The sequence below is a fragment of the Microbacterium sp. genome (genome assembly GCF_044508325.1).
GTDB lineage: Bacteria > Actinomycetota > Actinomycetes > Actinomycetales > Microbacteriaceae > Microbacterium.
Genome location: NZ_JBIQHX010000005.1, coordinates 55319 through 111466, shown reverse-complemented (window position 1 = coordinate 111466; position 56148 = coordinate 55319). Strand labels below are relative to the sequence as shown.

Genomic DNA, 56148 nt, shown 5'->3' with positions numbered 1-56148 from the left:
GCGCCCCCGTGGCGACGACCTTGGCGCCGCTGACGATGATGCCGGCGTCGGTCTCGCGCTCGACGTGCACGAACACATCGCGCACCTCCTCGACGGGCCGACCGCGGTCGACGGGCGGGTTGGCGATGGCGTGGGCGAAGAAGAGCACGTTCTCCTGCGCCCGGCGGTACCAGAGGCGGGCGTTGTCGGCGAACTCGCCGAAGTACTCCGGGTCCTGACCGAGACTGGTCAGCAGTGCCGCCTTGTAATCGGGCGTCCGGCCCATCCAGCCGAACACGAGTTCCTGCCAGGTCTGGATCGCCGTGATGTTGTCGCGCAGGTCCTGCTGGGATCGCGCGACCCGGAAGAAGGGATGCGTGAGACCCCCGCTTCCGGTGTCGGTGGGCTTGAGCATCCGATCGGCGGTGGCCGGATCGCGGAATGCGCCGTACAGACGCGCCATCGAGCGCGCGGAGTTGCGGAAGGCGGGGTGTGCGGTCACGTCGGCGACACGCTCCCCGTAGAGCCACACCTCCCTGCCGTCGCGGATGGACTCGAGGTACTCGTCCGCGGTCTGGGGCAGTGTGCGCGTGCCGGATTGCGGGGCTGCGGTCTGCTCGACGGTCACTCTGTTCCTCCCGGACGTCGAGCGCTCGCTCGACTCTTTACACAAAGCTAGGTTCCGCAGAGCACTGATTCCACGGCAACGACCCCAACGGCTCCGCGGCCCGTTGTTCAAGATGCATAATTGAGGCTTCGGGCTCCAGACGCGAAAGGAGCAATTCGATGGTCGACAGGATCGACGAGGTCCTCGCGCGAGTGCCCGCGACGAAGCGGTCTGCCGCACTCAATGACGCCCGCACGATGGATGCGCTGACAGAAGGGCTCGAACCCCGCCTGGTCGACTGGGCGCTCTCGGTCGCGCACGGGGCCAGCGAGGAGGCGTACGGCGATGTGTCTCCCGCGCGCTACGAGAATCTGGCCGAGCCGATCGGCAAGTCGATCGAGTCGATCTCGATCAATCTGATCCGGTTCCTGGTCGCCGGGCGCGACAGCGCCGCGAGCGTGCGGGTCAGCCGCGCGCAGCGCGACTCCACGCTGCAGGCCGTGCACATGCACATCCCGCTGGAGCGGATCGTGCGGGGCATGCGGGCGTTGGACCACCGGTGGCGTCGTGCGTTCATCGAGATCGTCGTGGGTTCCTGGGACCGCGCCGACACGATCGAGCTGCTGAGCGGCATCGACCGCTCGCTGTCGATCTATTTCGGCGCGCTCATCGACCAGAACGCGCAGATCTACACGGACGAGCATGAGCGTCTGCGCGAGCAGCGCGTCGTCAGTCAGCGACAGGTGCTGGAGCGGCTGATCGGCGGCGCGCCCGTCGACGACGAGGCGATCGCCGACGTCCTGGGGATCCGGCCCGACCAGGAGCACACCGGACTGGTCGTCTCCCCCGCTGACCTGGTCGAACCCGGCGGCGCGCCGTTGGACTTCGCCGGATTCCGGCGGGCTGTGACCGAGCGCTTCGCCCACTGCGTCGTGACCGCGGTGCCGGTCGATCAGGACACCATGTGGATCCTCGTGACCAGCCCGCACCCGCTCGGTCCGGACGTCGCCGATCGACTCGCCGACATCATCGCCGACCGCCGCGACGCCCTCGTCTCGATCGGCCTGAGCGCCCCTGGCACGACCGGTCTTCGCACCACGCTGGTCACGGCGAGGGCGGCCCACGGGCTCAATCGCCTCTCCCGGAGGATCGGGCCGCTCGTCTCGTTCGCCGGTGACGGCCTTCTGGCACTCGCGGCGCAGTCGCCCGACCTGGCGCGACTGTTCGTCCAGCGGGAGATCGGGCCGCTTCTGGAGCCGGACGCCCTCATGGACGAACTGCGCACCACGCTGGAGACCGTCATCCGCGTGAGCGGCAGCCTGGTGCGGGCATCCGAGATCCTCTACGTGCACCGGAACACGATCGCCTACCGGCTCAAGCGCGCCGAGCAGATCCTCGGGCGCAACCCGCTGGAGCGGCCGGTCGAGACCCGGGTGGCCCTCCTCCTCGCCGCGCACCTGTAGCGGGGGGCCCCTATCCGAGCACCGGCAGGACGAGGCGGGACGGAGTGGCTCCGCCGAAGTGGATGATCTGCGGCCCCTCGTTCACATAGGCGGTGTGAGCCTTCTGGAGCAGATGGTCCGGGTAGCGGAAGACGTCGACGCCCTGGATGACGAGGACGAGGGACTCACCCGCTGCGAAGTGGGTTCCTTGCGGGAGGATCTCGACTTCTACCCTCGTCGGCCCATCCGGTTCGAGCGGAAGTCGTCGCTCGTGCTTCAGAACGGGGAGATACGGCAGCGATCGGTCCTCGTCCTTCTCGCGCGCCGAGACACGGAGCCATCCGAGAGCGGCAGCGCCGTCTTCGAACAGCGCGTAGTAGGGGAAGCCGACCGTCGACCCGTCTGCGCGCTGCTTGAACACCGCGAGGAAGAGATCCATGTCCGACGCCTCCGGCGCCTCGACCCACAGTTCCGCCTGAGCGTGCCCGACGAGATCGGTGTCCTCCGTGAAGGTGTGGCGGAATGTCGCACGATGCGCACCCAGGCCGCTCGCGAGTCCGTCGTAGACGGACGTGCCGTGTTCGGAGGGTGCTTCCGGCGCGAGGAGCCCGTCGGCGGCGAGATAGAATTCGGTGTACTCGACATTCGGCAACGGCCAGGACGACGCTTCGAGGCGGCGGCCGTCGTAGTAGTCGTTGCGCACCTCGACGGTCACCGGCGCCCAGTCGTCGACCTCGTTCGGGATGCCTTTGAGGAAGCGGTCGAAGAATGCCTTCTGCTTCGCGACATTCTCCGCGAGGTAGTACTCCGCCCACTTCTTGCGGCCGTGGACGAAGAGCCACTTCTGCGGGGAGGAGATGCGGCGGAACCCCTCGAGCGTGCCGCGCGTGTGCAGTCCGTGGTCCGTCCAGGAAGCGGTCACGAAGGCGGGAACCTCGATCTGCTCGAGCTGTGACGCCTTCGACGCCCAGTAGTCATCGAAGAAGGGGTGCTCGTGATACTCCGCCTCGAGATCCTCGATCAGCGTGCCCGGCGCGGTCGCGCCCCATCGGTCCCAGATGTACGGCCAGAAGAAGGTCTCCGGGATGCCGCCGTGGTAGGCGACCTCGCGGTAGGTGTCGGTCCACCCCTCCCAGGGATTGATGCACGTCAGGTGGGGTGGCTTGAGTTCGGCGACCCGCCATTGCGAGACCGTGAGGTAGGACACACCCGAGAGTCCGACCTTCCCCGTGCACCAGGGCTGGGTCCCGATCCACTCGATGAGGTCGTAGTAGTCCTCGGCTTCTTCCGGCGCCATGAAGTGCGCCGGACCGGTGGAGTGCCACAGGCCCGTCATGTCGGCGGCGATGACCGCGTAGCCCTGCGAGACCCAGTACGGCGGATCGGGCGCCTCGAAGGACACAAGGTCGGAGAGTTGATCATCGCGGACACCCGAGCGCGGGAATCGCGTTCCGATCGGTGACGGGTTGGCCTTCCCATACGGAGACCACGAGGCGATCGCCGGTGCGGGCCGCCCGTCGGCGGGAAGGAACACGTCGGCCCAGATGACCTTGCCCGAGCGCGTGGGAACCGGTGTGTCGCGGTGAACGATCAGCTCGCCGACCCGCTCGATGCGAGGAGCCGGGCGCTGCGGCCCACCCCGCTCGGCGATGGAGTTCCTCAGCGTGCGGTAACGGTACTCGAATGGCGCCATCGACTCGGCCACCTTCCTTGTCGGATCTAGTCGAGGATGATCGCGCTGGCGGCCGGCATCGCGAACTCGTGCACCTCACCCAGGTACTTCTCCTGCACCTGGACGCGGGACGAGTCGGGGATGTTGGCCATGACGGTCGTACCGGCAGCGGTCTCCACCGCCAGACGGTAGGCATCCCCGAGGTAGCTGGAGGCGGTCACGGTGCCCCGGAATGTCGCCTGCGGCACCGAGCTGCGCGCGTCTGCGGCGAAGACGACATCCGCCGCGCGGAACGCGATCTGGGCGCCCGTCCAGGATCGGATCTGGTCGCCGCTGAGGTGGAAGGACCCCCCGCCGGCGACATCGACGCGGCCCGCGTCGGCATCGATCCCGGTGACCGTGAAGATGTTGTCGAAACCCACGAAGTCCGCGACCCATGCGGTGCGGGGCTGGGCGAAGATCTCGTGCGGGGTCCCGGACTGCTCGATCTTCCCCTTGTTCATCACCACCACGTGGTCGGAGATCGCGAGCGCCTCCTCCTGGTCGTGCGTGACGTACACCGAGGAATAGCCGAACTCGTCATGCAGCCGGCGGATCTCGGTCCGCATGGCCAGCCGCAGTCGCGCATCGAGATTGGACAGAGGCTCGTCGAACAGAAGCAGGCCCGAGGCCGACACGAGCCCTCGGGCGAGCGCGACGCGCTGCTGCTGCCCACCCGAGAGCTCGTGCGGATACCGATTCCCCAGTCCGGCCAGCCCGACGGCATCCAGCGCTTCTCCCGCCCGCTGCGCGGCTGCGCGGCCCTTGATGCCGCGCAGCCGGAGCGGATACGAGATGTTGCCCAGAACCGTGCGGTTCGGCCAGAGCGCATAGCTTTGGAAGACCATCCCGAGCTTGCGCTTGTTCGGCGGCAGGAACGTGCCGGCGGTGACATCGACGAAGACCTCGTCACCGAACTGGACGCGTCCGGCGTCGGGCACCTCGAGCCCGGCGAGGCATCGAAGCGTCGTCGTCTTGCCGCAGCCCGAGGGGCCCAGCAGTGTCGTGAAGGAGCCCTCGTTCAGCGAGAGCGTGATGTCCTCCACGGCGATGCTGCCGCCCGGGTAGTGCTTGGCGATGCCTTCGATTTCCAGTGAACGCATTCCTGCGCCTCTCCGATCAGTGGATCCGTCGCCGGATCCGGTCCCAAAGACCGATCTCAGGACTTGAAGATCGTCTTGAACATTTCGATGTAGCCGGGACGAACCTCGTCGACGATCTGGGAGGGAACGATCTCCTTCAGGTTCGCCTTCTCCCAGTTGGTCCACGGCGCCTCGGGGTCGGCCCCCTCCGTGTTCAGCGGCGCGAGACCCGCGGCACCCAGGGCGGTCTGAGCCGTGAGCGTGTTCAGCCACTCCAGGTACAGCTTGCCGACGTTCGGGCGAGGCGCACCTTCCAGCAGCAGCTGCTTGTGGGTGACGACGTAGTTGTCCTCCTCCATCAGACGGAACTCCACCGGGGCCCCGGACCGCTGGGCTCCCACCACGGCCGACGAGGGTGCGGCGAACATGAACGGCGCCTCCCCCTGCATCAGCGAGGCGATCGCGTCGCCGTAGGTGCCCTTCACGACCACGTTGCCGGCGAGGTTCTCGATGTCCTCATCGGTGAACGCGCCGTTCTGCGAGAGGTAGATGGGCGCATCCTGCGAGGGACCGGGCAGGTTCGGGTCGCCCATGAGCACGAGGTCCTGGTACTCCGGCCCGGTCAGGTCGGCCCACGTCGTGGGGTGCAGGTCGCCCGCACGCGGCAGGAACACGCCGTAGCCGAAGAATCCCACGAACGGCGACGTGAACTTGTGGTTCGGGTCGATGAGCTGGTCGGCACTGGAGGACAGTGCCTCCGGCACCGTCATGCCGACGACCTCGTACTCCTGCGCGAACTCCACGTACTGCTGCCCGTTGGGGTTGTGCAGCACGTCGGTCACATGGTTGCCGGACTGCATCTCGGACTGCAGCTGGGTGATCAGCGGCGCACCGATGAGCGACGCCGAGGTCACCGTGATGCCGGGGAACGTCTTCTCGAACGCCTCCCATGTCCCGGCCATGTCGTCAGCCAGGCCGGAGATGATGCTGAGTTCGTTCTCGCCCGCAGCCTGTGCGGCCTCGTAGAGCTCGGTGATCCGCTGCGCGGCCTCCTCCGAGATCTGCTCGGCTTCGGGATCCAGGTAGTACTCGCTCGTGTTCCCCGTCGGGTCGCCGTCCGGCTGCGCAGGGTCTGAGCTGCCGCAGCCGGTGAGGGCGAGCATCACCGACGCCGCGAGGGCGAGGCCGGCAAGTGGCTTCGTGGTCTTCATGCAGTTCTCCTTATGGTGTTTTCTGGGTGCTGGGCGCACGGGACGCGAGCCGATGAAGCTTGCGGACCCGGGCGCGTTTGGGTCGGGTGAGGACCGCGCCGGTCCAATCAGGATCCGTGCTCTCGGCCACAGGGCGGCGTCTGCTGGTGCGACGGCTCAGCAGACGCTTGATCAGCTCGATGGCCCCGGCGATGACCAGCACCTCTGCGACGAAGAGGACGAACGAGGTCGCCGCGAGCGAGAAGTTGCCTGCGAGGTAGTCGTCGTAGACCTTGATGGCAAGCATGGGCGAGCGGCGTTCGCCCAGCAGCATGGGGATCGCGAGGGTCCCGGAGGCCACGACGAAGCACAGCAGCCACCCGTTGAGCGCACTGGGCAGCAGCAGGCGGAAGACCACCGCGAACAGCGCGCGGGCGCGGCTGGATCCCGAGACACGCGTTGCTTCCTCGAGTTCCGCGGGAATCTGCACGATCGCGCCCGCGATGGTGCGGCTGGCCAGCGGGACGACGGCGATGAAGAGCGCGAGCATCAGCAGGATCGGCGAACCGTAGAGGCCCTTCCACGGTCCGAGCAGGACGACGGTGATGATGCCGAGCGCCAGGAGCAGGCCGGGGACGACGAACGGCAGCATCTGACTCGCGTCGAGCAGGTTGGCCAATCGACCGGGTCGCAGCTTCACGGCCCACAGAATGATGATCACCGCGATGATGCCGGCGGCCGCGGCGGCCGCGGCGACCGCCGCCGTCTGCAGGAACATGTTGACGTGGGCCTGGCTGCTGAGGATGGTCTCGAACCATTTCGTCGTCAGCCCCGCCTGCGGGTCGAAGATCATCGACAGATCGGTCGGATGCCAGCCGAAGTACGGCGAGAACGACACCACCAGGAGCTGGAACAGCGGCAGGCCGACGGCGACCAGCGCGTACACGATCGTAATCAGGAGGACGGGGAGGCGCCATGCGCCCAGCGCCCACTGTCCCTGGCGGGCACCCTTGCCGGTCACGGTCGTGAACCGGCGGCGACCCTGCAGCCTCCGCTCGAGGATGAGGAGGGCGACGAGGATCACCAGCAGCACCAATGAGACGGCACTCGCCTGGCCATAGAACGGGTTGCGTGCGTCATTGAGGTAGCGGTAGACCTCGGTGGGCAGCACATAGATGTCCGCGGGCACACCGAGCACGATGGGCACGTCGAACGCCTCCATGCCCGCCACCGTCGAGATCACCAGGACCGCGGTGATCGCCGGCATCAGGACCGGGATCTGCGTGCCGAAGAACGTGCGCACCGGCCCCGCTCCCGACACCCGGGCCGCTTCCTCCAAGGACCGGTCCATCGAGGAGAACGGCCCGACGAGGATCAGGTACATGAACGCCGCTGCCCGGAAGGTCGACACGACGAGCAGGCCGCCCCACGATTCGATGTCGATCGGACCCGATCCCCACTGGTATCCCTCGGCGAAACCCGTCGCGATGCCGCGGATCCACACGTTCAGCAGCCCGACCGTCTCGTTGCCGAGCATCGACCACGTCAATGCATAGAACAGGGGCGGGACGGCGACCATGATCGCCATGGTCATCGTGATCAGCCACTTCGCCAGAGCGTTGGTGCGCGTGACGAGGGTTGCGAAGAAGATCGCGATGAGGATGCCGGGAACGACCGAGCCCACGGTGAGCAGCACCGTGTTCCACAGCGTCTCCCAGGTGCCCGGGCTGGTGAAGACCTCGACGAACGGCTCGATCGACCACGTGCCTGCCTGCGGACCCTCGGTGAACGGCGAGGTGCGGAATGCCCCGACGAAGACGGCGACGGCGGGCGAGACGAACAGCAGGAGCGCGACGATCCCGATCAGGATCTGGATGTTGCGCTCCGGACGGAGGTTCCATGACCGGCGGATGCGCACGAGAAAGCCCCCGGGCTGCTCCCGTGTCATCGGCGCGTCATTCGGCATCCATGCCTCCTCGTCGAGGTGCCGCTGAGTGAAGAAGCGCACCGCGGGTCAGCAGCGCGCCTGATCATTCTCATCGGTCGCACCTGATGACTCACTGGCCCCCGAACACAACCAGGGACAGGTCGGCTGGTCTGCACGCACAATCCGGCCTCCCTGTCCCGGGTCGCGAGCCTGCTCATTCGAGCTCGGCGCCGTCGAAGACGAGCACGGGCTTGATCGTGACGCCGGATGCCATGTCCGCCAGCGCCTGATTGATGTCATCGAACGGGTACTTCCGCACGAGTCGCTCGATCGGCAGGCGCCCCTCTTCGTAGAAGCGGATGAGCTCGCGCAGGAACACCAGCCCGGTTCCGTCTCCCCCCATGACGCCGCGGATGCTCACACCCTTGATGAGGATGCGATTGAGATCCAGATCCAACGGCACGCCCCCGGTGCCGCTGACGTAGCAGAAGACGCCGTGGTAGCCCAGCGAGTAGATCGCATCGAGCATGACGTCTTTCACGCCGGTGGAGTCCAGCGCCCGGTCGACGCCCACGGGTGCGATGCGCCGGAGCTCGGCCTGCACGTCGACACCGTGGCCGCTGCGGACGACGTGGGTGGCTCCGAACTCGCGTGCCAGCTCCAGGCGCGACTCGTGGAGATCGACGGCGATGATCGTCCGGGCGCCGCGCATGCGGGCGGCTGCCAGTGCCGCCAGCCCCACGGTGCCGACCCCGAATACCGCGACAGCGTGATCGGGGTCGGGCTTGAGCGTGTTCAGCATCGCGCCGGCACCGGCGTTGGCGCCGCAGGTGAGCGCGCAGAGGTGGTGCAGCGGGGCGTCGTCGCCCACCTTGATGACGTTCCGTTCCGTGACCAGCGCGTACTCCGCGAATGACGACTGCCCGAAGAAGGCCGCGCGCACGGGTTCGCCGTTGTGACTGGCCTTCGTGGAGCCGTCCAGTCGGGTTCCGCCGAACACGAGCACGCCCGACTTCTCGCAGTACGCGGTGTGCCCTTCGCGGCACTGGCGACACGTGCCGCAGAAGTCCGGCGTGATCACGATGCGGTCGCCCGGGCGCACACCGGTGACGTTCGCGCCGACGCGCTCCACCACACCGGAGCCTTCGTGGCCGAGGATGATGGGCATCGTCACCGGGAGCCGACCGCTCAGCGCGTTGATGTCGGTGTGGCAGATGCCGACCGCGAGGATCCGCACGAGGACCTCGTCGGCGCGCGGCTCATCCAGTTCAACCGTCGACACCTCGAATTCTCGGGCCGGCGTCCGAGCGATAGCCGCCTTCATCGTCACCATCTCGTGCGTGTTCCCTTCGTCGCGTCGCCACTGCCCTCAGTCTGGGCCGGGCACGACCACGCATCACTGGCGTCGGCGCATAGCGGATGGCGGCTGATTGGGCGGCGCGCCCAATGACCCGTCCGGCACGTCGGACGATGCTGAAGTGCGTGACCACTGGAGCTTATGTGCGTGTACCTGACAGGTGGCGGCATGCGGCCGCGTTCGTGGACGGGTCGATGCGGGATGTCTCCGACAGCGCCGCCGTCATCAGCCCGGCCACCGGCCAGGCGGTGGGATCGGTCGCACTGGCGGACACCACGGTGGCCGACGCAGCAGTCGCCGCGGCGGCGCGGGCATTCCCCGCCTGGCGCGACATGCCGCGTGCCGAGCGGGCCGGATTGGTGCTGGCGGCAGTCGATGCGGCCGAGGCGGTGGCCGACGAGATCGCCGCGACCGTGAGCCTGGAAGTGGGCAAGATCCTGCCTGAGGCGCAGGGCGACATCCGCGGCGCGCTCGCGATGGTGCGGGCAATGGTGCAGCTGCTGGCGGACCTGGAATCGGACGAGGACCGGACCGGGCGAGCGGGCACCGGAGATGCGACGCTGGTGCGGCTGCGACACGTGCCGGTGGGGCCGGTCGCAGTGATCGGCCCATGGAACACCCCGATCTTCCTTGCCTTCAACGGCATCGCCCCCGCCCTGGCCGCAGGCGCGACCCTCATCGTCAAGCCCGCCGTCGAAGCCCCGTTGGGCTTGACCGCGACGCTCCGGATCATCGCCGAGCAGCTGCCGCCCGGGGTGGTCAACATCGTGCCGGGCCGCGGCTCGGTGGTCGGACAGCGGCTGGCCGAGCACCCGGGCGTTCGTGCGGTGTCGTTCACCGGTGGCACCGACACCGGGCGCAGGATCGCCGCGGCCGGGGCCGCCACGATCAAGAAGATCGCTCTGGAACTGGGCGGCAACGACCCTGCGATCGTGCTCGGCTCAGCCGAGATCACCGACTCCCTCATCACCGAGCTGGTGGCCGGCTCTTACGCCATGACCGGCCAGATCTGCTTCAACGTCAAGCGCATCTACGTCCACCGTGACCGCTACGACGAATTCGTTCGGAAGTTCACCGACGCCGTCTCCCGAATCGTCGTCGGCGATCCCTTCGACCCCACCGCCCACATCGGCCCCCTGGCGACCAAGGACGGCTACGAGAACGCCCTCCGCCTCATCACCGCCGCCCGCGACGCCGGCGCCCAGGTCCGTGAGCTGGGCCTTCGCGCCGACTCCGCGGACTGGCACCGGGGCTACTTCATCGCCCCCACAGTGGTCACCGACATCCCGGCCGACCACGAACTGGTCCTGGACGAGCAGTTCGCCCCCATCATCCCCATCATCCCCTTCGACACCGACGACCAGGCTGTCGCCGAAGCCAACCGCACCGAGTTCGGGCTCGCCTCTTCGGTCTGGTCGCAGGACCTCGACCACGCCGAACAGGTCGCCCGGCGCATCGAGGCGGGCAACACCTTCATCAACGCCCACCGTCTCGGGGCCTCCGTCCCGCATGTGCCGTTCGGCGGAGTCAAGCAGTCCGGACTGGGCCGCACGCACCTGCTCTACTCCCTCGAGCACGTGACCGACGAACACGCCATCGTCGGCTTCGACGACCCCGCCGCGCAGCTGCCCGGCATCACCCGCTGGCAGAACATCACCGAACCCCGCATCACGAAGGAGAAGGCATGAGCACAGAACGCACCGGAGGCGCACCCGGGTGGGAGTCGCGCCCGTACCTGCGGATCGCGACCGAGGAGGCGTACGCGCCGCAGGAGGTTCTCGATGAGTTCGTGAAGATCCTCGACTCCGGCGATGCCGACGCGGGGTTCGTCTCGCTGATGGGCTACTTCCTCCGCTCGGACCACCCGCAGCCGCGCAGTGTCATGACGAAGATCGCCTCGCTGGGTGAGTCGCGTCTGCGCGACATGGATGCCACCGGAATCGACAAGCAGATCCTCGCGCTCACCGCACCGGGCACCCAGGTGCTCGACGTCGATACTGCGCGGTGGGCCGCGCAGCTGACGAACGACCGGCTCGCGGAGGCGGTCGCGGCTCACCCGGACCGCTATGCGGCACTGGCCGCAGTGGGCTACGAGGACAGTGCCTCCGCTGTGGCGGAGTTGGACCGCGCTGTCAACAAGCTCGGGTTGAAGGGCCTCATCCTCAACTCCCACATCAAGGGTCGCTACATCGACCACCCCGGCTTCTTCCCGATCCTCGAGGCCGCTGCTTCGCTCGATGTGCCGGTGTACCTCCATCCGCAGACGCTGCCCGGCGCGGCGATCGATCCGTGGCGCGAGGCGGGGCTGGATGGGGCCGTGTGGGGCTTCGCCGCCGAGACGGGCCTGCACCTGCTGCGCATCATCACGTCTGGGCTGTTCGACCGCCTTCCGAACCTGCGGGTCGTGGTGGGCCACCTCGGCGAGGGCGTCCCGTATTTCATGCATCGCATCGACCACATGCACGCCAAGCAGGTCGCCTCAGGACGGTACGCAGCCATCAAGCCGCTCCAGCAGCGACCCAGCGAATACCTCAAGACGCATGTCTGGCTCACGACGAGCGGGATGCCGTGGGAGCCGGCCATCAGCTTCGCGCGCCAGGTCGTCGGGCGCGACCGGGTCATGTACGCGATGGACTACCCCTACCAGTTCGTCGGCGAGGAGGTCGATGAGATGGATGCGCTCCCCTACTCCGTCGAGGAGAAGCGGGAGTTCTTCCAGGGCATCGCCGAGCGGGTCTTCCGGCTGTGAGCGGCGTCCGCGGTCCGGCCCCGGCGGGTGGACCCTGATGGACGGCCTCGAGGATCGCAAGGTGCGCATCGAGCGGATGTGGACCGCCGCGTGGAACCACGGCCGGCTCGAACGATTCGACGATGTGCTCGCCCCGGAGTACGTCCGCCGCACGAGCGGCGTCTCTCGCGCACATGGGCTGGCGACACTCAAGGAGCTCATCCGCGAGACCCGCCGGGGGTTTCCGGACACACGCACGGCCATCGACCAGATCCTCGTCGATGGCGACCACGTCGCGATCCGCTGGCACAGTACGGGCACGCACCGCGGCGTCTACCGAGGCGTCCCGCCCACGGGTCGCGTGGTGACCCTCGAAGGCGCCACGTTCGCCCGGTTCCAGGGCGAGCAGATGGTCGAGACCTGGTCGACCTGGGATCCCGCCGCGATGCTGCGCGCGCTGGGGGTGCTGACGCTGGAGGGGGTCGAGCATGTTGACGAATGAGCGCCCACCGGACGCCGAGGACGTCAGAGCAGTCCATCGACAGTTCGTGACCGGCGTGACGATCGTGACGGTGATGGACGGCGACACGCCGCGGGGTCTGGCCGTCAATGCCTTCATGAGCCTGACCCTGGAGCCGCCGCAGGTGATGGTCGCGGTACAGCGCACGGCCGGGACCTACCCGATCTTCTTCGCGAACGACCGCATCGCCATCAACATCGCCTCCGACCATCAGGGCGACATCGTCCGCACGTTCGCGAGCAAGGGCATCGACAAGTTCGCGGGCCTCGCATGGCACCTCGGCGAGCACGGTGCACCGCTGCTGGACGGCAGCGCAGCCCACTTGGAGTGCTTCATCCAGGAGCGCATCCAGGCGAGCTCGCACACCGTTTTCATCGCGCGCATCCTTCGCGCCGAGGCCTTCGCACAGATCCCCCTGGTCTACACGAGGGGGCAGTTCGCCAGTGCCGCCCGCCTCGAGGTCGGCGAGGATCACATCCAGCGCTGAGCTCGTCGGCTGCACCGCCGACAGAGGGGGGTCCGCCTCACCGAGTCGGACCCCCCTCTGTGCGCGAATCCGTCAGAGCACCCCCGGTGCGAAGCTGCCGTGGAAGGTCATGTGCGTCGAGTACGGAATCTTGGCGCGCGCCACCGGACCCTGTTCGATGTCCATCGCATCGAACACGACGAGGGAGCCGCGGTTGGTGGCGGCGTGGTTGACCACGGCGAGCAGCCAGCCGTCGCCCTCGGGAGCATCCTCGTGCCGCGGCACGAACGTGCATTCGTGCATGATGTCGGGCGCCACCATCGGGTAGTTGCGCAGTTCGAGCGTCTCCCAGTCGATGCGGTAGAGACCGCCGAACCCTCGGAAGAAGCCGTAGCGGTACTTCTGCATGGCGAACCGGTCGTCGATCTTCGGCATCTCTCCGACGGCGCCGGGTACGCCGGTCACCTTGGGCTGGTCTGACTCGCCGGCCAGATCGAACTCGAGACGGGTCATCGTTGCGTTGCCCAGCTCGATGTCGGTCGGGTTGCCGTGCACGTCCGTGAAGAAGGGGAAGGAGTTGCCCGGCGCCGCCGGCGCATCGACGATGACCTTCTTGCCATCCGTGTAGGCGTTCATGATGTGGCCGCACACGACGTCCGGGGCACGGAACCACCGGATGTCCGAGGTGTTCCCGTCCCGCGGCATGATGCCCCACAGCGAAGGCTGGTCGGGGTCGAACGCGTAGAACTGCCCGCCCTTCCTCATCCGCTCCTCATCGACTCGGAACGGCTGGATGTCGAAGATGACGTGCTCGCGCGTGACCGCGAAGTCGTGCATCATGCCCGGGTAGGGGGCGACGAAGTACTCCTCGCGGATCAGCTTGGCATCCTTGTCGGCGACGATCAACGCGCACTCCCCGGCCCATTGCCGCTCGGCGTACATGCCGAAAGCCCACCACTCACCGGTGATCGGGTCGATCTTCCCGTGGGCGGACAGCGCTGTGGACTTGAGTGCCCCGTCGAAGTCGAAGACCTCCTTGGTCTCGAGGGTCACGGGGTCGATCTCGTTCGGGTGGGAGTCCTCGCGCAGCGCGAACAGGCGACCGTTGAAGTACCAGGCGTACGTGTTCCCGGTGTTGTCGCGCTGCATGACCGCCGGAGCATCGGCATCGTCGTGCACGGGGTTGCGGTACATCTTGAACAGCTTCTTGCGCGCAGCCCGCTCTGCGTTGAACCGCTCGGTGCGGACGTAGCGCGACTTGAAGTCGACATGGCCGTCCTCGATGCGCCACGACAGCATGCTTCCATCGCCGTTGAGGATGATGTCGTCCTCGTACGTGGGGTACTGATTGTCCGGACCCAGCCCGTAGAACGTCCCCGTGAGTCCCTCCGGGAACACGCCCTCGACCTGGCAGTCGTAGAGGTCCGCCTCCAGCCGGACCGGCTCGAACTGCCGGCCGTAGAACGACGGGATGGCGTGGAACCGCGGCTGCACATAGACGGGGGTCCGTTGATCGATCGACATGGGATCACTCCTTTCGCCGGTGGACGCGGGCCCCGCGGAGGCGGAGCGGCGAACATCGCTGCATCTGCTCTCATCTAATCCCGCACGGTGTTTTCCCACCCACGGTGCGGGCGCCAACCGTGCAGAATGCGACTGGTGCGCGCACCAGTGAGTCCCTGGAGCCACCGCGGCGGTGGGCCACGCTCATTCAACGGAACAGTCCTCTTGTAATTACCTATGCGCATAGGTAATCTCAGACCCGGGGTGCGAGGACGCGCTCCGGAAAGGGTTCCGTCGTGGCAGCAATCTCTCCGGCCCGTGACACCGCGGCCGCTCGTCAGCTCGTGCAGGGCTTCTCGCTGGAGATGACCGGGAAGGATGTGCCGGGTCTTCAGGAGGCCGCGCACGCGATCCCCCAGGGCACGAAGATCAATGTGACGTTCCTGGGCAACGAGGACCTTCCGATGCGCGTGGCCGCGTCCAAGGCCGTGCGCGAGCTCGGTTTCGTGCCGGTGCCGCACATCTCGGCCCGACGGCTGCGCTCCGAGTCCGAGCTGCGCGAGTTCCTCGCCGCGCTGCAGGAGGTCGGCGCCACCGAGCACGTGTTCGCCGTGGGCGGCGACCCGGCCCAGCCGGAGGGCCCGTACCCGGACTCGCTGAGCGTGATCCGCACCGGGATCCTGCAGGAGTACGGCGCGAAGGAGGTGTCCATCGCGGGCTACCCGGAGGGGCACCCGGACATCGTCGACCCCGTGCTCTGGCAGCACCTGGAGGACAAGTCCACCGCGCTGAAGGAGCAGGGTCTGGATGCCGTCATCCTCACCCAGTTCGCGTTCGACACCGACCCGGTGACCGCCTGGATCGATCAGGTGCGTGGCAAGGGGATCGACACCGAGATCCGGGTGGGAACCCCGGGCCCGGCGGGGATCAAGCGGCTGCTGGGCTTCGCGCGCCGGTTCGGGATCGGCGCGAACGCGATGATCGTGAAGAAGTACGGCTTCAGCCTCACCAACCTGATGGGCACGGCCGGACCGGAGCGGTTCGTCTCCGACCTGTCGAGCCTGCTCGCCGAGAGGGATCGAGGCGAGGTCACGCTGCACTTCTACACGTTCGGCGGGCTGCTGGCGACCGCGGACTGGGTCCGCGAGTACCTGGCCGCGCAGTCCTAGGAGACCCGAAGGAGAGTACATGGCGGTTCGCAACGAAGCACTGCGCGATCATGCGTGTCTGATCGTGCACGGTCCCGACCAGCCCGGACTGGTGGCGGCGGTGACCGGCGTGGTCACCCGCAACGGGGGCAACATCGTCACCCTGGACCAGTACTCCGACAACCCGGAGGGCGGAGCGTTCTTCCAGCGGGTGGTGTTCCACCGGGACGACCTGACCGCCGCGATGCCGGACATCGAGGCCGACATCGCCCAGACCCTCACCCCGCTGGGGATGCAGTGGCGGCTGACCGACCAATCGATCCCGAAGCGGATGGCGATCCTCGCCTCGACCAGCGACCACTGCCTGCTGGAACTTCTGTGGCGGCACCGCCGCGGGGAGCTGCCGGTGACCATCCCGATGGTGATCAGCAACCACACCAACGTCGCCGAGGACGTGCGCTCGTTCGGCATCCCGTTCTTCCACGTGCACTCGCAGGGCCCGGACAAGTCCGAGGCGGAGGCGCGCATCCTGGAGCTGGTCACCGGCAACGTCGACTTCCTCGTGCTGGCCCGGTACATGCAGATCATCAGCGAGGACTTCCTCGACGAGGTCGGGGTGCCGGTCATCAACATCCACCACTCGTTCCTGCCCGCCTTCATCGGCGCCGCCCCGTACCGCAAGGCACGCGAACGCGGCGTGAAACTGATCGGCGCGACATCCCACTACGTCACCAAAGACCTCGACGAGGGCCCCATCATCGAACAGGACGTCGCCCGCGTCGACCACTCCATGACCGCCGCCGACCTGCAGGCCCGCGGCGCCTACGTGGAACGCGCCGTCCTGTCCCGCGCCGTCGGATGGCACGCCGAAGACCGCGTCATCCGACACGGCAACCACACCATCGTCTTCCCCTGACCCCCCTCGACGACGCTCGGGGAACCGGGGATCGGGACCCGCAAGAAACGAAATGAAAGAAGGTCACCATGGCTGACAACCTCCAGCAGCTGCTCGACCAGACCAGTCCGGTCGAGCTCCTGCGCAACTCGCAGATCGGCTCCTACATCTACCCGGTGGTCCCCGCGGACTTCTCCAACTGGATCAAGGAGCAGAAGGCCTGGCGCGACACCGCGGTCCTCTACGACCAGTCGCACCACATGGACAACGTCTTCCTCAAGGGATCGGACGCGATCAAGCTGATCTCCGACACGGCCATCAACTCGGTCGCGAACTTCCCGGTCGACAAGGCGAAGCAGTACGTCCCCACCACCTCTCAGGGCTATGTCATCGGCGACGGCATCCTGTTCCGCGAGGCCGACGAGGAGTACGTCTACGTCGGGCGCGCCCCTGCCTCGAACTGGCTGCTGTTCCACGGTGAGACCGGCGGATACCAGAACCTCGACGTCACCGTCGACCGCCGTTCGCCGTCGCGCCCCTACGGTCACGCGGTGAGCCGCCGGTACTACCGCTTCCAGATCCAGGGCCCGAACGCCTGGCCGATCATCGAGAAGCTCAACGGCGGTCCGCTCGAGCAGCTGCGCTTCTTCACGATGTCGACGATGCAGATCGCCGGGAAGACCGTGCGCACCCTGCGCCACGGCATGGCGGGAGCCCCCGGACTCGAGATCTGGGGCCCCTACGAGGACCACGACCTCATCCGCGACGCCATCGTCGAAGCCGGTGCCGAGTTCGGCCTGGTTCCGGTCGGCTCGCGGGCCTACCCGTCGAACACGCTCGAGTCCGGCTGGATCCCGTCGCCGCTGCCGGCCATCTACACCGGCGAGGGCGAGCGCGCCTACCGCGAGTGGCTGGGCGTCGACAGCTACGAGGCCACCGGCACCCTGGCCGGCTCGTTCGTCAGCGACAACATCGAGGACTACTACCTCACCCCGTGGGAGCTCGGCTACGGCTCGTTCGTCAAGTTCGACCACGACTTCATCGGTCGCGACGCGCTCGAGAAGGTCGACCCGGCGACCCAGCGCAAGAAGGTCACCCTCGCCTGGAACGCCGAGGACCTCGGCAAGGTGTGGACGTCGCTGCTGAACGTGGACGGGCCGAACTACAAGTTCTTCGACCTGCCGCTGGCCAACTACGGCTCGGCGAACTACGACTCGGTCGTGGACGCCGACGGCACCGTGGTCGGCTTCTCGATGTTCACCGGCTACTCGTCGAACGAGCGTCGCGGCCTGTCGCTGGCGGTCGTCGACCACGACGTGCCCGAGGGCACCGAGCTCAAGGTCGTGTGGGGCGAGCCCGACGGCGGCACCACGAAGGCCTCGGTCGAGCCGCACGAGCAGACCGAGGTCCGCGTCGTCGTGAGCCCCGTGCCCTACTCGACGGTCGCGCGTCAGGAATACGCCGCCGGCGGCTGGCGCACCGGTTACAAGAAGGCCTGATCGAACGGATGCCTCGCTCCGTCGCTCCGTGGCGCGCGGAGCGAGGCATCCGTCTCTCCCCGTCCACCAACCGGGAAGGAGCCCGATGAGCCTGCGCTACGCCCTGCTGGCGATCCTGCGGGTCGGCCCCCTGTCGGGCTACGAGCTGCAGAAGCACTTCTCGCAGTCGGTCGGCCACGTGTGGCACGCCCCCGACAGTCAGATCTATCCCGAACTGCGCAAGATGGAGCACGAGGGGCTCGTTCAGGGCGAGGAGCAGGCCCGTGGCGAGCGCGGCCGGCGACGGGTCTATCACGTGACCGATGCCGGCGAGAAGGCGTACTTCGAGTGGATGCGCACGCCCCTGGACTACCAGCGCGTCCGCGATCCCGCGCACCTGCGTGCCGCGTACCTGGAGAACACGACCCCGGATGCCGCCCGCGCGTTCCTGGAGCGCCACATCGAGCACTGGCAGGGCGAGCTGGCCCAGTTCCAGGGCGAGCTCGACCATATCGAGCACATGAGCAGCACCATGCTCAACCGCCGGCTCGCGCACACTCCGGACGCCGACCGCGAGCGCACCATCGCCTTCAAGCGCTTCACCTATGAGGGCCTCGCCGCGCGCGCCCGCGGCGAGATCGAGTGGGCCCGGCGAGGGCTCGAGCTGGTCGACGAGCTCGAAGCCTGAACGAGCCGGTCCCGCGGCGCGAGTAGGCTGGGACGATGCCGGAATCCATGCGCGACCCCCGCGGCACCCCGGCGACCGAGCGTCTCAACTACACCGCATACCGGCTGGCCCGCGCGCTCAACCGCGCGGCCGAGAACACCGCGCTCGCCCGGGGCATCACCCTGCCGCAGCTGCTCATCCTCCAGGTGCTGGGCGAGGGCGTCCCCCTCTCGAACGCACAAGTGGGCAGGCGCACCTTCGTCAGCTCCCAGGCCGCGCACGTGGTGTCGGCCGAGCTGCTCTCGTCCGGCCTCATCGAGAAGGTCGAGCACCCCACGAACCGCCGTGTGCGGCTCGTGCGGCTCACCGAGGAGGGCTGGGCCACCCTCGAGGCGATCGACCGCGAGATCCGGGAGCGGGAGGATCGGCTGAGCGCCGAACTCGGCCGGTTCCTGCGTGACGACACGCTGGCCGACATCCTCGATCGCGCCGCCGACGTCCTCGCGGGCGGATACTTCGGAGATGAGGATGCCGAGGCGGCCGCCGTCGCGCGCCGTCGCCGCCCCGCCAAAGGGGCCGGCATGGCGCCCGCGTGAGCTGTCAGAGCACGCGGTTCACGGCGTCTCGCGCTCTCGTCCCGGCCGGCGCAGGGCGACGAGGGCGACAGCAGCCGCAGCAAGGGCGCCGAGTCCTCCCAGCACCATCGCGACGCGGCCCGACGAGACGTCGATGACCCAGCCCATGAGGAGGGCTCCCAGCGGCGCCATGCCGTAATTGCCCATGGTGACCAGCGACATGGCGCGGCCGATCATCGCGGGTGGGACGCTCGCCTGAGCCGCCGCCTGCAGGATGCCGTGGTAGTAGCCGACGGCGAGGCCGAGCACCGGCCCGAGCATGAGGAAGGAGGGCAGCGTCGGGGCGGCGGCGTTGGCCGCGAGCGCCAGACCCAGGCCGGTGCAGGCGACGACGAGCGACCGCACGCCGACGCTCCCCCGCCCGGCGGCGAGCAGACCCCCGATGATGGCGCCGACCGCGTTCAGGGCGTGCACGGTCCCGACGGCCGTCGCATCGCCGCCGTAGGTCAGCGTCACGGTCGAGGTGAGCACGAGCATGAGGTTCAGCGAGAGCAGCGCGACGATGACGTTGACCGCGAGGAGCACCAGGAAGGGACGGTTGTGCCGCAGCGCGGCAGCCGCGGGCTCGCCTGCCGGACGCGAGCGCTTCGAGCGCACGTGGAACCTCGAGCTGCGCAGCAGCAGGATCGAGGTGAACACCAGCAGGTACGCGACGGAGTTCAGCAGCATGCAGGCGGTGGGCCCCAGCGCCTGGAACGCGAGACCCGCCAGCCCGGGCCCGATGGACCGCGCCGAGGCGAGGGCGATCGTGCTGATCGAGACGGCGCGGGTGAGACCGGCGGGCCCGACCAGTTCGAAGATGATCGCCTGCGCCGCGATCCGCTCGAACGTGCTCACCGTGCCCAGCATCGCGACCAGGGCGTAGATGGCCTCCAGCCGCGGCTCCTCGACCCCCGCCACGACCGCCAGCGCCGCCACGATGCCCGCGGACAGGAGCGACGTGCACAGCAGGATCGTGCGCGGACGCAGCCGATCGGCGAGCCATCCGGCGGGGATGCTGAAGATCAGCAGCGGGAGGAACTGGGCGATCGTGACACCGCTGAGGGCCTGGGCGCTTCCGGTGACGGTCAGGACGACGAGGGCCAGCGCGAGGTTCTGGAACCACATCCCCGTGTGGGAGATGACCTGTCCGCAGAAGTACAGCGAGAAATTGCCGTCGGCGAACGGCTCCAGGACCCCAGGCCGTCGCATCGTCAGGACCGCGCGGGCACTCGCGTGCGGATGAACTCGGCGATCCGCCGGCGGACATCGCCGGTCGAGCGCGCATCCGCGTTGCTCGCCCGGATGTCGAGCACCGGGATCCCCGCGTCCTCGAGAGCGGTGGTGATGAGCCCGCTGCCGGGGGTGTCGTCGGCGACGAGGTGCACGACACCGTCGACCCCGTGCGCGAGAGCCTCCTTCACGTACCACGACGACGACATCGGCGGCACGTAGAGCAGGTCGGTGAGTCCCACGAAGCGGGCGGCGAGGGCGCGCACCGGGTCGTCGCCGTAGCGCAGGTAGCCGTCTGCACCGAGGGCGAGGTACATCGACCACACGAACACGGCGCTGAACTCCTCCTGGAAGGACCGGTACATGTCCAGATCCGTCCACAGGCCTCGTCCGATCCACATCAGCCGGCGCTTCTCATCCGGCCACACGCCGATGCCGCCCGCGATGCGCTCGGCCACCTCGTCGTGCAGCGCGTGGGCGGCATCCACCGCCCACTGCGTGCCGCGATGCCATTGCGGGACCATCACACTCGGGATCGAATCCGTGACGGCGACCGGGAGCGGGCGGGCGGCCGCGATGAGATCGCGCGTGCGCCGGTTCCACTCCGCCTGCTCGTTGGCCCGCGCCATCACCCTCGCGAGCTCCTGCCGGTCGAGGTCGGTGCCGGTCCGTTCGGCGAGCCAGGCGATGAGCAGCTCGATCTCACCCTGGAGCAGATCGATGCGATCGGCGCCGAACACCGACTCCCACTCGTGCGGCACGAGGTCCCACCAGCCTTCGGGGGCGGGGACGGCACCCGTGCGCGACAGCAGGAACGTCTCGGTGCCGGGGCGGCGCCCCCACTGCTCGAAGATCTTGTGCGTGACATCGCCGCTGCGCTCGGCGATCGCGAAGCTCGGCTCCGGCAGCCCGCCCCAGGGCGCGCGACCGGCAGGCAGATCCTGTGCCCCCAGAGGCAGCACGTCGTACTGGCGGCTGTCGTCCGGCAGGCCACGCTCGGCCACGGCGGCCAGACTCGGCTCATCGAGCCGCTTGGCGGCGATGATCGACGCCCACCACTGGTTCACGACGTACGGAATGCCCATGGCCCGCAGCAGCTCCAGCGGCGCATCCGCATTGGCCAGGGCGATGGGCGCACCGGCCGCCGCCTGACGGCGCAGGTCGGCGAACCATTCCTTCTGGTATGCCGTCGCGGCGACGGCGGAGCGCAGGCGGTGGTCGCGGGCGGAGCTCATCGGTCATGCCCTCCTCGCAGCGCCGCGGCCAGTTCGGCCGCAGCCGTGCGCGCATCGAGGGCGACTCCGACACGTGCGTGCAGGCGGAGGCCGATCGTCTCCAGGGCGCGTGACTGGTCGGCGAGGTCCCAGCGCGGGGCGTCGTCCAGCTCGCGGATGAACGCGCCGACGACCTCGGCGCCGGCCTCGCGCGCCACCTGCACGGTGCGGTCCGCGCGCTGCGCGCTGAGCGCCGTGGCCGAGCCGCCGACGCGCGCGAAGTGCGCCGTCACGAGCTCGTCGACGACCTGGTCCGCATCGCCGGAGGCGGCGGCTCCGATCCAGGCGCCGTCGCCCGTGTCGTGGTCTTCGCTGACGATGACGAGGCCATGCGCCTCCAGCTCCCGGTACACCGACGCGTCGGGATGGTTCGATCCGGTGAGGTGGACGCGCAGGGCAGACGTGCTCGCAGCGTCCTGCTCGGCGGACACGCACGCGGCGGCGACGACTGCGGCCGCCTCTGCCGGCGGCAGGCGGACGGCCTGCAGCCAGGCGCCGATCGCCGCGGTGCCGGTGCTCGACGGCGGATCGGCTCGACGCGCAGCGCGGAGCCGGTCGAGCTGTGCCCCGAGAGCCCGCTCCGCCTCGGCCGCCTCCGCGAGGCTCGCCGCATCGGCGGCGCGTCCCGACACCTCCTCGCAGAATTCGAGAAGGCTCCTCAGCCGGCCCCGGGCGAAGCCGCGGACCGGCGCCGAGTCCTCGCGGGGGAGGTCGAGCAGGTGCAGCGGCATACGCGGGGCCGTGGCGCGCAGCACGTAGAAAAGGCGCAGATGAGCTTGGCTGTCGTTGCAGACGATGAGACCGTCCACCGGCGCGGCTCCGGCGCGCAGCTCGGTGAGGATGCGCACCGTCTCCAGATCGGCGGCGCCGAGGAGCTCCTGCGCCTGCGCATCGACCGGCCCGTCCCACGAGCCGGTCAGCCGCACCGGCAGGACGGCCGCCGCAAGCGGCAGCTGACGGGGCACGTCGTTGCCGACGACTCCGACGACCGCGCCTGCGCTCACAGCACGCCGTCGCGACGCAGCGCTTCGATGCGCTCGTCGTCGTAGCCGAGCTCTGTCAGCACGGAATCGGTGTGCTCGCCCAGTCCGGGCGCGGACGTGGACAGTCCCGCACGGCTGCGTGAGAACACCACCGGCAGGCCGCTTCCGTAGAGTCCGTCGAAGTGCCCGAACTTGGGGTGCACCAGCGGAACCACCTCACCGCGACCGACCACGACCTCGTCGCGCACCGCTGCGGCGGTGTCGCGCACGGGTGCGGCGGGGACCCCGTGCTCCTCGAATGCGGCGAGCACCTCCTGGGTCGAGCGGGATCGTGCCCACTCGCGGATCAGTGCGTGCAGCTCGTCCGCGTGCGCGACGCGGCCGTCGCGGGTGGAGAAGCGCTCGTCGTGGACGAGCTCGGGCCGCCCGATCGCGGTGAACGTGCCCACCGCGAACGCGTCCGTCGGGGCGCACAGCGCGAACCAGCCGTCCGCCGTCGGGAACGTGCCGAAGGGGGCCAGCCGGGGGACGACCGCACCGGTGCGCAGCGGAAAGCCGACCGATTCCAGGGCGTCGAACGGCTCGCATGCCACGAGGGAGGTGAGGCTGCCGAGCATCGAGACATCCACGTGCTGTCCTTCGCCGGTCGCGTCGGCGTGCAGGACCGCACCCAGCGTGCCGATCACGGCGAAAAGCGGCGCCACCAGATCGCCGATCGGCAGACCGAAGCGGATCGGCCCGTCCCCCGGCTCCCCCGCGGTCATCATCACTCCGCTGAGAGCCTGGATGATCGTGTCCATCGCCTTGCCGTCCCCGGCGACCCCCTGCGCGCCGAATCCCGAGATCGACGTGTAGACGAGGCGCTCGTTCAGCGGCTGCACCGCCGCGTAGTCGATGCCCAGGCGCTTGGTGACGCCGGCGCTGTAGTTCTCGACGAGGATGTCGGCGTCGCGCACGAGATCGAAGAAGACGTCGCGACTGGCGGGATGCTTGAGGTTCAGCGTGATGCTCTCCTTGCCGCGCCCGCGCGCTAGCATCGAGACGGACATGTCCTCCGGCGCCGTCCGCCGCATCTGGAGGCCGTCGGCGGTGACGTACGGAGAGTTGCTGCGGGACGAATCGCCTCCGCGCGTCGGATTCTCGACCTTTATGACGCGGGCCCCGAGACTCGCCAGCAGCAGCGTCGCGTAGGGCCCCGCGAGGGCGGTGGTCAGGTCGATGACGGTCTTTCCTGTGAGCGGTCCGGTCACGGTCGGCGGCTTCCCTTCTCGTGCACTGTCAGACGATCCCCCGCCCAGAGGTAGGAGGTGTCCAGACCGGCATCGTCGGTGATGGCGCGGAGGTAGTCGGCGACCTGTGCGCCGCGGTCGTCCGCACCCAGTGGAATCGGGCGGCAGTCCTGGTCGATCCAGCACGGGATGACGGACGCGGTGACGACGCCGTCGTCGGCGAACTCGAGGACGCCGATCATCGTGTTGCGACTGTCGGGATGGAACGGGTACTCGGGCATGGCGGGGTCCGGGTCGAACCCGAACAGACGCCGGCGCCGGCGAGCCCAGGCCGCGCGCTCGGGGGCGTCCGACTCGTGTCCGGCCAGCGCACCGGTCACCGTCACGAAGTTGCCGAGTCCGTGGAAGACCGGACGGCCGCGATACAGCTCGACACCGCGCAGGATGTGCGCATGGTGGGCGATGACCGCGTCCGCCCCCGCGTCGATCGCCGCATGCGCGACGGCGCGCTCGTAGTCGGCGAGGTCGGCGGGAACGTGCACCAGACCTTTGTGCAGGGCGACGACGAGCACGTCGGTCTGCTCCGCCGCGGAGCGGACGGCAGCGGTGAATCGGTCCAGGCTGCGCGGCTCGGCGAACGTGAACACGCGCGGGGGACCGCCGGGGTTCGCCTGCGGCTGATCGTAGTGGCTGATGATCTCGACGTACGCGCACCCCGGCTTGAGGGTCGTCGCCCAGCTCTCGCGGGGGCCCACGCAGTTGACGCTCATGATGCCCACGCGGCGTCCGGCGATGTCGGTGACCACCGGTCGCAGCGCCTGGTCGATCGTGTCGCCGGTGCCCACCGTGCGCAGTCCGCGGTCGGCGCAGTGCGCGATGGTCTCGCGGATGCCCTCCGGTCCGTAGTCGTAGACGTGGTTGCCCGCGAGGGTGAGCACATCGAAACCCGCGGCGGCGACGGCGTCCAGCGCGGCGGGAGGCCCGGGTACGGCGGGCACGTCCGTCGTCTGCACGACTCCGACGTCGAGGTGCGGGATCTCGAGCTGGCCGACGACCAGGTCGGCCTGCGCGAGGGCGGCGGCGCTGGGCTCGAGAAGCGGATGCGAATCCGCGCGCTCCAGCACCAGGTCGCCGACCGCGTGAACGGTGATCACGCCTCCACCTCGCGCGCGCGGTTCTCCGTCGCCCGCTTGAGGAACCCCTGCAGCCGCGTCGACCGCGGGTCGCTGAAGAAGTCCGCGGACGGTCGGTCCTCGATGACGACGCCGTCGGCCATGAAGATGCACCGGTCGGCGACATCGCGGGCGAACTCGAGCTCGTGGGTGACGACGATCATCGTCATCCCCGACTCGGCGAGGCTCTTCATCACCTGGAGCACCTCATCCACCAGCTCGGGGTCGAGGGAGCTCGTCGGCTCGTCGAAGAGGAGGATGCGCGGCTGCGTCGCCACGGCGCGTGCGATCGCGACGCGCTGCTGCTGGCCGCCGGAGAGCTGGCGGGGGTGCGCCCGGGCCTTGTCGGCGAGGCCGACACGGCCCAGCAGCTCCATCGCCCGGGCCCGCGCCTCCGCGGGCGGCACGCCGTGGACCTTGATCGGCGCCTCGGTGATGTTGCGCAGCACCGTCCAGTGCGGGAACAGGTTGAACTGCTGGAACACCATCGACATCCGCCGGCGCTGGCGCGCGATGTCCGCATCGGTGAGGGGGCGGATGTGGTCGCGATGCTTCTCGTAGCCCAGCAGCTCGCCGTCGAGATACATGGCGCCGCCCTCGATCGACTCCAGCTGATCGATGCAGCGCACGAGCGTGGACTTGCCGGAGCCGGACGGGCCCAGCACCGCCACGACCTCGCCCGCGTAGACGTCGAGGTCGACGCCGTCCAGGGCGTAGTGCCGGCCGTCGTAGCTCTTGCGCAGGCCGACCACCTGCAGCACGGGGCGCGTCGGGTCGCCCGCGACCTGGTCCGGTGCGCTCATGCCGACGCCTCGATCCGATCGACGGCCCGGCGGGTGACGACGCTGCGCGACATCCCCCTGCTGTAGTAGCGCTCGACACGCCGCTGCACGAGCGTGAGCAGCGTGACGACGACGAGGTACCAGATCACGGCGACCAGCAGCATCGGGACCACCTCGTAGGTGCGGTTGTAGATGACCTGCACGGAGTGCAGCAGGTCGCCCATGGCGATGACGCTCACCAGCGACGTGCCCTTCATGAGGGCGATCACCTGCGACCCCGTCGGCGGGATGATGACCCTCATCGCCTGGGGCAGCACCACGCGGGTGAACGAATGCCAGCGGCTGAACCCCATCGCCGCAGCGGCGTCGCGCTGCCCCTGGTCGACGGACAGGATGCCGGCGCGGATGATCTCGGCCATGTAGGCGGCCTCGTGCAGCGACAGGCCGATGATCGCGGCGGTCAGCGGCGTGATGATGTCATTCGTCGGCACGCTGAACAGCTCGGGGCCGAACGGCACTCCGACCGCGAGTCGCGGCAGCAGGTACGCGAGGTTGTACCAGAAGATCAGCTGCACCAGAGGCGGGATCCCACGGAAGAGCCCGACGAAGACGATGCACGCCCAGCGCACCGGGGCGAAGTCGCTGAGCTGACCGGCCGCGAGCACGGTGCCCAGGAGCGACCCCAGCACCATGCCCACGACCGTCAGCATGATCGACATGCCCAGACCCATCAGCACACTCGGGTTGAACAGGTACTCCGCGACCACGTTCCACTCGAAGCGCTCGTTCGTCGCGAGGAACACCAGGATCTGCGCGGTGATGATCGCGAGCAGGATGGCTGCGACCACGCGCCAGGGACTGATGCGGCGGTGTGCGTTCGCGGCGTCGATCGAGCGATCGGCGAGCGGATTGCGGACGGGCTGGGTCGTCATGTCGGTCATGGCGGGATCCTCGCTCCTCAGGCCGGCCTACCCGAGATCGGGGTTCAGCACCGGCGCGTCGACCGCGACATCCGCGATGCCCCACTCGGTCATGATGCGGTCGTACTCGCCATTCTCGAAGATCGCCTCGAAGGCGGCCAGCATGGGCTCGGCGAGGCCGTTGCCCTTGGGCAGGAACATCGCCAGCTGGTCGATGCCGGCACCCTGCTCATCCGTCTGGACGATGTAGTCGTAGCGGCCCGGGTCGGAGGCCATGAGATCGATGGCCGCGGTCTGCGTCGTGCCGGCGTAGTCGGCGCGGTCGGAGTTGACGGCGAGGACCGTGGAGTTGGTGTCCTCGAGGCCGACGAACTCGGCCTGCTCGAGCCCCTGGGTGTCGCACCACTCGTTGTAGCGGGCCAGCTGGCTCTCGGTCACCGACCCGGTCACGCCTGCCACGCGGGAGCCGCACAGCGCTGCGGGATCGCTGAGCTCATCGGCGCGCTCGGCGAGGAAGAGGTACGAGGTGCGCGTGGTCATCCAGACGATGCCGTCGAAGTCCTGCAGGCGTTCCGGGGTGGCGCGGACGGGGCCGTTGAAGGCGTCGTAGCGCCCGGAGAGCATGCCGGTGAGCATCGCGTCCAGTCCTGAGGCGGTCTCGATCTGGAACGGCACGCCGAGCTGCTCGGACAGGGCGGCCTGCAGGTCCGGGTCGATGCCGGTGATCTCGCCGCTCTCTTCGATCGTCCGGTACGGCGGGTGCGTGTCGCCGGCGATGGTGATGTAGCCGCGCTCCTTGATGGCGTCGGGGAGCTGGTCGTAGAGCGGGGCCTGGTTCGCGGCGTCGGTCGGCGAGTCGGCGGGCTCCGGCGACGAGCCGGTGCTGCAGCCGGCGAGCACGCCGATCGCGAGGAGGGAGACGAGTACGGAGGCGACTGCCTTGCTTCGCATGATTACTCCACATCTTTGTGCAAGTGCATGGATCGGGTGTCGGGCGACATCCAAGAACATCATAAAACTTGATATTCTGAGAATGCAACCTTCACCGCGCCGGCCCGGCCGGCCGCCGTCAGAACACGTACTCCATGAGCTCGACGCCGAGCGTGCGGAACGCTTCGTGTGCGCGCAGCCGGTGCATCACCGAGAGGTCGTCGAAGCACACGATGAGCGCGTAGGCGAGTCCGGCACGGGGACCGGCCAGCACCCCGGCCTCGACGCGGACGCCGTCGTCGCGTCCGGTCTTGTTGATGAACAGCAGACCGTGCTCGTCGTCTTCGTGGGCGAACGGGTCCAGCCCCGTCGCCGAGGCCACCAGGCTCAGATCGTGGTTGAAGCTCAGCCACTCGGCCACCTGCGCGCTGACGGCGGCGTTGACGATCTCGCTGTTGACGAGCGCCCCGAACACCGCCGCGAGCTCTCGCGCCGAGCCCAGGGCGAAGCGCGGGGCGTCGTCGGGTCCGCGGTGGTCGCGCAGGCGATCGAGCAGGGCCGAGCTGCGCAGACCGAGCTTCTCGAGGCGGGCGCGCACGGCATCCAGTCCCACGCGCTCCAGGAGCGCGTTCGCCGCGAGCTCATCGCCGCCGGTCGCCGTCAGCACCGCAAGGTCGGTGAGCGGCAGCGCCGGCGCCTTCAGGCGCTGCCACACCCCCTGCACCGCGATCGGCTCGACCGACTCGCGCTCCACGATCTCGAGAGGGTCGATGGTTCCGGCATCGAACCCCGCCGCCACCTCGATCAGCAGCGGCACGACCCCGAGCCCCGCGATCGGCTGGGTGACGAAGTCGTCGCCGGAGAGGACGATCGTCCCCCGGTCGAGGTCGGAGACGTGGACCGACACCCGCGCGCCCTCGACCGCCAGCTCGTCGAGGCACCGCAGGGTCGCCGTGAAGGTGCGCCGCACCGAGGCGGTGCGACGCGATGGGCGGCGCCCGCTGCGCAGGGAACTGCGCAGGGGCAGGTCGCGCGTGGGTTCGGGGGGGCTGCCCACGGGTGATCCTTCCAGTTCGGGATGGGAGGTCGGGCTGTTCAGTTGTCGGGACGCGTCGGCGCTACCAGATCGTGACGCGCTGCTCGGGTGCGAGCCACAGGCCGTCGTCCTCGGTGACGTCGAAAGCATCGTAGAACGCATCGATGTTCCGCACGATCTGATTGCACCGGAACTCGTTCGGCGAGTGCGGGTCGACGGTCAGGAGGCGAATGGTCTCGGCATCCCGTGCCTTCTGCTGCCACACCTGCGCCCAGCTCAGCAGGAGACGCTGGATGCCGGTGAGCCCGTCGATCTCGCGGCCCTCGGCGGGCTCGTCGGGGAGGGAGGCGAGATGCAGGCGGTAGGCCTTGAGCGCGATTCCGAGTCCGCCGAGGTCACCGATGTTCTCGCCGATCGTGAGCGCGCCGTTGACCTTGTGCTGCTCGTCGAGGCCCTGCGGCACCAGCACGCTGTACTGGTCGATGAGGGACTTCGTGCGCTCCTCGAAGGCGGCGCGATCGGCATCGGTCCACCAGTCGTGGAGCTTGCCGGTCCCGTCGAACCGGCTGCCCTGGTCGTCGAATCCGTGCCCGACCTCATGGCCGATCACCGCGCCGATGCCGCCGTAGTTGGCTGCCGCGTCGCGCTCGGGGTCGAAGAAGGGGTACTGCAGGATCGCCGCCGGGAAGACGATCTCGTTCATGAGCGGGTTGTAGTAGGCGTTGACGGTCTGCGGCGTCATGTACCACTCGTCGCGGTCGATGGGCTTGCCGACCTTGCCCAGCTGCCGGTCGTGCTCATGCACGTGCGAGCGACGCACGTTGCCCACGAGGTCGGCGGGGTCGATCTCCAGCTCGGAGTAGTCGCGCCACTTCACCGGATAGCCCACCTTGGGCGTGAACGCCTCCAGCTTCGCGAGAGCGCGCTCACGGGTCTCGGGGCCCATCCACTCCAGGTCCGCGATGCTCTGCCGGTACGCCTCGATGAGATTCGCGACGAGTTCGTCGATCGTCTCCTTCGCGGCGGGCGGGAAGTGCCGCTCGACGTAGACGCGGCCGATCGCCTCCCCGAGGGCGGCTTCGGCGAGGCCCACACCGCGCTTCCAACGTTCGCGGATGACGGGGACGCCGGTCAGCTGCGTGCCGTAGAACGCGAAGTTCTCGTCGACGAAGTCGTCGGACAGGAACGCGGCGGCGGCGTGCACGACGCTGAACCGCAGCCAGGCCTTCCAGTCCTCGAGGCGGTCCTCGGTCAGCAGCGACCCGAGCCCCTCGATGAAGCTGGGCTGGTAGACGACGACCTCTGCGAACGCCTCGGGGTGGTTCGGGGCGACCCCCTCGAGCCAGGGGGCGAGGTCGACGCCGGCGAGCTGCTGCACCTCGTCCCACGATCTGAGGTTGTAGGTGGCCACGGCATCGCGGCTGCGCACGTTGTCCCAGTGGTGGGTGGCGAGCTCCGTCTCGAGCGCGACGACGCGGTCGGCGGTCGCAGCCGGGTCGGTCACCCCCGCGCCCGTGCCGAGCCCCGCCGAGGCGAGCTCGAACATGCGCTCCACATGCGCCCGGAACGCGGTGCGCGTCTCGGCGAAGTTGTCGAGCCGGTAGTACGACTCGTCCGGAAGCGACAGCCCGCTCTGCACCAGGAACGGAACGTAGCGGCCGGGGTCGCCGGGGTCCGGCTCGACATAAAGGGTGACGATGCCGCCGGCGCCCTCGCGCTCCAGTTCGCCGACCGTGCGCAGAAGCTGCGGGATCGACGCGATCGCCTCGACCCGCGCCAGCTGGTCGGCCAGCGGGGCGGCCCCGAGGTCGGCGACGCGGTCGGTGTCCATGAAGCTGGTGTAGAGATCGCCGATCTTGCGGGCCTCGGTGCCGGTCTCGGCATCCTGGCACTCCTCGACGATGGCGCGCACGTCCTTCTCCGCCTGCTCGGCGATCACGTGGAACGCGCCCCAGCGCGCCTTGTCGTCGGGGATCTCGGTGCGCTCGAGCCAGTTGCCGTTGACATAGCGGAACAGATCGTCTTGGGGCCGGATCGCCGCGCTCAGGTCGTCGAGCGCGAGACCGGAGCGGGGAGCATCCGTCATGCCATCCAGGATAGGCGGACCGCGCCGTACTCCGGCATCGAGGGCGGGAGCAGGGTCGGCCGCGGGCGGCCGTAGGCTCGTACGGTGGCCGCCCCCGACACCCTGAACCGCGAGATCCTGCGTCTCGCGGTGCCGGCCCTCGGGGCGCTCGTGGCAGAGCCGCTCTTCCTCATCGTCGACTCGGCGCTGGTCGGCCACCTCGGCGTCGCGCCGCTGGCGGGACTCGGGCTGGCCGGCGCCGTGCTGCAGACGATCGTCGGCCTCATGGTGTTCCTCGCGTACTCGACGACGCCGGCGGTCGCACGGCGGTTCGGCGCCGGAGACAAGACGGATGCCGTCTCCGTCGGCATCGACGGCATGTGGCTGGCCCTCGGCATGGGCGCCGTGCTGGCGGTCGCGGGGTACCTGGCCACACCGCTGCTGGTCGGGATGTTCGGGGCAGGACGTGAGGTCGCCGAGCAGGCGGAGATCTACCTCGGCATCTCGATGTGGGGCCTGCCGGCCATGCTCATCGTGTTCGCGGCGACGGGCCTGCTGCGCGGCATGCAGGACACCGTGACCCCGCTGTGGGTGGCCGGCCTCGGCTTCGCCGCCAACGCGCTGCTGAACTGGCTGTTCATCTACGGACTCGGCTGGGGCATCGCAGGCTCGGCGTTCGGCACCGTCATGGCGCAATGGGGCATGGTGGTCGCGTACGTGATCGTGGTGGGCCGCCTGGCGCGGCGGCACCGGGCGCCGATCCGGCCGCACCGGGAGGGCGTGCGCGGCTCGGCGAAGCTCGGCGGCTGGCTCTTCCTGCGCACGGTGTCGCTGCGGGCGGCGCTGCTGGCCACCGTCGCGGTGGCGACCGGGCTCGGCGAGCACGAGCTGGCCGGCTGGCAGGTGGTGTACACGATCTTCTCGGCGGCGGCCTTCGCGCTCGACGCGCTCGCGATCGCCGCCCAGGCGCTCATCGGCAAGGGGCTGGGCGCCGGGAACCCGGAGGAGGTGCGCCTCGTGCTGCGCCGCACGCTCGCCTGGGGCGCGTGGTTCGGTGTCCTCGTCGGCGTGCTGATCGGAGCCGGCTCGGGGGTGATCGGGCTGGTGTTCACGGGGGACGCCTCGCTCGCCGCGATGATCCAGCCCGCCCTCATCGTGCTCGCCGTGGCCCAGCCGCTGTGCGGGGCGGTCTTCGTGCTCGACGGCGTCCTCATGGGTGCCGGTGACGGCCGCTACCTCGCGGTCGTCGGGGCCTTGAACCTGGTCGTCTTCCTTCCGGCGCTGGTGCTCATCGCCGTGCTGCACCCGGTGGGAGCCTGGGGGCTGGCGTGGGTGTCCGCCGCATTCTTCGGCCTCTACATGATCGCCCGGTTCGCGGGCCTCGGCTGGCGCGTGCGCGGGGCGGCGTGGATGACCGCGGGCGCATAGCGGTCACGCCCAGCGGCGGCACCACTCGTACATGATGATCGCCGCGGCGGCACCCGCGTTGATCGACCGCGTCGAACCGTACTGCGTGATCTCGACGATCGTCTGCGCCGCCGCGAGCGCCTCGGGCGACAGACCGGGCCCCTCCTGGCCGAACAGCAGCAGGCAGCGCTGGGGCAGCTCGGCTCGATCGACCGGCACCGAGCCTTCGACGTTGTCCACCGCGATGATGGGCAGGCTGCGCTCCCGCGCCCACGAGACGAGGTCGGCGATGTCGGCGTGGTGCAGCACGTGCTGGTAGCGGTCGGTGACCATCGCCCCGCGCTTGTTCCACCGCCGGCGGCCGACGATGTGCACCGTCTCTGCCAGGAAGGCGTTGGCGCTGCGCACGATCGAACCGATGTTGAGGTCGTGCTGCCAGTTCTCGATGGCGACGTGGAAGGGATGCCTGCGGGCATCCAGGTCGGCGACGATCGCCTCCATCGTCCAGTAGCGGTAGCCGTCGACGACGTTCCGCCGGTCGCCGTGGGCGAGCAGTTCGCGGTCGTAGCGCGGATCGTCCGGCCACGCGGCCGGGCCGCCGGGCCACGGGCCCACACCGTGCCCGTCTGCACCGTGCCCTGCGACGGATTCGGGGTCCGGACCCTCGCCTTCCCCCGTCGCGCGCACGCTTCCACGCTACCGCCCCAAGATCTTTCGGGTCACCGAAATCCTTGCTACGATTTCGGCATGCCGAAAGCCCGGGTCCTCGAGCGTGAGGGCGTGCGCCGTCCGGCGTCCGTTCCCCGCCTCGCCTGGCTGATCGGCCCTGCCCTCGTTGCGGGCGTCGCCTACCTCGACCCCGGCAATGTCGCGAGCAACATGACCGCCGGCGCGCGGTTCGGCTACCTGCTGGTGTGGGTGGTGGTGCTCGGCAACGTGATGGCCTGGCTCATCCAGTACCTGTCGGCCAAGCTCGGCGTGGTCACCGGCGAGAGCCTGCCTGAAGTGCTCGGGCGGCGCCTGCGCAATCGGTGGGGGCGACGTGCGTACTGGCTGCAGGCCGAGCTGGTCGCGATGGCCACCGACATCGCCGAGGTGATCGGCGGCGCCGTCGCCCTGAACCTGCTGTTCGGTCTGCCGCTGCTGTGGGGCGGTGCGATCACCGGCGCGGTGTCGATCTCGCTCCTGCTGGTCCAGAGCCGGGCAGGAGCCCAGCCCTTCGAGTTCGTGGTGATCGGGCTCGTCGCGATCATCGCCGTCGGGTTCACGTTCGGGGTCTTCGTTGCGCCGCCCGACCCTGCCGGCATCGTCGCGGGCCTGGTGCCCCGGTTCGAGGGCACCGACTCGGTGCTGCTGGCGGCATCCATCCTGGGCGCGACGATCATGCCCCATGCGATCTACGCGCACAGCGCTCTGGCGCGGGACCGGTTCGCCCAGGAGACCGGCATCACCACCTCGCGCCTCCTGCGCGCCACCCGGTGGGACGTCACCATCGCGATGCTCATCGCGGGCACGGTCAATCTGTGCATCCTGCTGCTGGCCGCAGCGAACCTCGACGGGGTCCCGGGCACGGACAGCCTCGAGGGCGCGTATGCGGCACTGCGCGACGGCATCGGCCCGACCGTGGCGGTGCTGTTCGCGGTGGGACTCCTCGCCAGCGGCCTGGCCAGCACCTCGGTGGGCGCCTACGCCGGGGCGGAGATCATGCACGGGCTGCTGCACGTGCGCATCCCGCTCGTGTGGCGACGTCTGGTCACCCTCGTGCCTGCGCTCGCGATCCTCGCGGTCGGCTTCGACCCCACCGTCGCGCTCGTGCTCAGCCAGGTGGTGCTGTCGTTCGGCATCCCGTTCGCTCTCGTGCCGCTGGTCGCTCTCACCGCCCGGCCCGAGCTTCTCGGGCGCTTCCGCAACCGGGCGATCACGACCGCGGCGGGCATCGCGGCATCCATCTTCCTCATCGTCCTGAACGGCCTGCTGCTGTGGCTCGTGTTCACCGGCGCGTAGGCCGCCCCGGGTAGCCTGGGCGCGTGCCGTCTCCCGCGATCGACGACTACCTCAAGACGATCTACCACCACACCGAGTGGCAGGACGAGCGCATCACGCCGTCGCAGCTGGCCGTCGAGCTGGGGCTGGCTCCGTCGAGCGTCACCGAGATGGTGCAGAAGCTCGCCGCGCAGGGTCTGGTCTCGCACCGCCCCTACGGTCCGATCACCTTGACCGAAGCAGGCGAACGGCGGGCGGCGGCCATCGTGCGCCGGCACCGGCTCGTCGAGACCTGGCTCGTGCGGGAATTCGGGTACGCCTGGGACGAGGTGCACGACGAGGCCGAGATCCTCGAGCATGCGATCAGCGACCGGTTCCTGGAGCGCATCGCCGAGCGGCTCGGCGATCCGGCGTTCGACCCGCACGGGGACGCCATCCCGGATGCTGCGGGCCAGGTCCGCCGCGAGCGGTTCGTCCTGCTGCGCGATGCCGCCGCCGGGCACGAGGGCCGGGTGCTGCGGGTGAGCGACCGCGATCCGGCGCTGCTGCGCTCGCTGGAGGACGCCGGCATCGACGTCGGCCGCACGGTGCGGGTGGTGGATGCCGCGACCGTCGCCGTCGACGGCACCGAGGCCGTTCTTCCCGAGGGCGCGGCCGACGCCGTCTGGCTCACCGCCTGAGGGCGGTCTTCGCAGCCTTCTCGAACGGCCAGCGCACACCGGTCGCCGCCTCGCAGACCTCCCAGATGCGTGCGGCGACCTCGGCGTCGCGCGTCAGCGGAGCGGAGACCTGCCGGGTCGGCGCGCCGTGCGCGAGATACCGCGGCCCCCAGAACTCGCCGCCCTCGACGGCGGGGTCGACCAGCGCCCGCACGAGCGGCCAGGCGCCGCGCTCCTTCGACTGGGTGAAGGGCGCCTGCAGGTTGTCGGCGAACCGGCCCAGGCGGCTGGGCTCGTTGACCCCGCGGATGCGGGGCGTGCGCCCGCTCGTCGAGTACCCGGGATGGGCCACGACGCTCGAGACCGGCACCCCAGCCGCGCGCAGCCGGCGATCCGCTTCGAACCCGAGGGCGGTGGCGGCGGTCTTCGACTGCACATACGCGCGCCATCCGCTGTAGCGCTTCTCCAGCTGCGGGTCGGAGAGGTCGTATCGCCACAGTGCGCTGGACAGACTCCCGATCCAGACCATGCGCCCGCGCGCGGCGGCCAGGTGCACCAGCAGCTCCCCGGCGAGCGCGAAGTGGCCGAGCACGTTCGTGGCGAAGACCAGCTCGTGCCCGTCCGGCGTGGTCTCGCGGTGGCGCGGGGCATGCACGATGCCGGCGTTCAGCAGCAGTCCGTCGAGCTTCTTGCGCACGCGCACCGTCGCGGCTGCCGCTCGCATCGACCCGAGGTTGCCGACATCCAGCAGCAGGGTCTCGAGGTCGGCGTGCAGTCCCGCATCGGTGAGCCTGCGCTCGATCGCCGCGCGCGCGGCCGTCAGCCGATTCGGATTGCGGCCGGTCATGATGACCCGCGCCCCCGCCCGTGCGAGCTGCTCGGCGGCGAAGAATCCCAGCCCGCGGTTCGACCCGGTGATCAGGTACACCCGCCCGCGCAGGTCGGCCGGGGCGCGGGGGTCCCAGTCGGTCTGCTGCGGGTCCTGAGGGGGCACGTGTTCACCCTACGGCGATGCCGCATCGTTAGGCTGTGCCCCATGCGGACCCGGGCCGATATCGACTGCTGGCTGACCGACATGGACGGCGTGCTCGTCCGTGAGAGCCATCCGATCCCCGGCGCCGCCGAGCTGCTCGCGCAGTGGCGCGACGAGGGGACGCCGTTCCTGGTGCTCACCAACAACCCGATCTTCACGCCGCGGGATCTGAGCGCGCGGCTGCGCCGTTCCGGGCTCGACGTGCCCGAGGAGCGGATCTGGACCTCGGCGCTGGCGACCGCCGACTTCCTGCAGTCGCAGCTGCCGGGCGGCAGCGCCTTCGTCATCGGGGAAGCGGGTCTGACGACCGCGCTGCACGATGCCGGATACATCATGACCGAGTCGCACCCCGACTACGTCGTCGTCGGCGAGACGCGACACTACTCCTTCGAGGCGATCACGCACGCGATCCGGTTCATCGACGCCGGCGCACGGTTCATCATCACGAATCCGGATGCCACCGGCCCGACGCCATACGGAGTGGTGCCGGCGACGGGGTCGTTCGCGGCGCTCATCACCAAGGCCACCGGGAAGGAGCCGTATGTCGTCGGCAAGCCCAACCCGATGATGTTCCGATCCGCGCTCAATCGGATCGGAGCGCACTCCGAGAACACCGGCATGATCGGCGACCGGATGGACACCGACATCGTGGCGGGGATCGAGGCCGGACTGCACACGGTGCTGGTGCGCACCGGCATCTCGGACGACGCCGAGGTCGCACGATACCCCTTCCGACCCGACGAGGTGCTCGACTCGGTCGCCGACCTGGTGCGCAGCGAGCCGATCGAATCCGACCTTCCGGAGGGACTGTGACGACAAGCAGGATGGAGGGCGCGCCGCGCCTGCATCTCGAGACCGTCGAGCAGTGGCGGGCATGGCTCGAAGAGAACGGCGCGGTGTCGGACGGCGTCTGGTTGGTGACGTGGAAGGCGGCGACCGGCCGCCCGCGCGTCGAGTACGAGGACGCGGTCCTCGAGGCGCTCTGCGTCGGCTGGATCGACGGGCAGGCCGCGCGGCTCGACGACGAGCGGTCGATGCAGTGGTACGCGCCGCGCTCGCCGGCGTCCACCTGGGCCGCCACCAACAAGGCGCGCGTCGCCCGGCTTACGGCCGAGGGGCGGATGCGGCCTGCCGGGCAGCGCCTCGTCGATCTCGCCAAGGCCAACGGCATGTGGACGGTGCTGGACGGGCCCGAGGCGGGCGTCGAGCCGCCCGAGCTCAGCGCTGCTCTCGATGCCGTGCCCGCGGCCCGCGCCGCGTGGGACGGCTTCCCGCCGTCGTCGCGCAAGATGGGGCTGACGGCGATCGCGATGGCCAGGAAGCCGGAGACGAAGGCGGCGCGCATCGCGCGGATCGTGGCGGATGCCGCGGAAGGCCGGAGGCCGGCATGAACGAAATCGAGCAGAACCTGCTGTTCGGCGCCACGGCGATCGTGCTGGCCGGCACCCTCGCGGTGTTCGTCTGGCAGTACCTGCGCAGGCGCGGCCGCGGCGACTGAGCCGCACGGCTACTGCGGATCGAGCCCCAGGTCGTCGAGGTCGATGGCGGCGAGCCACCGCAGTCCGGCGGCCTCGACGGCTGCCTGCGCGCCGGTGCGCCGGTCGACGATCACGGCCACCGCGACGGGCTCCGCACCCTCCCGGCGCAGCGCCTCGACGGCCTTGAGCGCGGACTGGCCGGTGGTCGAGGTGTCCTCGACCACGACGACGCGGCGGCCCGCGACATCCGCCCCCTCGATCTGCCGGCCGCGACCGTGGTCCTTCGGCTCCTTGCGCACCACGAACGCGTCCAGCGGCCGATCCGTGCGTGCGGACTCGTGCATGATCGCGTTGGCGATCGGGTCGGCGCCGAGGGTGAGTCCGCCGACGGCGACGATGCCGTCGACGTCGCGGATGAGGTCGAGCATGAGCCGGCCGATGATCGGCGCGGCGCGGTGGTCGAGGGTCAGCCGGCGCATATCGACGTAGTAGGTCGCCTTCCTGCCGCTGGAGAGGGTGAAGTCGCCGTGGAACACGGCCTCGTCCGAGATCAGCGCGATGAGCGCCTGGCGGTCGGCTTCGAGCGCGGGCGTGGAGGCGACGGTCATGCGCACGAGTCTAGGACCGAGGGGCGCCTCGATCGCGCGGCCGCGAGCGCGCCGGAGAGATCCTGCCACCGCGGAAGGCGTGTGTCTTAGGGGTCGCGCGACGCCACCAAGCTCGGGGGTTCTGTGAAGGCGCCGACGAACCGGTCGCGGAACTCGTCCATGCGCCAGACCGGCGCATCCGGGGAGGGGTGCACGCCCACCTCCCACCGCCACGAGGCGATCCGCTCGAACACCGCGGGGTCCTTCGAGATGATCGTCACCGGCACATCGCGGCCGGCCTCGCGGCCGCTGACGATGCGTGCAGGCTGATGGTCGCCGAGCACCACCAGCACGAGATCCGGGTGATCGTAGGCGTGCAGGTACGAGAACATCGTGCGCAGCGTGTACTGCACCGATTGGCCGTACATCGTCTGGACACGCCCCGGGTCGGCCCAGACCTCGAGCGCCGAGGGCCCTTCGGCGGCCTGGGCCTCGAAGATCGAGCCGTCGCCGACCGTCGCCCAGGGGACGAGCCGCGGCAGCGGGGTCCACGGCGTGTGGGACGACACCAGATCGATCTCCGCCATGAGCGGTTCGTGCGGGCCTGAGAGCTCGCGGTCGTAGAAACGCTTCCACGTGTACTGGTCGGGTATGCGGGCATAGCCGAAGGACGGGCCCGCGTAGCCCATGTTCTGCGCGTTCAGGATCGCGTCATAGCCGTAGAACGACGTCCCCACCGGCCAGGGCTCGGTGTTCGAGGGGACGACCGCGACCGTCCTCCAGCCGGCGTTCGAGAACATCCGCGTGAGGGTGAGGCGGTCTACCGAGGTCAGGCGGTCGTACTTCTGCTGCGAATCGACCCAGGCCCCGCTCTGCAGGGTCGAATGCGCGAGCCAGCTCACGCCGCCGAAGGTCGGCGAGGTCAGGAACGCGCTGCGCGCCGAGTAGCCGTCGCGGGCGAGCTGCGCGCCCCCCTGCTGCAGGACGGTGGCGACACCGCCCGCGAAGGGCGGGTGTTCGAGTGCCACTCTGCCGTAGCTCTCGACGAACGCGACGATCACGTCCTTGCCCTGCAGCGCGTCGAGCAGGCCCGCGGCGCCCCGCAGCGGATCCGACGCGAGCGCGCGCTGAAAGCGCTCCTCGTCGCGCAGGCTCTGGGCGGCCCCGGTCGTGGTCGACACGAGAACAGCCGTCGAGTCGGCGGCGGCGAGCGGCACGCCGGGCAGCACCTGCGCACCCGCAAGCGTGCCGAGGATCCACACCGCGGTGATCGCGGTGATCGCGATCCGCCCGGACCGGCCGGCCCGCTCCGTGACCGAGCGCGCACGAAGCGCAGCGGCGGCGAGCGCGGCGGCAGCGGCGGCGAGCGCGGCCACGATCACCACGACGGCCACCGTCGCGATGACCGGACCCGTCGCATCGCGCACGACGCCGATCGCAGCGACGACGGCGGGCAGGTCTTCGATGACCCGGAAAGGACGATCGATCGTCGCCTCGAACCCCGCGTTCAGCGCCGCGACCGATGCCGCCGCGACGACTGCGACGCCGAAGGCCCCGGCGATGAGAAGCCGCAGTCCGGGGCGCCCGACCGCGAGGAGCACCAGCATGACGGCGATGGACTCCGCCGGCAGCCCGATGAGTGCGGCAGGGCTGCCGGTCGCCAACGCCCCGGCCAGCAGCGGGGCGGCGATCACCGCCGCGAAGGCGGCGACGGTGGCGGCCCTGGACGCGCGACGACGGGCGCGGCGCGCGTCGAGGTCGTCCATCGGCATCCCTCATCGACGCGCGGGCAGCTCTGCGGCGGCTCGGCGGGCGCGCGCCGCCGAACGGCATCGCTCCGACAGGGCGTAGCGCAGCAGCACCACATCGCCGATCTTCTGCGTATCGGCGAGCACGGCCCGCCGCGCCGACGTCCACGGGAACCGGGCCGGCTCGACGAAGCGCGGCGCGCCGGGCTCGCCGACGAAGAAGGGGGCGATCACCAGCTGCAGCTCGTCGGCGAGCTCGTCGACGAGGAACTGCGTGAGCACACGGCCGCCGCCCTCGACCATGAGCCGCTCCACACCGCGTTCGGCGAGGTCGTCGAGGACGTCCGCCATCGACGCGTCCGGGCCGAGGGCGACCACCGAGGCGACGCCGCCGAGCGCGTCCTCGAGGGTGCGGGCGACCTCCTGCGTGCCGTACACGATCTTCTCGACATCCCCCTCGGCGAAGAAGGCCGCATCCGCAGACAGGTCGCCGGTGGCGGTCACGGTCACCTTGATCGGCGAGCTCGTCAGGCCCGCCTGCTCCCGCTCCCGCCGCCGGGCGGCGCTGCGGATCAGCAGGCGCGGGTTGTCGCGCCGCACGGTCGAGGCGCCGACCATGATCGCGTCGCTCTCGGCGCGCAGCTGGTCGACGCGATCGAAGTCGTCGGAGTTCGACATCGCGAGCTTGTGCGGGGACGCCGTGTCGAGATAGCCGTCCAATGACATCGCGCAGCTGAGGGTGACATACGGGCGGATCATCGCGACGGCCGCTCCTCTCCGACCGCCGGGTGCGGTCGTCGACGCGCCGCCGCCACCCCGGCGACCGCCGCGCCGGGCGCGACGGCGATCAGCGCCAGGACGCCGAAGGCCGTCGACGCCGCGACTCCCGCCGCGGCTCCGAGCCCTGCCGCGGCGAACGCCCACGCCGCGGCGCCCTCCCGCGGTCCCCATCCCCCGACGCTCAGCGGGATCGCGCCCGCCAGGACGGCGATCAGCGCGACCGCGACGAGGCGCTGCGGCGAGGCCTCGACCCCCACGGCGACACACGCGACCAGGAAGGTCGCGACGTGGCAGCCCACCACGATCGCGGAGGCCGCCGAGACCCGCACGATCGTGCCCGCGGTGCCGAACGCGATCCGCAGGTGTGCGGCTTCACGCCCGATCGCCCGGCGCAGGCGCACACTCGCCCGCGCCGCGACGATCAGTCCGATGCCGACGGCGCCGACCGCGAGCAGCACGATGCCCACAGTCGGAGCGTATGCCCACAGCTGCAGCGACACCAGCACCGTGCCGGCGAGCGCCAGCTGCACGACCTGGCCCGCCGCCCGCTCGGCGGCGACGGCGCGCGACGCCTGGGCGATCCGGCCGACTCGCCGTCCGTGCCACACCGCGCGGTGCACGTCGCCGAGCACTCCGCCCACGAGCACCGAGTTCAGGAACTGCGACCGGTAGTACGCGGCCAGCGCCTCCGCGCGGTCCAGCCGCAGCCCGAGGCGCCCGGCGACGATCCGCCACCGCCACGCCGCGGCAAGGGTCGCCGCCGCGCCGAGCGCGAGCGCGGCGGCCGCCGCCGGAACCGACACCGCGGCGACGCCTCGGACGAAGGGCTCGGCCCCGACGGTCAGGACGATCGCGATGAGGATGACCGCGCCCGCCGCCGCCCGCGCCGCAGCCTTCGCCCGCGGCGAGTCGACGAGGGTGCGCACGCAGCCCCTGCAGGTCAGCGCGGTCATGGCGGCCACGCGAGGAAGTCGATGTGGTGCACGATCACGCGAAGAGCGCCCGCCTCGAGCTGAGCCGTGCGGCTGCGCGCGTACTCCTCCGCCCACTCCCGCAGCGCCGGGCGCTCCTCGACCGCGGCCGCGAGCCACCCGTCCAGCCACTCCGCGACCAGCATCCGATCGGAAGCGTCGAGTCGCCACGGCGAGTGCGCCGTCCGGATCGGCCAGCCGGCCGCACGGAACAGCTCGATCGCCCGGCTGACGGCATCCGGTCCGAGCATCCGCCTGCCGTCGGTCGTGCGCCGCTGGTGGTCGTCGAACGCCGCCGCGAACACGCCGTCCCCGGCATCCAGCGGGTCCAGCTCCACCCTTCCGGTCACGCTGAGGGTGAACAGGGCGGGCACGCGGGCACCGACGCAGGCCCCCACAACGGTCTCGAGCTCTTCGCGGCTGAGGACATCCAGCAGCGCCGAGACGGTCACCAGCGAGGCGCCGGCAAGGTCGCCGGCGCTCAGGTGCGCGACATCCGTGACGCTCATCCGCACGCCGGTGTGGACGGAGGTCAGGCCGGCGGCGTGCTCGAGCAGCACCGGATTCCAGTCGTGGAACACCCAGGTCTGGGGCTCGGCGAGCAGCGGCGCCAGCCACCGCATCATCGACCCGGTGCCGCTTCCCAGATCGTGCACCACGGCGGGAGCGCTCGTGAGCCGCGCGGCGGCGGCCCCGAGTCGCCGCGAACGCGACCGCGCGTCCGCCTGCTCGCGCAGCGTCAGCCACTCGACGGAGACCGGGATGACCTCGGTCACGGCAGCCTCGCCAGGGTCGCCGCGACCCGCTCGGACGTGTCGCGCCAGCGTGGCAGGGTCGACCTCGCCCGCAGCGCGGCGCCTCGCAGGCGGTCGCGGAGTCCGGGGTCGACCATCCAGCGGTGCAGCGCACGGTGCAGCTCCGCCGGGTCGTCCGGGGGGACGAGCACGGCGGCGGCGCTGGCTGCGACGGTCTGGGGGATCCCGCCGGCGGTGCTGGCGACGACCGGGATGCCGCGCCGGAGCGCATCGGCGATGGCCATGCCGTAGCTCTCCACCCGCGAGGGCGCGACGAGCAGATCGGTCCGCGCGTACGCGTCGTCGAGTTCGTGCTCGCTGAGGACCCCGGGCAGGCGCACCCGGTCTCCGAGGGCGGACGCGCGGGCGCTGACGCCGTCGGCGAACTCGGGGCAGGTGGTGAGGGAGCCCGCGATGGTGCAGACCCACGGCAGTTCGGCATCCAGGGTCGCCAGCGCCTCCACCAGCACGTCCTGCCCCTTGTGCGGCGCGACCACGCCGACGCACAGGAGAGCCGCTCCGGTGGCGGTGCCTCCTGCGACCGCGGCGTCTGCGGTCCCCGGGGTGGCGACGACGATCCGCGCGGACCGGACACCGGCCCGGGTCTGCAGCTCGCTGCGGGTCCACTCGCTCGTGGCGATCACACATCGGGCGGCGCGCAGCGCACGGCGCTCGCCCTCGACCTCCTGCGGATCGGCGTCGGGGAACGCCGCGCTGACCATGTGCGCCAGCACCACGATGCGGAGGTCCTCGCGAGCAGCCTCGATCACCGCGGGCGCGCGGCGCGCCACCAGTCCGTCGATGACGACGACCGCCCCCGCCGGCAGCAGCGCCAGGGCCGCTTCGACCTCGGGCGCCGCGTCCGCCTCGATCATCCGCACCTCCCAGCCGGTGCCGGCGAGGCCTGCGGCGAGGCGGCGGTCGAAGACGTTCCCGCCGCTGGTGCGGTCCGGATCGTCGATCCCTCCCGGCACGATGAAGTGCACCGTGCCGGCCGCCGCGGCGGTCACAGCGTCACCTCGCACGATGCCCACGCGACATGCGACTCATGGAGCGTCACGACGATGGCGGTGAGCTGTGCGGCGCCCAGCTCGCCTTCGCGCGCGGCCTCGGCGAGCCGCTCGCCGATGACGCCGCAGAGCCGCTCGGTGGTGGTGTTCAGTCCCTGGAACACCGGCTCGTCGTCGAGGTTCCGGTAGGACAGCGGAGACAGGATGCCTCGCAGCACGACCGACGCGCGCCCGATGTCGACGACGACCCCCTCGACGGTGAGCTCGTCGGCGCGGAAGGTCGCGTCGACGACGAAGGTCGCACCGTGGAGGCGCTGTGCCGGACCGAACATCTCGCCGGTGAGGCTGTGCGCGATCATGATGTGGTCGCGCACCGTCACGGAATAGGTCATGCGGCATCCCCCCAGTCGATGGTGTGGCAGAGCCCCGGCGAGGCCCCGGATGCGATGGCGGCCATCACCTCGGGAAGCTCCCGCCACGAGGAGCGGCCCGTGAGCAGGGCGTCGAAGGCCGGGTCGTCCAGGAGCCGGAGCGCGAGGGCGAGGCGATCGGCCGTGCTGCGGGTCCCGCGGCGACGCGGCGAGACCATGCCCACCTGGCTGGAGCGGATCGTCAGCCGCTTCGAGTGGAAGGCGCCCCCCAGCTCCAGGCGCACGGAACGGTCGCCGAACCAGCTCGCCTCCACGATCTCGCCTTCGGTGGCGGCGGACTCCAGCGCCAGCTGCAGGCCCCGCTCCGAGCCGCTCGTGTCGATCACCACGTCGCGATCGCGCGGGACGTCGTCGGGCTGGGCGAAGGCGACGCCGAGGCGTTCGCAGACCTCCGCCTTGTCGCGGTCGACGTCGACGACGACGACCTGCGCGCCCGGGATGCCGCCGGCAAGCCGAGCCACGGCGCAGCCGACCATGCCGGCGCCGATGACGGCGACGCGGTCGCCGACCAGCGGCGCGGCGTCCCACAGCACGTTCACCGCCGTCTCGACCGTGCCCGCGAGCACCGCACGCCGGGCCGGGACCGACTCGGGCACGGGGGCGACCGCCGACCGCGGCACCACGAACTCCGACTGGTGCGGGTACAGGGTGTACACCGTCCGGCCCTGCACATCCGACGGACCGCGCTCGACGACCCCCACGTTGAGGTAGCCGTACTTGACCGGCCCCGGGAAGTCGCCCTCCTGGAACGGCGCGCGCATCCGGTCGCGCTCGCTCACCGGCACCTCGCCGCGGAAGACGAGCGATTCGGTGCCTCGGCTGATCCCGGTGTGCAGCGTGCGGATGACGACATCGTCCCGCCCGGGCTCGGGGATCTCGGCCGTGCGGAGCATCCCCTGTCCGGGAGCCTGCACCCAGAACGCCGTCGCCCTGGTCACCTCGTCCTGCTTCCGGAATGAACCGCGGGGCACCCGCAGCACGTGTCACGTGTGGTACCCATGAAAAGGTAACGGCTCGCGCTATGCAAAAGGTTCACCTTGCTCCGCTCTGGTCGGCGGCCGCCGGCCTGGCCGGACTCGCCGCCATGGACCGGTACGACTCGCTGCCGGTGACCGGCTGGTGTGCCGGACTGCTCTACCTTTGCGTTTCGAACGCACTGCTCGCCAGGGGGTTGCGCACACACGGAACCACCCGGTTCGGCGCGGCGAACGCGGCGACCTCCGCGCGCTCGATCCTGGTCGGGCTGATCACGGCGCTCGTGGCGGCGTCCTTCACCGAGCCGATCTCGGTGCCGCTGCTCATCGCGCTCGCGGTGCCGGCGCTCGCGCTCGACGCCGTCGACGGCTGGCTCGCGCGCCGCACCGGAAGCGCCAGCGAGCTGGGCGCCCGGTTCGACATGGAGGTGGATGCCTTCCTCCTGCTCGTGCTCAGCGCCTACGTCGCGCAGGAGCTGGGATGGTGGGTCATCGTCATCGGGGGCCTGCGCTACGCGTTCGTCGCGGCCGGGTGGCTGCTTCCGGCGATGCGCAGGACGCTGCCGCCGCGGTACTGGCGGAAGGTGGTGACCGCCGTCGCGGGCATCGCGCTGACGGTCGCCGCCTCCGGGGTCGCCGCCGAGTGGGTGAGCCTGCTCGTCACGCTGATCGCGCTGGCGCTGCTGCTCGAGTCGTTCGCGCGCGACGTGACGTGGCTGATGAACCGCTCACGCCGCCGCGTCGTATCCAATGAGAGGCCTCGATGACGAGGGCCCCCGACAGAACGGGTGAAACATGACCGAAAGCAATCAGCGCCTGCTGTGGGTTCTGCGCATCGTCAGCGCCGTCCTGCTCCTCGCCGCCGGCGGGATCCACCTCTTCCTCGTCGTCTGGGGGGTCGGGGGCATCCTCGGGGTGATGTTCGTGCTCAACGGCATCGCCGGGATCGTGCTCGCGATCGCCATGCTGGTGGTGCGCGGAAGACTCCTGCAGTGGGCGACCGTCCTGAGCCTGCTGTTCATGATCGCGTCCCTGCTGGCGCTCATCCTCGCGCTCACGGTCGGTCTGTTCGGCATCACGGAGACGTGGGACTTCATGCTCGTGCGCGAGACGGTCATCGTCGAGTCCATCGGCGTCGTCGTGCTCGCCGTGACCACCTTCGTGGTGCTGCGCGCAGCGCCCGTGGCACGCCGCACATAGCCGCCGCCGGGCGGCGGGTCACCGTATCGATGCGGGCGGCGGGGGGACGTCGGCCCGCAAGCCTAGGCTGGGGAGCATGCGCCTGGCCACCTGGAATGTGAACTCCGTGCGCGCTCGCGTCGACCGCGTCGTCGACTTCGCGGTGCGCGAGCACATCGACGTCCTCGCGATGCAGGAGATCAAGTGCCGGACCGACCAGTTCCCCTATGAGGCGTTCGCCGACGCCGGCTATCACGTCGAGGCCTACGGCTTCTCGCAGTGGAACGGCGTCGCCATCGCCAGCCGCAGCCCGCTGTCCGACGTCGAGACCGCCTTCACGGGGATGCCCGGCTTCGCCAAGGACGGCGAGCAGCCCGCTCAGGAGGCGCGGGCGATCGGCGCCACCGTCGACGGCGTCCGGGTGTGGAGCCTGTACGTGCCCAACGGCCGGTCGCTCGGCGACCCGCACTACCACTACAAGCTCGACTGGCTGGCGGCCCTCGAGGACCACGTGCGCGAGACGCTCGCCGCGACCCCCGACCTGCCGCTCGCGCTGGTCGGCGACTTCAACATCGCGCCGACCGATGCCGACAACGGCGACCCCGCCGTGGTGCAGGGCTTCTCGACGCACATCTCGCCGCCCGAGCGCGACGCGTTCGCCGCGCTGGAGTCGGCCGGGCTGACGGATGTCGTGCGGCCGCTCGTGCCCACCGGCTACACGTACTGGGACTACAAGCAGCTCCGCTTCCCGCGCAACGAGGGCATGCGGATCGATTTCATCCTCGGATCGCCGGCGTTCGCCGACGCCGTCGCGGGGGCCGAGATCCACCGCAACGAGCGGAAGGGCAAGGCGCCCAGCGACCACGTGCCGGTCGTCGTCGACCTCGACTTCGGGGCTGCGGACGACGACGTGCCGATGGTCTTCTGACGCCCGCCGTCAGGCGCTGTCGAGCTCGGCCGCCTGCTGATGCAGGGCGTGCCGATCGATCTTGCCGACGGCGTTGCGGGGCAGCGAGCCGACGAAAGTCCACCGGTCGGGAACCTTGTAGGCGGCCAGATGCTGGCGCGCGAACGCCGCGAGCTCGTCGGCGGTCGGCGGATGCGCGCGTCCCCGCTTGAGTTCGACGAACGCGTGCACGATCGCGCCCAGGCGCTCGTCCGGCGTGCCGACGACGCCGGACAGCTCGACATCCGGGTGCTCGTCGATCACGTCCTCGACCTCGCCGGGTGCGATGTTCGACCCGCCGCGGATGATGACCTCCTTGATGCGGCCGTGGAAGTGGAGATAGCCGTCCTCATCGCGGGTGCCCAGGTCGCCGGTGCGCAGCCAGCCGTCGGCGAACGTGGCCGCGGTGTGCTCCGGGTCGTCCCAGTACCCGATCATGACCGACGGCCCGCGCAGCTGGATCTCGCCGGCTTCGCCGGCGGCGGCATCCCCTCCGTCGTCGCCCGCGATGCGCAGCTGCACGCCCTCGCGGGGCAGACCCATCGAGCCGCGCTTGATGAGCCCGAAGGGCGGGTTCAGGGTCGCGCACTCGCACTCGGTGAGGCCGTACAGCTGATTCAGCTGCAGCTGCGCGACCTCGGAGAAACGCTCGTACAGGTCGGGCGAGATCTGGTCGCCGCCGCACTCCACCTCGCGCAGGCTCGCGAAGTCGGCGGGTGCGGCGCCCGGCGAGTCGACGGCGTCGAGCAGCTGGGTGGGCAGCAGCACGGTGCGCGTCGGATGCCAGCGCCGCAGCGCCTCGAGGAACAGGTCGGGGTCGGAGTCCTCGAGGACCACCACCGTCCCGCCGGCGTGCAGCGTCGGGAACGCGACCCCGACCGAGGCGCCGGCGTGGCAGATCGCCGTCGCCGCGAGTGAGATGTCGTCCGCGGTCAGCTGCTGCGTGACGCCGCGACCGACCGCGGTGGCGAGGATCGACCCGTGCGTGTGGGTGACGCCCTTGGGCCGGCCGGTGCTGCCGGAGGTGTACAGGATCATCGCCGGATCGTCGTCGGAGACCTGCGGCAGGTCGCCCGCGCCGTCGGAGGGCGCGTCCTTCCACCTGTTCGCGGCGCCTTCGGGCTCATCGCCGTACACGTACACGCCCTTGAGCGACGGCGCCCGCTCGGGCACTCCCGCCACGACCGGCAGGAGCGGGCCGTCCACCACGAGCAGTGCCGCATCGCAGTGCGTGATCGCGAAGACGACCTCGTCGGCCTGGAACCGGTGGTTCAGCGGGACGGCGATCGCGCCGACGCGGAAGCACGCGAGGTACAGCTCGACGAACGCCTCCCGGTTGCGCATGAAGATCGCGACGCGGTCGCCGTGTCCGATCCCCAGCGCGAGCAGGCGCCGGGCGGAGCGATCGGACCCCTCGTCGAGCTCGCGGTAGGTCGTGACCGCGTTGCGGAAGACGACGGCGGGCTTGTCGGGAGAGTCCTGGAGGGCGCGGTCGAGCAGGCGGGTGAGGGGCATGGCCGGAAATCTACTCCCCGCCCTCCGCCGATGTCACCCGGCGATGTCACCGGTGCGCGGCTCGCCCGCGGGCGCGTAGCGCAGCAGCACGGCACCGGTGCTCGCCGTCACCGGCGGCTCCAGCAGGCGCAGCGCGGCCGGCGCGGACCCGGTGGGGAACACCTTCTTGCCCTCGCCGAGGACGACCGGGAAGACCCACAGGTTGAGCACGTCGAACAGCTGCGCGCGGAACAGCGTCTGGGCGAAGTCGAGGCTGCCGTACACGTGGATCTCACGGTGATGTTCGCGCAGCGCCTCGACCTCGGCGACCACGTCGGCGCCCAGCTGCGACGTGCCCGCCCAGTCCAGCACCGGGGTGCCGCGCGAGGCGACGTACTTCGGGACGCGGTTGAACGCGGCGGCGATCGGGTTGTGCGCGCTGCCGGAATAGCGCGGCCAGTACGCAGCCCAGATATCGTACGTGCGCCGGCCCAGAAGCAGCGCGTCGATCGTCTCGATGCCCGCCAGCACCTGCTCTCCGACCGAGTCATCCGAGACCGGCCCCTGCCAGCCGCCGAAGCGGAACCCTCCCGACCGATCCTCGTCGCGCCCGCCCGGGCCCTGGCCCACGCCGTCGAGCGTGCTGAAGATGTCGATCACGATGCGTCCGGTCATGCCCGGCCTCCTTCGATGTGGAACGTCGCGGCGAACCGCTCGATCAGTGTCTCCTCGCCGGCGAGGACGTGCACCACGCCCTCGTCGACGGCCTGGGCCGGCGTGAGCTCCCCGGCGATCAGGCGACGGATGCCGGGTCCCGCGCCGAAGACGACATCGGCAGCGCCGTCGACCGACGCGCGATCCTGCGCGCGCGGGTCGACCGGGCGGCCGGCGGGATGCAGCTGCGCGATCCGCAGCGCCGGGCCGTCGACCTGGGCCCGCAGTACGACGTCGGCGACGTGGACCTCGTAGTCCGCGGGCGGAAGGGATGCCGCGGCATCCATCTGGAACGCGGTGCGCAGCGCCATGGTGAGCGAGTCCGCCGTCACGATCGCATCCTCCTGGGGCTCGCCCATCCGCTGGAAGCCCCACCGGCCGAGCGCGAGCACGATCGGCTCGAGCTCGCGGCCGTACGGGGTGAGCTCGTACACGAGACCGCAGTGCAGCAGCGGGACCCGCCGGACCACTCCGCCCTCCTGCAGCTCTTTGAGCCGGGCGGAGAGGATGTTGGTCGGGATCTTCGGCAGCCCCTGTCTGAGGTCGGTGTACCGGCGCGGCCCCACGAGCAGATCGCGGACGATCAGCAGCGACCACCGCTCCCCGATGAGTTCGACGGCGGTGGTGACGCCGCAGTACTGTCCGTAGCTGCGGGCGGCCACTTACGCCTGCGCCTGCTGGGCGAGGTACGCCTCGGGGCCCAGCTCGGCCGCCTCCGGCACCATGAAGATGAACTCGACGCCGTTGCCGTCCGGGTCTTCGAGGCTGCGGCTGTACATGAAGCCGTAATCGGTGGGCTCGGTCGGCTCGATGCCGCCCGCCGCGAGCCCCGCCTCGATCGTGCGGTCGACATGGTCGCGCGAGTCACGGCTGAGCGCGACGAGCACCTGGGCGTGCGTGCGGGGGTCCACCGGCGCCTTGTCGGTGAGGGTGGCGAAGAACTCGTGGGTGAGGACCATGAAGTAGACGTTGTCGTCCCACACGATGCAGGCGCCGTTGTCGTCGGTGAACAGCGGGTTGATGCCCGCGCCGAGCGCCGTGTAGAAGGCCTTCGCCCGCTCCAGGTCGGAGGTGGCGATGTTGACGAAGATGTGTGTCATGCAGCAAGCTTGCAAAAAACAAGCTTGCTTGTCAATAGCAAGTGGCAACTCCTGTTCCGGCGCACGAAGGATGACGGATCAGTCACTCCGTCGCAGGCCGGAGCAGGAGCCGGGGCGCCGGTCGTTACGCGGCGACCGCCTCGGCGTCGCGGGCCGGCGCGTAGATGTCGACCAGGGCGGCGAAGGCGTTGAGGTAGCCGACGAGGAACGCCGCGGTGCCCTCGTTCGTGACCTCGCCCTCCGCGGTGAACAGACCCGGCGTCGACTGGACGTAGCCCTCGGGCTGACCGAGCGTCGGCGCGTTGAGGTGGCTCAGGATCGCCTTGAGGTGCTGCTGGGCGGCAGCCGTGGAGATCGGGCCCCCCGAGGTGCCGATGACGGCGGTCGGCTTGCCGTTGAAGGACCCCTCGCCGTACGGGCGCGCGGCCCAGTCGAGCGCGTTCTTGAGCACGCCCGGGATCGATCGGCTGTACTCGGGCGTCACGACGATGACGCCGTCCACCTCGGCGATCGCCTTCTTGAAGTCGCGGGCGACCTGCGGGAAGTCGGCGTCGTGGTCGGGCGAGTAGTGCGGCAGATCGGCGATCGGGATCTCCACGAGCGTCATGCCCTCGGGGGCGAGTCGCTGCAGCGCCAGGGCGAGACGCCGGTTGATCGAGGTCGAAGAGATGCTGCCGACGATGTAGCCGATGGTCCGGTCGGTCATGGGTGGTTTCCTCCATACGTAGCTGACGCCCGCGGTGGACCCGCGGACGCTCGCTCGATGCAACCCGTCGGCAGCCGAGAAATATTCCCAAGAATGGATTCCGCTTTCGGCGGGGAAGCGTCGCGCGGATGTCGTGAGTAGCGTTGCAGGGAAGGAGACAACCGAGCGGAAGGGCCGAGGGGACCGAACGGATGCTGCGACTCAGAGGGATCACGAAGAGCTATGGCGACCTCCGCGTGCTCGACGACGTGTCGTTCGACGTGCGACCCGGCCGGCTCACCGGCTTCGTCGGCGGGAACGGCGCCGGCAAGACGACGACCATGCGCATCGCACTGGGTCTGCTCTCGAAGGATGCCGGAACCGTGACGCTCGACGACGCGGAGGTGAGCGCCGCGGACCGGCGCCGCTTCGGCTACATGCCCGAGGAGCGCGGCCTGTACCCGAAGATGAAGGTGCTCGAGCACATCGTGTACCTCGCGCGCCTGCACGGCTTCTCGAAGGCGGATGCCGCGGTCGATGCCCGTGCCCTGCTCGAGCGGCTGGGGCTGGGCGAACGCCTGAGCGACAACGTCGAGACGCTGTCGCTGGGCAACCAGCAGCGCGCGCAGATCGCCGCGGCGCTCGTGCACCACCCCGAGGTGCTGATCCTGGACGAGCCGTTCTCGGGGCTCGACCCGCTGGCCGTCGACGTCGTCGCCGGCGTCCTGCAGGAGCGTGCCGCGCAGGGGGCCGCCGTGCTCTTCTCGTCGCACCAGCTCGACGTCGTCGAGCGGCTCTGCGACGACCTCGTCATCATCGCCGCGGGCACGATCCGCGCCGCCGGCGCCCGCGACGATCTCCGGGCCCGATACTCCAGCCGCCGCTTCGAGCTCGTGTCGGCGGGCGACGCCGCGTGGCTGCGTGACGAGCCGGGGGTCGAGGTCATCGCCTTCGACGGCGGCTACGCGGTGTTCGACGCCGACAGCGACGAGACGGCGCAGCGGGTGCTGCGCCGGGCCGTCGGGCAGGGGGATGTCGCGAGCTTCGCGCCGCAGCATCCCACCCTCGCCCAGATCTTCAAGGAGGTCATCCAGTGAGCGCTCCCGCACTCCCCGCCCCTTCGGCCGCGCGCAGCGTCTGGCTGGTCGCCGAGCGTGAGATCGGATCGAAGCTGCGCAGCAAGGCGTTCGTGATCTCCACCGTGATCCTGCTCGTGATGGCGCTCGCGGCCGTCGTCTGGGGAGGCTTCAGCGCGAGCGACGAGTCGTTCGGCGCCCCCTCGGTCGCCGTCGCGTCCGACGCGCAGGACCTGGTGCCCGAGCTGCCCGGTGTGACCCCCGAGCCGGTCGCCGACCGCGCCGCCGCGGAGGACCTCGTGCGCGACGGCGAGGTGGACGCGGCGATCGTCGCAGACCCGGCCTCGCCCACCGGGTTCACGGTGATCGTCGACTCCGACGTGTCCAGCCAGCTGCTGGTCTACCTGTCCGAGACCCCGACGGTCGAGACGCTGAGCCCCGGGGACGCGACCGGATTCCTCGGGTACATCGCCGCGATCGGGTTCGGCGTGGTGTTCCTGTTCGCCGCGTCCACGTTCGGCGGCACCATCGCGCAGAGCGTGGTGGAAGAGAAGCAGACCCGCGTGGTCGAGGTGCTCCTCTCGGCGATCCCGACCAGGACGCTGCTGGCCGGGAAGGTCGTCGGCAACACGATCCTGGCGATGGCGCAGATCCTGCTGCTCGCCGCGATCGCGGTCGTGGGGCTCACGGTCACCGGCCAGACCGAGCTGCTGCAGGGGCTGGGCACGCCGATCGCATGGTTCGCGGTGTTCTTCCTGTTCGGCTTCATCCTGCTGGCCTCGCTGTTCGCGGCGGCGGCGGCGATGGTCTCGCGGCAGGAGGACATCGGCTCGACCACGATGCCCCTGACGATGCTCGTGGTGGCACCGTACCTGCTGGTGATCGTGTTCTGGAACAACCCGCTGGTGCTGGGCATCATGTCGTACGTGCCGTTCTCGGCTCCGGTGGCCATGCCGCTGCGGCTGTTCCTGGGCGACGCGCAGTGGTGGGAGGCGGTGCTCTCGCTCGCGATCCTGGTCGCCACGTGCGTCGCAGCGATCCTCATCGGCGCCCGCATCTACGAGAACTCGCTGCTGCGGATGGGCGCTCGCGTCAAGCTCGCGGAGGCGCTGGCGCGGTAGCGGCGGCGCCGTCGGCGTCGGTGGTGGGGGCGAGATGCTGGTTCGCCCCGCGCCCGGCCACCCCGGCCAGGGCGTCGGCGGCGCCCACGAGCGCCAGATGCGACAGCGCCTGCGGGGTGTTGCCGGCGTGGCGACCGTTCTCGACGTCGTACTCCTCCGACAAGAGTCCCACGTCGTTGGCGAGCCCCACGAGCCGATCCATCAGCGCCTTCCCGTCGGCGACGCGCCCGCTGTCGGCGTACTGCTGCACGAGCCAGAACGAGCACGCCAGGAACGGATGCTCGCCGCCGGCCAGCCCGTCGTCGGCGACCGCCGTGCGGTAGCGGTGCAGCAGTCCGCCGCGCAGCAGGGTGCGCTCCATCTCGGCCACGGTGCGCAGCATCCGCGGGTCGTCGGCGGCGCAGTACCCCACCTGGGGCAGCAGCAGGAGCGAGGCATCCACCTCGCGCGTCCCGTACGACTGGGTGAAGTACCCGTCGTCCTCGTCGACGCCCTGGCGGTCGATCTCCGCCCGCATCCCATCGCGCAGCGCCTCCCACCGCTCGACGGGACCGTCCAGACCTCCGTCGCGGACGGCCCGTGCGCCGCGGTCGAACGCCGCCCAGATCATGACGCGCGAGTGCGTGAACATGCGCGGCTCCCCGCGCACCTCCCAGATGCCGTTGTCGGTGTCGTCGATCCGCTTCTCGAGGTAGTCCAGCAGGGCGCGCTGCATCGGCCAGGAGTAGTCGGTCTCGGCGAGCCCCCGCAGGCGTGCCGTCTCGAGCGCGATCATGACCTCGCCGATGACGTCGGCCTGGTACTGCTCGACGGCGGCGTTCCCGATGCGCACCGGACGTGCGCCGCAGTAGCCGGGAAGGCTCGTCAGCTCACGCTCGCCGAGGTCGCGATCCCCGGCGATCCCGTACATGATCTGCACGTCGTCGACGTCCCCGGCGATCGCCCGCAGCAGCCATCCACGCCACGCCTCCGCCTCGGCGGTGAAGCCGTGCGCGAGGAATGCCTCGAGGGTCAGCGACGCATCGCGCAGCCACACGTACCGGTAGTCCCAGTTGCGCTCCCCGCCGAACTCCTCCGGCAGCGACGTGGTCGCCGCCGCGACGATCCCGCCGGTGTCCTCATGGGTGAGCGCGCGCAGCACCTGCAGCGAGCGCACGACGGCGTCGCGGTAGGGCCCCTGGTACGCGATGCCGTCCGCCCAGGACCGCCACCACCGGTCGGTCGACGCGAGCGCGGCATCGACATCGATCCTGGGCGGCACCTCGCGGTGCGACGGGAACCAGGTCATCGTGAGATCGACGGTCTGGTCCTGCCCGACCGTCAGCGTCCCCCGGTGCGCGTGCCCGTGGGCGCGCAGCGTCGCGCCGCGCAGGACGATCGCGTCGGGGCCGGCGACGGCCACGAGCTCGGGGCGCCCGGGCGTCCCGGTCTGGCGCACCCAGGGCATCGCGCGCGCGTAGTCCGGGCGCACCCGCAGCTCCTGGACGAACCGGACCCTGCCCTGCACGCCGCGCACGCGCCGCAGCAGGTCGGCGCGCCGGTCGCCGTACGGCATGGCGTCGACGACCTCGGCCACGCCGTCGGCGGTCGTCCAGCGGGTGATGAGCACGAAGCCGTCGCCCTCGTAGCGACGCACGCAGGTGGCGTCCGGGTCGGCGGGGCGCAGCATCCACTGTCCCTGCTCCTGGTCGCCCAGCAGCGCCCCGAACAGCGAGGGGGAGTCGTACCGCGGCAGGCAGAGCCAGTCGATCGAGCCCTGTTTCGAGACGAGCGCGGCGGTGTGGCAGTCGCTGAGGATCGCGTAGTCCTCGATCGGTGAGGCCATGGCTCCATCGTGGCATCCTCTGCCGCACGGGCGCAGGGCCCGTTAGCGTGGCGTGCATGACCGACACCACGACACTGTGCGTCCTGGGCGGCACCGGCGATCTCGCGTCCCGGCTGCTGCTTCCCGCGCTGGGAGACCTGCTCACCGCCGAGCCGCACCGCAAGGTGCAGCTGGTCGGAGTCGACCGCGCGGACGAGAGCGAGAACGACTGGCGCGACCGGGTTCGTGCGGCTTTCGAGCGAGGGGATGCCTCCGGCCCGGCGATCGACGACGTGATCGCCCGCACGAGCTATGTCCGCGCGGACGTCACCAAGCCGGAGGACCTGGCGCGGGTGCTGCAGTCGGGGCAGGGGCGGATCGCCCTCTACTTCGCGCTGCCGCCCGCGGTGACCGCGCTCGCGTGCGCAGCGCTCGGCTCGCTCGATCTGCCCGAGGGCCTGGTGCTGGCGCTGGAGAAGCCCTTCGGCGTCGACGAGGAGGGCGCCCGCAGGCTCAACGCGCAGCTGGCCCAGCTGGTGCCCGAGCATCAGATCCATCGGATCGACCACTTCCTGGGCCGCTCCACGGTGCTCAACGTGCTCGGCCTGCGCTTTGCCAACCGCATCCTCGAGCCGGTGTGGTCGACCGAGCACATCGCGTCGGTGCTGATCCGCTACGACGAGACCCTCGGCCTGGAAGACCGCGCCGGGTACTACGACCATGCGGGGGCGCTCGTGGACATGATCCAGAGCCACCTGCTGCAGGTGCTCGCGGTCGTGGCGATGGAGCCGCCGGCCACGCTCGACGAGACCGACCTGCGCAGCGCGAAGTCGGCGGTGCTGCACGCCACGCGGGTGTGGCAGGACGACCCCGTCTCGTCCTCACGCCGGGCGCGCTACACGGCGGGCACCGTGGGGGACCGCCCGATGCCCGCCTACGTCGACGAGCAGGGTGTCGATCCGGCGCGGCAGACCGAGACCCTGGCGGAGGTCACGTTCGAGGTGGACACGCCGCGATGGCGGGGCGTGCCGTTCACCCTGCGGTCCGGCAAGGCCCTGCACGCGCATGTCCGCGAGATCGTGGTGCGCTTCCGACCGGTGCCGAACCTGCCGGCCGGGTTCACCGGAAGCACCCATCCGTCGGTGCTGCGGCTGATGCTCGGCCCCGACCGCATGCACCTCGAGCTGAACGTCAACGGGCCCGGTGATCCGTTCTCGCTCGAGCGCGTCACCATGA

54 protein-coding genes (2 of these 54 only partly in view) are annotated in these 56148 nt (G+C 70.2%); 21 read left to right on the top strand and 33 right to left on the bottom strand.

Features of this window, described 5'->3' with window-relative positions:
• Nucleotides 1-607, bottom strand: partial view of a 4-hydroxyphenylacetate 3-hydroxylase N-terminal domain-containing protein gene (locus ACIWQI_RS06075; RefSeq protein ID WP_396656241.1) — the start only. It extends 947 nt beyond the left edge of the window; 607 of the gene's 1554 nt are visible here — the first part of the coding sequence; its start codon is at nt 605-607; its stop codon lies off the left edge, out of view.
• A gap of 158 nt (nt 608-765) precedes the next feature.
• Here ACIWQI_RS06075 and ACIWQI_RS06070 point away from each other — a divergent pair, with 158 nt between their 5' ends.
• Complete coding sequence (locus ACIWQI_RS06070; protein ID WP_396656240.1) at nt 766-2049, top strand: PucR family transcriptional regulator; 1284 nt, start codon at nt 766-768, stop codon at nt 2047-2049.
• Between the two features lie 10 nt (nt 2050-2059).
• On the opposite strand, the gene ACIWQI_RS06065 is transcribed toward ACIWQI_RS06070, so the two are convergent.
• The 5 genes from ACIWQI_RS06065 to ACIWQI_RS06045 form a co-directional block, all read right to left on the bottom strand.
• A complete protein-coding gene (locus tag ACIWQI_RS06065) occupies nt 2060-3721 on the bottom strand; it encodes a CocE/NonD family hydrolase (RefSeq protein ID WP_396656239.1) in 1662 nt (553 codons plus the stop codon).
• Nucleotides 3722-3747: 26 nt separating this feature from the next.
• Nucleotides 3748-4842, bottom strand: coding sequence for an ABC transporter ATP-binding protein (locus ACIWQI_RS06060; protein WP_396656237.1), 1095 nt, complete (start codon nt 4840-4842; stop codon nt 3748-3750).
• A 56-nt stretch (nt 4843-4898) separates the two neighbouring features.
• On the bottom strand, nt 4899-6032 hold the full coding sequence (locus ACIWQI_RS06055; protein WP_396656236.1) for an ABC transporter substrate-binding protein: 1134 nt from the start codon (nt 6030-6032) through the stop codon (nt 4899-4901).
• A 10-nt stretch (nt 6033-6042) separates the two neighbouring features.
• A complete protein-coding gene (locus ACIWQI_RS06050; RefSeq protein WP_396656235.1) occupies nt 6043-7977 on the bottom strand; it encodes an ABC transporter permease in 1935 nt (644 codons plus the stop codon).
• A gap of 175 nt (nt 7978-8152) precedes the next feature.
• Entirely contained in the window at nt 8153-9220 is a 1068-nt protein-coding gene (locus ACIWQI_RS06045) for an NAD(P)-dependent alcohol dehydrogenase (RefSeq protein ID WP_396656234.1), read from the bottom strand.
• 200 nt (nt 9221-9420) lie between these two features.
• On the opposite strand from ACIWQI_RS06045, the gene ACIWQI_RS06040 reads away from it, so the two are divergent.
• The 4 genes from ACIWQI_RS06040 to ACIWQI_RS06025 are packed head-to-tail and all read left to right on the top strand — an operon-like array spanning nt 9421 to nt 13030.
• Entirely contained in the window at nt 9421-10983 is a 1563-nt protein-coding gene (locus tag ACIWQI_RS06040) for an aldehyde dehydrogenase family protein (protein WP_396656233.1), read from the top strand.
• Complete coding sequence (locus ACIWQI_RS06035) at nt 10980-12044, top strand: amidohydrolase family protein (protein WP_396656232.1); 1065 nt, start codon at nt 10980-10982, stop codon at nt 12042-12044. The genes ACIWQI_RS06040 and ACIWQI_RS06035 overlap by 4 nt, the downstream gene beginning before the upstream one ends.
• Nucleotides 12045-12081: 37 nt before the next feature.
• A complete protein-coding gene (locus ACIWQI_RS06030) occupies nt 12082-12525 on the top strand; it encodes an ester cyclase (protein WP_396656231.1) in 444 nt (147 codons plus the stop codon).
• A 46-nt stretch (nt 12526-12571) separates the two neighbouring features.
• Complete coding sequence (locus tag ACIWQI_RS06025) at nt 12572-13030, top strand: flavin reductase family protein (RefSeq protein WP_396656230.1); 459 nt, start codon at nt 12572-12574, stop codon at nt 13028-13030.
• Nucleotides 13031-13102: 72 nt separating this feature from the next.
• On the opposite strand, the gene ACIWQI_RS06020 is transcribed toward ACIWQI_RS06025, so the two are convergent.
• Entirely contained in the window at nt 13103-14533 is a 1431-nt protein-coding gene (locus ACIWQI_RS06020; protein ID WP_396656229.1) for a carotenoid oxygenase family protein, read from the bottom strand.
• 344 nt (nt 14534-14877) lie between these two features.
• On the opposite strand from ACIWQI_RS06020, the gene ACIWQI_RS06015 reads away from it, so the two are divergent.
• The 5 genes from ACIWQI_RS06015 to ACIWQI_RS05995 all read left to right on the top strand — a co-directional run bounded on the left by ACIWQI_RS06015 (nt 14878) and on the right by ACIWQI_RS05995 (nt 19296).
• Nucleotides 14878-15681: a methylenetetrahydrofolate reductase gene (locus tag ACIWQI_RS06015; RefSeq protein WP_396656330.1), complete on the top strand. Its 804-nt coding sequence runs from the start codon at nt 14878-14880 to the stop codon at nt 15679-15681.
• Nucleotides 15682-15700: 19 nt separating this feature from the next.
• The gene (gene purU, locus ACIWQI_RS06010; RefSeq protein WP_396656228.1) at nt 15701-16576 is read left to right on the top strand and encodes a formyltetrahydrofolate deformylase; all 876 of its coding nucleotides are present in this window, start codon (nt 15701-15703) and stop codon (nt 16574-16576) included.
• A 68-nt stretch (nt 16577-16644) separates the two neighbouring features.
• Nucleotides 16645-18054: an aminomethyl transferase family protein gene (locus ACIWQI_RS06005; RefSeq protein ID WP_396656227.1), complete on the top strand. Its 1410-nt coding sequence runs from the start codon at nt 16645-16647 to the stop codon at nt 18052-18054.
• A gap of 85 nt (nt 18055-18139) precedes the next feature.
• On the top strand, nt 18140-18721 hold the full coding sequence (locus ACIWQI_RS06000; protein WP_396656226.1) for a PadR family transcriptional regulator: 582 nt from the start codon (nt 18140-18142) through the stop codon (nt 18719-18721).
• A 35-nt stretch (nt 18722-18756) separates the two neighbouring features.
• A complete protein-coding gene (locus ACIWQI_RS05995) occupies nt 18757-19296 on the top strand; it encodes a MarR family winged helix-turn-helix transcriptional regulator (protein ID WP_396656225.1) in 540 nt (179 codons plus the stop codon).
• An 18-nt stretch (nt 19297-19314) separates the two neighbouring features.
• Here the strand turns inward: ACIWQI_RS05995 and ACIWQI_RS05990 are convergent, their stop codons facing one another.
• From ACIWQI_RS05990 to ACIWQI_RS05945, 10 genes are all read right to left on the bottom strand, one after another.
• Nucleotides 19315-20526 carry an MFS transporter gene (locus ACIWQI_RS05990; RefSeq protein ID WP_396656224.1) on the bottom strand — a complete coding sequence of 404 codons (1212 nt, stop codon included), beginning with the start codon at nt 20524-20526 and terminating at the stop codon, nt 19315-19317.
• Between the two features lie 2 nt (nt 20527-20528).
• Nucleotides 20529-21782 (bottom strand): 2-hydroxyacyl-CoA dehydratase, encoded by a 1254-nt coding sequence (locus ACIWQI_RS05985; RefSeq protein WP_396656223.1) that lies wholly within the window; start codon nt 21780-21782, stop codon nt 20529-20531.
• Nucleotides 21779-22825 carry a 2-hydroxyacyl-CoA dehydratase family protein gene (locus ACIWQI_RS05980; protein WP_396656221.1) on the bottom strand — a complete coding sequence of 349 codons (1047 nt, stop codon included), beginning with the start codon at nt 22823-22825 and terminating at the stop codon, nt 21779-21781. Before ACIWQI_RS05980 ends, ACIWQI_RS05985 begins: the two co-directional genes overlap by 4 nt.
• Nucleotides 22822-24054 (bottom strand): CaiB/BaiF CoA transferase family protein, encoded by a 1233-nt coding sequence (locus ACIWQI_RS05975; RefSeq protein WP_396656220.1) that lies wholly within the window; start codon nt 24052-24054, stop codon nt 22822-22824. Before ACIWQI_RS05975 ends, ACIWQI_RS05980 begins: the two co-directional genes overlap by 4 nt.
• Nucleotides 24051-25187, bottom strand: coding sequence for a CapA family protein (locus tag ACIWQI_RS05970; RefSeq protein WP_396656219.1), 1137 nt, complete (start codon nt 25185-25187; stop codon nt 24051-24053). Before ACIWQI_RS05970 ends, ACIWQI_RS05975 begins: the two co-directional genes overlap by 4 nt.
• Entirely contained in the window at nt 25184-26008 is an 825-nt protein-coding gene (locus ACIWQI_RS05965; RefSeq protein ID WP_396656218.1) for an amino acid ABC transporter ATP-binding protein, read from the bottom strand. The genes ACIWQI_RS05970 and ACIWQI_RS05965 overlap by 4 nt, the downstream gene beginning before the upstream one ends.
• On the bottom strand, nt 26005-26928 hold the full coding sequence (locus ACIWQI_RS05960; RefSeq protein ID WP_396656217.1) for an amino acid ABC transporter permease: 924 nt from the start codon (nt 26926-26928) through the stop codon (nt 26005-26007). The genes ACIWQI_RS05965 and ACIWQI_RS05960 overlap by 4 nt, the downstream gene beginning before the upstream one ends.
• Nucleotides 26929-26955: 27 nt before the next feature.
• Entirely contained in the window at nt 26956-27858 is a 903-nt protein-coding gene (locus ACIWQI_RS05955) for a transporter substrate-binding domain-containing protein (protein ID WP_396656216.1), read from the bottom strand.
• A gap of 118 nt (nt 27859-27976) precedes the next feature.
• A complete protein-coding gene (locus tag ACIWQI_RS05950) occupies nt 27977-28894 on the bottom strand; it encodes a serine hydrolase (protein ID WP_396656215.1) in 918 nt (305 codons plus the stop codon).
• A gap of 61 nt (nt 28895-28955) precedes the next feature.
• Nucleotides 28956-30959, bottom strand: a complete 2004-nt coding sequence (locus ACIWQI_RS05945; RefSeq protein ID WP_396656214.1) for a M13 family metallopeptidase — start codon at nt 30957-30959, stop codon at nt 28956-28958.
• Between the two features lie 84 nt (nt 30960-31043).
• Here ACIWQI_RS05945 and ACIWQI_RS05940 point away from each other — a divergent pair, with 84 nt between their 5' ends.
• Nucleotides 31044-32366: an MATE family efflux transporter gene (locus tag ACIWQI_RS05940; protein ID WP_396656213.1), complete on the top strand. Its 1323-nt coding sequence runs from the start codon at nt 31044-31046 to the stop codon at nt 32364-32366.
• 3 nt (nt 32367-32369) lie between these two features.
• On the opposite strand, the gene ACIWQI_RS05935 is transcribed toward ACIWQI_RS05940, so the two are convergent.
• Nucleotides 32370-32960: a TrmH family RNA methyltransferase gene (locus tag ACIWQI_RS05935; RefSeq protein ID WP_396656329.1), complete on the bottom strand. Its 591-nt coding sequence runs from the start codon at nt 32958-32960 to the stop codon at nt 32370-32372.
• A gap of 132 nt (nt 32961-33092) precedes the next feature.
• On the opposite strand from ACIWQI_RS05935, the gene ACIWQI_RS05930 reads away from it, so the two are divergent.
• Both ACIWQI_RS05930 and ACIWQI_RS05925 read left to right on the top strand, forming a co-directional pair.
• The gene (locus ACIWQI_RS05930; RefSeq protein WP_396656212.1) at nt 33093-34349 is read left to right on the top strand and encodes an Nramp family divalent metal transporter; all 1257 of its coding nucleotides are present in this window, start codon (nt 33093-33095) and stop codon (nt 34347-34349) included.
• Between the two features lie 23 nt (nt 34350-34372).
• Nucleotides 34373-35008, top strand: coding sequence for a metal-dependent transcriptional regulator (locus ACIWQI_RS05925; RefSeq protein ID WP_396656211.1), 636 nt, complete (start codon nt 34373-34375; stop codon nt 35006-35008).
• On the opposite strand, the gene ACIWQI_RS05920 is transcribed toward ACIWQI_RS05925, so the two are convergent.
• Nucleotides 34998-35981, bottom strand: coding sequence for an SDR family NAD(P)-dependent oxidoreductase (locus ACIWQI_RS05920; RefSeq protein ID WP_396656210.1), 984 nt, complete (start codon nt 35979-35981; stop codon nt 34998-35000). The genes ACIWQI_RS05925 and ACIWQI_RS05920 overlap by 11 nt on opposite strands.
• Before the next feature lie 42 nt (nt 35982-36023).
• Between ACIWQI_RS05920 and ACIWQI_RS05915 the strand changes: the two genes are divergently transcribed.
• Both ACIWQI_RS05915 and ACIWQI_RS05910 read left to right on the top strand, forming a co-directional pair.
• The gene (locus tag ACIWQI_RS05915) at nt 36024-36833 is read left to right on the top strand and encodes an HAD-IIA family hydrolase (protein WP_396656209.1); all 810 of its coding nucleotides are present in this window, start codon (nt 36024-36026) and stop codon (nt 36831-36833) included.
• Nucleotides 36830-37411, top strand: coding sequence for a YdeI family protein (locus tag ACIWQI_RS05910; RefSeq protein ID WP_396656208.1), 582 nt, complete (start codon nt 36830-36832; stop codon nt 37409-37411). Before ACIWQI_RS05915 ends, ACIWQI_RS05910 begins: the two co-directional genes overlap by 4 nt.
• 116 nt (nt 37412-37527) lie before the next feature.
• On the opposite strand, the gene pyrE is transcribed toward ACIWQI_RS05910, so the two are convergent.
• The 8 genes from pyrE to ACIWQI_RS05870 form a co-directional block, all read right to left on the bottom strand.
• Entirely contained in the window at nt 37528-38106 is a 579-nt protein-coding gene (pyrE, locus tag ACIWQI_RS05905) for an orotate phosphoribosyltransferase (protein ID WP_396656207.1), read from the bottom strand.
• 86 nt (nt 38107-38192) lie between these two features.
• Nucleotides 38193-39851, bottom strand: coding sequence for a CDP-alcohol phosphatidyltransferase (locus ACIWQI_RS05900; RefSeq protein ID WP_396656206.1), 1659 nt, complete (start codon nt 39849-39851; stop codon nt 38193-38195).
• Between the two features lie 9 nt (nt 39852-39860).
• Entirely contained in the window at nt 39861-40592 is a 732-nt protein-coding gene (locus tag ACIWQI_RS05895; RefSeq protein WP_396656205.1) for a RibD family protein, read from the bottom strand.
• A complete protein-coding gene (locus ACIWQI_RS05890; protein WP_396656328.1) occupies nt 40589-41566 on the bottom strand; it encodes a YbhN family protein in 978 nt (325 codons plus the stop codon). The genes ACIWQI_RS05895 and ACIWQI_RS05890 overlap by 4 nt, the downstream gene beginning before the upstream one ends.
• A complete protein-coding gene (locus ACIWQI_RS05885; protein ID WP_396656204.1) occupies nt 41563-42360 on the bottom strand; it encodes an SAM-dependent methyltransferase in 798 nt (265 codons plus the stop codon). Before ACIWQI_RS05885 ends, ACIWQI_RS05890 begins: the two co-directional genes overlap by 4 nt.
• Nucleotides 42357-43388, bottom strand: coding sequence for a glycosyltransferase family 4 protein (locus tag ACIWQI_RS05880; protein WP_396656203.1), 1032 nt, complete (start codon nt 43386-43388; stop codon nt 42357-42359). Before ACIWQI_RS05880 ends, ACIWQI_RS05885 begins: the two co-directional genes overlap by 4 nt.
• On the bottom strand, nt 43385-43780 hold the full coding sequence (locus ACIWQI_RS05875; protein WP_396656202.1) for a 6-pyruvoyl trahydropterin synthase family protein: 396 nt from the start codon (nt 43778-43780) through the stop codon (nt 43385-43387). The genes ACIWQI_RS05880 and ACIWQI_RS05875 overlap by 4 nt, the downstream gene beginning before the upstream one ends.
• Complete coding sequence (locus tag ACIWQI_RS05870; protein WP_396656201.1) at nt 43777-44757, bottom strand: zinc-binding alcohol dehydrogenase; 981 nt, start codon at nt 44755-44757, stop codon at nt 43777-43779. The genes ACIWQI_RS05875 and ACIWQI_RS05870 overlap by 4 nt, the downstream gene beginning before the upstream one ends.
• Nucleotides 44758-44840: 83 nt before the next feature.
• Here ACIWQI_RS05870 and ACIWQI_RS05865 point away from each other — a divergent pair, with 83 nt between their 5' ends.
• The 3 genes from ACIWQI_RS05865 (at nt 44841) to ACIWQI_RS05855 (ending at nt 46900) form a co-directional block, all read left to right on the top strand.
• Nucleotides 44841-45560, top strand: coding sequence for a CDP-alcohol phosphatidyltransferase family protein (locus ACIWQI_RS05865; protein ID WP_396656200.1), 720 nt, complete (start codon nt 44841-44843; stop codon nt 45558-45560).
• 28 nt (nt 45561-45588) lie between these two features.
• Nucleotides 45589-45993 carry a hypothetical protein gene (locus ACIWQI_RS05860; protein ID WP_396656199.1) on the top strand — a complete coding sequence of 135 codons (405 nt, stop codon included), beginning with the start codon at nt 45589-45591 and terminating at the stop codon, nt 45991-45993.
• Between the two features lie 76 nt (nt 45994-46069).
• Nucleotides 46070-46900 (top strand): exodeoxyribonuclease III, encoded by an 831-nt coding sequence (locus ACIWQI_RS05855; RefSeq protein WP_396656198.1) that lies wholly within the window; start codon nt 46070-46072, stop codon nt 46898-46900.
• A gap of 9 nt (nt 46901-46909) precedes the next feature.
• Here ACIWQI_RS05855 and ACIWQI_RS05850 read toward each other — a convergent pair whose 3' ends face one another.
• The 5 genes from ACIWQI_RS05850 to ACIWQI_RS05830 all read right to left on the bottom strand — a co-directional run bounded on the left by ACIWQI_RS05850 (nt 46910) and on the right by ACIWQI_RS05830 (nt 50932).
• Nucleotides 46910-48433 carry a class I adenylate-forming enzyme family protein gene (locus ACIWQI_RS05850; RefSeq protein WP_396656197.1) on the bottom strand — a complete coding sequence of 508 codons (1524 nt, stop codon included), beginning with the start codon at nt 48431-48433 and terminating at the stop codon, nt 46910-46912.
• Nucleotides 48434-48466: 33 nt separating this feature from the next.
• Nucleotides 48467-49087: a dihydrofolate reductase family protein gene (locus ACIWQI_RS05845; RefSeq protein ID WP_396656196.1), complete on the bottom strand. Its 621-nt coding sequence runs from the start codon at nt 49085-49087 to the stop codon at nt 48467-48469.
• A complete protein-coding gene (locus ACIWQI_RS05840; protein WP_396656195.1) occupies nt 49084-49788 on the bottom strand; it encodes a winged helix-turn-helix transcriptional regulator in 705 nt (234 codons plus the stop codon). Before ACIWQI_RS05840 ends, ACIWQI_RS05845 begins: the two co-directional genes overlap by 4 nt.
• On the bottom strand, nt 49789-50226 hold the full coding sequence (locus tag ACIWQI_RS05835; protein ID WP_396656194.1) for a VOC family protein: 438 nt from the start codon (nt 50224-50226) through the stop codon (nt 49789-49791).
• Between the two features lie 124 nt (nt 50227-50350).
• Nucleotides 50351-50932 carry an NADPH-dependent FMN reductase gene (locus tag ACIWQI_RS05830; RefSeq protein ID WP_396656193.1) on the bottom strand — a complete coding sequence of 194 codons (582 nt, stop codon included), beginning with the start codon at nt 50930-50932 and terminating at the stop codon, nt 50351-50353.
• A 191-nt stretch (nt 50933-51123) separates the two neighbouring features.
• Here ACIWQI_RS05830 and ACIWQI_RS05825 point away from each other — a divergent pair, with 191 nt between their 5' ends.
• The gene (locus ACIWQI_RS05825; protein ID WP_396656192.1) at nt 51124-52008 is read left to right on the top strand and encodes an ABC transporter ATP-binding protein; all 885 of its coding nucleotides are present in this window, start codon (nt 51124-51126) and stop codon (nt 52006-52008) included.
• Nucleotides 52005-53108: an ABC transporter permease gene (locus ACIWQI_RS05820; protein ID WP_396656191.1), complete on the top strand. Its 1104-nt coding sequence runs from the start codon at nt 52005-52007 to the stop codon at nt 53106-53108. Before ACIWQI_RS05825 ends, ACIWQI_RS05820 begins: the two co-directional genes overlap by 4 nt.
• Here the strand turns inward: ACIWQI_RS05820 and ACIWQI_RS05815 are convergent.
• Nucleotides 53080-54933 carry a glycoside hydrolase family 15 protein gene (locus tag ACIWQI_RS05815; RefSeq protein ID WP_396656190.1) on the bottom strand — a complete coding sequence of 618 codons (1854 nt, stop codon included), beginning with the start codon at nt 54931-54933 and terminating at the stop codon, nt 53080-53082. The two genes, ACIWQI_RS05820 and ACIWQI_RS05815, sit on opposite strands and share 29 nt — an antisense overlap.
• Nucleotides 54934-54989: 56 nt before the next feature.
• Here ACIWQI_RS05815 and ACIWQI_RS05810 point away from each other — a divergent pair, with 56 nt between their 5' ends.
• Nucleotides 54990-56148: the 5' portion of a glucose-6-phosphate dehydrogenase gene (locus tag ACIWQI_RS05810; protein WP_396656189.1), read on the top strand. It continues 212 nt past the right edge of the window; only the first 1159 of its 1371 coding nucleotides appear in the window; it begins with the start codon at nt 54990-54992; its stop codon lies beyond the right edge, outside the window.

Coding starts and splice junctions, on each gene's coding strand:
- ACIWQI_RS05960 (WP_396656217.1), bottom strand. CDS start 26,928: ATGACCGACATGACGACCCAGCCCGTCCGCAATCCGCTCGCCGATCGC.
- ACIWQI_RS05830 (WP_396656193.1), bottom strand. CDS start 50,932: ATGACCGACCGGACCATCGGCTACATCGTCGGCAGCATCTCTTCGACC.
- ACIWQI_RS05865 (WP_396656200.1), top strand. CDS start 44,841: ATGCAAAAGGTTCACCTTGCTCCGCTCTGGTCGGCGGCCGCCGGCCTG.
- ACIWQI_RS05985 (WP_396656223.1), bottom strand. CDS start 21,782: ATGAGCTCCGCCCGCGACCACCGCCTGCGCTCCGCCGTCGCCGCGACG.
- ACIWQI_RS06030 (WP_396656231.1), top strand. CDS start 12,082: ATGGACGGCCTCGAGGATCGCAAGGTGCGCATCGAGCGGATGTGGACC.
- ACIWQI_RS05855 (WP_396656198.1), top strand. CDS start 46,070: ATGCGCCTGGCCACCTGGAATGTGAACTCCGTGCGCGCTCGCGTCGAC.
- ACIWQI_RS05900 (WP_396656206.1), bottom strand. CDS start 39,851: ATGGACGACCTCGACGCGCGCCGCGCCCGTCGTCGCGCGTCCAGGGCC.
- ACIWQI_RS06000 (WP_396656226.1), top strand. CDS start 18,140: ATGAGCCTGCGCTACGCCCTGCTGGCGATCCTGCGGGTCGGCCCCCTG.
- ACIWQI_RS05965 (WP_396656218.1), bottom strand. CDS start 26,008: ATGAGCGCACCGGACCAGGTCGCGGGCGACCCGACGCGCCCCGTGCTG.
- ACIWQI_RS05945 (WP_396656214.1), bottom strand. CDS start 30,959: ATGACGGATGCTCCCCGCTCCGGTCTCGCGCTCGACGACCTGAGCGCG.
- ACIWQI_RS05890 (WP_396656328.1), bottom strand. CDS start 41,566: ATGACCGCGCTGACCTGCAGGGGCTGCGTGCGCACCCTCGTCGACTCG.
- ACIWQI_RS06050 (WP_396656235.1), bottom strand. CDS start 7,977: ATGCCGAATGACGCGCCGATGACACGGGAGCAGCCCGGGGGCTTTCTC.
- ACIWQI_RS05835 (WP_396656194.1), bottom strand. CDS start 50,226: ATGACACACATCTTCGTCAACATCGCCACCTCCGACCTGGAGCGGGCG.
- ACIWQI_RS05990 (WP_396656224.1), bottom strand. CDS start 20,526: ATGCGACGGCCTGGGGTCCTGGAGCCGTTCGCCGACGGCAATTTCTCG.
- ACIWQI_RS05955 (WP_396656216.1), bottom strand. CDS start 27,858: ATGCGAAGCAAGGCAGTCGCCTCCGTACTCGTCTCCCTCCTCGCGATC.
- ACIWQI_RS06070 (WP_396656240.1), top strand. CDS start 766: ATGGTCGACAGGATCGACGAGGTCCTCGCGCGAGTGCCCGCGACGAAG.
- ACIWQI_RS05845 (WP_396656196.1), bottom strand. CDS start 49,087: ATGACCGGACGCATCGTGATCGACATCTTCAGCACGCTCGACGGCGTG.
- ACIWQI_RS05815 (WP_396656190.1), bottom strand. CDS start 54,933: ATGGCCTCACCGATCGAGGACTACGCGATCCTCAGCGACTGCCACACC.
- ACIWQI_RS06020 (WP_396656229.1), bottom strand. CDS start 14,533: ATGTCGATCGATCAACGGACCCCCGTCTATGTGCAGCCGCGGTTCCAC.
- ACIWQI_RS05875 (WP_396656202.1), bottom strand. CDS start 43,780: ATGACCTATTCCGTGACGGTGCGCGACCACATCATGATCGCGCACAGC.
- ACIWQI_RS06035 (WP_396656232.1), top strand. CDS start 10,980: ATGAGCACAGAACGCACCGGAGGCGCACCCGGGTGGGAGTCGCGCCCG.
- ACIWQI_RS05860 (WP_396656199.1), top strand. CDS start 45,589: ATGACCGAAAGCAATCAGCGCCTGCTGTGGGTTCTGCGCATCGTCAGC.
- ACIWQI_RS06005 (WP_396656227.1), top strand. CDS start 16,645: ATGGCTGACAACCTCCAGCAGCTGCTCGACCAGACCAGTCCGGTCGAG.
- ACIWQI_RS05995 (WP_396656225.1), top strand. CDS start 18,757: ATGCCGGAATCCATGCGCGACCCCCGCGGCACCCCGGCGACCGAGCGT.
- ACIWQI_RS06055 (WP_396656236.1), bottom strand. CDS start 6,032: ATGAAGACCACGAAGCCACTTGCCGGCCTCGCCCTCGCGGCGTCGGTG.
- ACIWQI_RS05850 (WP_396656197.1), bottom strand. CDS start 48,433: ATGCCCCTCACCCGCCTGCTCGACCGCGCCCTCCAGGACTCTCCCGAC.
- ACIWQI_RS06065 (WP_396656239.1), bottom strand. CDS start 3,721: ATGGCGCCATTCGAGTACCGTTACCGCACGCTGAGGAACTCCATCGCC.
- ACIWQI_RS05825 (WP_396656192.1), top strand. CDS start 51,124: ATGCTGCGACTCAGAGGGATCACGAAGAGCTATGGCGACCTCCGCGTG.
- ACIWQI_RS05895 (WP_396656205.1), bottom strand. CDS start 40,592: ATGATCCGCCCGTATGTCACCCTCAGCTGCGCGATGTCATTGGACGGC.
- ACIWQI_RS06015 (WP_396656330.1), top strand. CDS start 14,878: ATGACCGGGAAGGATGTGCCGGGTCTTCAGGAGGCCGCGCACGCGATC.
- ACIWQI_RS05930 (WP_396656212.1), top strand. CDS start 33,093: ATGCCGAAAGCCCGGGTCCTCGAGCGTGAGGGCGTGCGCCGTCCGGCG.
- purU (WP_396656228.1), top strand. CDS start 15,701: ATGGCGGTTCGCAACGAAGCACTGCGCGATCATGCGTGTCTGATCGTG.
- ACIWQI_RS06060 (WP_396656237.1), bottom strand. CDS start 4,842: ATGCGTTCACTGGAAATCGAAGGCATCGCCAAGCACTACCCGGGCGGC.
- pyrE (WP_396656207.1), bottom strand. CDS start 38,106: ATGACCGTCGCCTCCACGCCCGCGCTCGAAGCCGACCGCCAGGCGCTC.
- ACIWQI_RS05915 (WP_396656209.1), top strand. CDS start 36,024: ATGCGGACCCGGGCCGATATCGACTGCTGGCTGACCGACATGGACGGC.